Origin of the sequence: Thermorhabdus hydrogeniformans, from assembly GCF_049310025.1 — a bacterium.
Classification (GTDB): Bacteria; Bacillota; Thermosediminibacteria; order Thermosediminibacterales; family Tepidanaerobacteraceae; genus JBJYKD01.
Genome location: NZ_JBJYKD010000018.1, coordinates 1 through 57,671 on the forward strand (window position 1 = coordinate 1; position 57,671 = coordinate 57,671).

The following is a 57,671-nucleotide window of genomic DNA, read 5'->3' on the forward strand; positions in this document are numbered from 1 at the left end:
TCTTTTTTACAAAAAGTGAGCTAAATATTTTCCATTTTGTTATTTTTAGGTACTTGACTTTTTACCGCAGGACTTATTAAAAACAAAACTACTCATTTTGATAAAACTTTTTAATAAGCTTTCCACCATGTTTTTTCAAATACCGTAATCCAATTTCCCTTGCACCTATTGCTGTTGACATCCCGACAGCGTTATCATCAAGCACGATGATTTCTTCTTTTATGTCAGATTGAGTTGATAGTAGGTGATATAAAGCTAACCTTAAAGGAGCAGGTCCACCTATTACTATTTTTTCATCTCCCTTTACACTACAGGCGAGACTATTTTTTATAGCAATTAGATCCTGGCCTAAAACAACTCCTAGAAGGAAATTTGCTCTTTTGTTCTCATCTATGGGAAGAAATTGGCTCATTACTCTAATTGAAAAACAGCCTCTGGTTAAACCCACCTTATGTGATATAGCGGCACCCTTTAGAATATATTCTTTGTCTATTTGAGTTATAAGGTTTTGAGGAATAGAATCGGCGAGGATTGTCTTTGTAGCCAGAACATTGAATATTTCACCCGCCATGGTAGTCATGCAACTAACAATTTGATTATATCTATCTACTTTAATAATCTTTGTGTGAGACCCCGGCAATATCATAATAAGTGGACCATTTAACGATTTGATTTTGAGAATTCCCAAGGTCTCCGTTTCCTCGCCTCGCATAATATCCATAGCTTCTAAGTTTTCGAAACTATCACCATTATAATTTAAGCAATTATTTTTAACTCCTGGTATAAAAAGAATGGGAATCTCCATCAGCTTGGGAATAATCGCCATTTGACTGGCTTCAACAAGTCCTTCTAAACCTATGGGAGTTTTAACATGAGGTATCTCATAGATTCCCAAATTTGAAGTTATCATGCCTGATGCAACTACCATTTGTAAATCCTTTGGTCCTACACCGGCCATATCTAAAGTGTCTCTTATTGCTTTAGAAAGGCCTTCCAGAAATTTCGTCTTGCTTTTGCTCACGGCATAACAGCGAACTCCAATAGGATGAGTTGATTGTACAATGACATTTTTGTCATCTAGTATACATACCCTGGTATTGGTTGTACCTCCGTCAATAGTCATTATTAGCAACGAATATCATCCTTCCGACAAATAACAAACATTAATTTATCTGATGAACTAGCTCATTAAATTTCCTGGCTAATTCCTTCAACTCTAACCAATTTTCGGCATAAATTAATTCTCTAGAGATTAATGAGGAACCCACTCCCAGCACATTGGCCCCCGCTTGCAGGAATGCACGCCCATTTTCAAGTGTTATTCCACCCACAGCAGCTAACGGTATTTCAGGCATCGGTCCCTGTAAATCTTTAAAATATGAGGCTCCCAGGGTGTTCGCCGGAAATACTTTTATAATGTCAGCTCCAAGGTAATAAGCCTGAAATATTTCCGTAGGCGAAAAAGCTCCTGGTATAACAGTAATATCTAAATCGTTGCAAACTTCAATTACTTCAGGCAGCATTATCGGTGTAACTATAAACCTGGCCCCCGCTTCGATAGCCTGTCCTGCAGCTTTCGCCGAAGTAACTGTCCCACCTCCAATCAACATGCAATCGCAGAAATTTTTATGTAGTAGTTTTATTAAATTAATTGAATCATCAGTATTTAATGTTATCTCCGCAACTTTTATCCCAGCCTCTAGTATAGTTTCTATTGTCTTAAAAAGATGTTTTTGAGGAATTCTCCTTATAATGGCTATTAACTTTTCATCCAGGATAAATTGTCGGACTTCCTCTTTTGTGAATTGCTTCATAAATTCCATCCTCCAAAAAATATGTTGCTTATTATGCATCTTGGTTGCATTTAATCAAAAAATAAAATTATAGGTCAGAGGCCCCTAATAAGCTACTGAGCGTTTTCGCCGCATTTATTACATCGTTGGCATATTCTTCAATATTTTTTTCTCCCAAAGTTATAGCAACTGCAGCAAGACTTATACTCCCTATCACTTCGTTATGATAATTAAAAATCGGCGCTCCGACACAACGTATTCCTTTTTCATGTTCTTCTAAATCCAGAGCATAACCTTTATTTCTGATTTGCTCTATTTCAGCAATTAAGCGCTCGGGCTCAGAGATTGTATTATTTGTAAACTTTTTAAGCTTTACACATCGTAAAAAATCTTTGATTTCATTTTCTTTCAAAAAGGCTAGAATAGCCTTTCCTAAACCAGTACAGTAAAGTGGTGCCCGCCTTCCTATCATAGAGTACATTTGAATTGGATTTTTACCGGTAATTTTATCTATATAAACAACTTCATATAAATCGCGCAATCCCAAGTGTACCGTAAGTCCTGTTTGATCTCTTAGATTCTCAAGTATATTTCTTGCATGTGTTCTGATATCTAACTGGTCAATTAACTTACTACCAATAGAAAATACCTTCATTGTTAAATGATATCTTTTAGTTATATCCGATTGCCTCGCATAACCTCCTTCAACTAATGTTTCTATTAATCTGAAAGCGGTACTTCTGTTTACCCCCAGTTCCCTAGCTATTTCAGCAGCTGTAACACCATCTTTGCTTGCTGCAAGGCGTTCAAGTATATATAGAGCACGTTTAACAGATTGGATCCCTTCTGACAACATAATCACCTATATATGTTGATTATTATTCAACATTGTTTACTCTCCAGTTTAGTTTCATAATTCGACATCTTTTTTTAAATTCCTTCTTTAATCTCAATTTTTTCTTTTAACATGGAAACTAAAACATTTATTTTTTAATTAAACATTTGCTGTCTTTATGGTTTTGAATACAATGCATGTAGCAAGTAGTATATAAACATCCATCTATCGAGAGTTTGAGTATAGAAATTCCAAGAAGCGGGCAATTAGAATAATATTTGGATTTTACATCAAAGTATGTAACCGTCACCACTTTTACTGAAACACAATATACTGTTATTAGCTCAAAAGAAACATTTTATCAAGGAGGATCGATTGTTTATGGTGGAAAATGAAAACAAGCTTTCAATAGAAGACCTTCAAAAGTATTTCGACAAAAAAGAGGAAGAAGGTCAGACTCATAACCACGAATTTCTGGGCAGCACCCAGCTGGCTGAAAACGACGACGAAGAAGTCGAGGAGCACAACCACCGTTTTGCCGGCCTCACCAGCCAAGTCATCCCTAAGGGCAAAAGTCATATCCACGCCATTTTAACCACCACCGATTTCTACGAGAATCACTTACATGAAGTAGGGGTGCTGACAGGTCTGGCCATTGATGTCGGCAACGGCAAACATGTACACTTCGCCGAAGGGACCACCACCGAGAGCGCCGGACATACACACGACTTCATGTTCGCCACATTAATTGAAGATCCCATTTCTGAAGAAGATAATAATCATAAGCATGAATATATCGAGTAAAATGGAGCGATTATTTCCGGTCCTCTCACACCACCATGCGTACCGTTCGGTATATAACTGTTCAACAAACTTGACGAATTTCATGATATTTCTTCACTAGACTTATGAGCCCTCGCTTTGCCAAAAGGCATTGATGAGGGCTCTTTTTAATGAATCCCCTACCATCCGCCAGTAAGCCTTTCGATGGCTATTCAATTCATAAATAACTCATTTGGGAAGTTGCGTCAAAACTCATTTTTAATCAGTTAGCTTTGAAAAACGCAAGTTTAAATCTTATCCCTTTTTCACTGGACTTTTTAGCTATGAAGATGCAGGTTTTTTGTGGGTTTGAGAATGTTTAGCAGAGTTTCAGAATTTATCTCAAAATAAGATATTAGAGCACTCTACCGGAGTTGCAGGCGTTGCGGTCAAAAAGAGATGCATTCCGGGCCAACCTCCACTACGCCATCAAGCAGGAGGAATCCTACCGCGAGAAGTTTTGAGGACGTCGACGAACTGGCGGAGCTGCAGATGCTGGAGCAAAGGCTAAGGGTGAAACTGCCAGCGGAAAAACCGATATGGTAGGCGAACTGGCAATAGGCTGATATAGCCTGGATAAAGAGGATAACCTACCAACCAGGAGCAGGACCGGCTGGCAAACACCGGAAGGTTGGAAAAAAGGTGCTGGAAGCAGCTAACAATTATAATTTGAAAACCAAGTTGGTAGTCCACCTGACTGACGGTGTCGGCACCATTTCTTCTCTGTTAAAAGATGAGTCTGTCATAACCAGCGCGGTTAATGGTATAATGAGGAAAAGTGGTGCTTTACCATGGAGTAAACCTGGATTTCGAGGGCTTGGATTACCAAGATGACGGCGAGCAACTAAGAATGGTGCATAACAGCTTTACCAAGTTCGGCCGGCTCTTAGCAGAGCAGGTTGAAGCTGCTAATCTCATCCTGACCCTCACTCTCCACGCTCCTAACAGCGCCTATCAGGGTTACGATTACAAGGCGCTGGGAGAGATTGCTGACCGGATTATCATCATGGCCTACGACTACGGCTCCACGCCGGAGCCGGTAAGCCTTGTCACGCAAGCTGTGGAGATGGCCAAGGCTCTTGTCCCGCCGGAAAAACTGGTATTCGGTATTTCTGCTCCTACGGAAACACCGGAAAGCATTCTAACCAAATTGGGTATCGCTAAGCGGTACAGACTTAACGGTACCGCCGTCTGGCGGTTGGGTCTGGTAACAGGTGAGATGTGGGATGCGTTGAGGGCTACCGTAATACCGAAGAGGTGACGTTGGTAAGGTTCAGTTTACCAAGTAATGTTATGGCGGCTCAACCAATTGATGTAACTCTTAATGGTGAGCATCTTCAATTTGATGTTCCACCGATTCTTGAGAACGTGCGGGTGCTAGTGCCACTTCGAGTTATCTTTGAAGCTTTAGGAGCAACTGTAAATTGGGATGGCACTACTGGTACAGTGATAGCAACTAAAAAGACTGCTACTATTAAACTAATCGTGGGAGATAAGACGGCTTACAGGAACGGTTCCTCATTAGAACTTGACGTTCCCGCTAAAGTAGTCAACAGGAGAACGTTGGTACCTGTGAGGTTTGTTTCAGAGGCATTAGGTACTGAAGTGGAGTGGGATACTCAAAATCGAATGGTGAGGATAAATCAAAAAAACGAACTAGAATTACAAGCGATAGAACAAGTGAAGAAAAATCTCTCATTGCTTGACAGGGCTGTAAGTTTAGGGGTTACTGACGAGGAATGGGAAGGCGTTCTTTCCCGAGCCGCCATAAACAGTGGTTATGGAATTGATGCCAGGGTGTTCAAACCGATGCCTGGTTTAGTAGGCTCTTCGGGTCGTTCTGTAACAGATGTAGTTATTATAAGCTCTAAGACCCTCAGTACCCAACTTAACAGTTCTGCCAAAATAATGGTTATTTAAATCATCACTTGCGTTCTTGCTTGCTACTGTTCGAACGTAATAGTTGAGATTTCCTGTTCCAGAATAGCGTACTACGGTAAATTCAAACAAGAAACCAACCAAGTATCCATTCGGCAGATCATATGCTTCAATTAAACCGACACTCTGACCAAAGCGGTTATCGATAGGAGTTATAGTATCAAGAGTTCCTCCAAGACCCCCTTTTGCCAAACATTATCCGACATAGGTAATATATTGTGAGCTATTGTTAGTAGAGCGTCTTTCACGTTTAACATTCTGCAACTCAATAGTATTTGTTGAAGACAAGTTCTGCACTGTAAGGCCGACTTTGATTGTCACCGGTATTGTTGAGATGCCAGCCAAATACTCTATGAAGTACAGTCGTATTGGAGGTGTTAACGTAATCATGCCATAAGGTTCCCCTTGTTACATTAAAAGTTGTGCTATTAAGCGTTTCGGGGTTATCACTGACCATAAGTCTTCGAGACCCACTTAGGGAAGCTGACTGAATATTAGTAGGTGTTATGACACTCATTTGTCCAGAAGTCAAGTCACTTTGGGTACATGCCATTGAAAATCCCCCTTCGAAAATATAATTCTCATTCTTCCTGATGCCGTGTTTTAGCGGCATGAAGGACTTCTAAAAATTTTGAGCAAAATGTTTCCTCAACCTGCTCAACGCCCGTTCTTTCATCTGATGCACTGCAGGTTGTGACACCCCAAGTTCCTTGGCTACCTCCTGCTCTGTGCGTCCCTCCCGAACCGTTGCCTTGATAACCTTTTGCTGCCGTGAAGTCAGCAACGAGAGGGCTTGCTGGAGGAATATCGCGTCCTCTACTTCGGCCAAGCCGTCATCCGTGGCAGCCACAGTATCCAGGTTTTTTGTGGGTTTGAGGGGTTTGTTTTTCAATGGAAACTACTAAATTATACATCTGCCGATTTTCGGGCTTTTGAATGCAAAACATTTGTTAAGTCTATGTGTTAATACCTGTATTTTAAACATAATGCATTCGGCCCAATTTTGGTCTTAATTCTCCGAAAAATTTTTTAGTACTTACCGCAACATTTTCTGTTTGTATTTTATCTCAATTTTTCTTATTTTCTCCTGTTATTGTTATGCTATAGATTTTTAAAAATACAATTGCTATAATAAATATAGATTTTATATGGAATGATTCTTGCTACGAGTCATGCAATGAATTTTTAAGATTTTTTAGACGGGAGGGGAGAGCTACATTTGAAAAAAAATTGATATTTTTTATAAAATAGACTACAATAAATAAAGGAGGAAGATTAAGTGGAAAAAAAGAAAGGGCTTTCAAAGCAGGCTTACAGTGTTGCTCCCGGCGAGGAATACGTACCGTACATCCCGGCGGAGCAATCCATGGCCGAGTTCACGACATTTTCATTCCTGCTCGGTATCATTCTTGCCGTAATTTTCGGTGCCGCCAACGCATACCTGGGGCTCAGAGTGGGTATGACCGTAAGCGCCTCCATACCCGCGGCGGTAGTTTCAATGGGAATAATCAGGGGCATACTGAAGAGGGATTCCATTCTGGAAAATAACATTGTTCAGACCATCGCATCCGCGGGAGAATCCCTGGCAGCGGGGGTTATCTTCACCATCCCGGCCCTCTTCCTGTGGAAGACAAACCCCAGCATAATGAGGGTTTCCACCATAGCCATTATCGGCGGGATCCTGGGAGTTCTCATGATGATACCCCTCCGCCGCTTCCTGATAGTCAGGGAACACGGCGTGCTTCCGTACCCCGAGGGCACAGCGTGTGCGGAGGTTCTGGTCGCCGGTGAGGTCGGCGGAGTAAGCGCAAAGACCGTTTTTGAAGGGCTCGGCATCGGTGCACTCTATAAACTGCTGGCCGACGGGCTGAAGCTTTTCCCGTCGGAAATTGAATGGAAAATACCGGGTTACAAAGGGGCCGCCATCGGCGGAGACATCCTGCCGGCCCTTTTAGGCGTGGGATTTATAATCGGCCCCACCATTTCGGCATACATGCTGGCTGGTGCCGTGTTGGGATGGTTCGCCTTTATACCCCTTATTTCTCACCTCGGCAATTACATTCCCCAGGCCATTTATCCGGCTTCGGTACCCATATCCGAACTCGATCACTGGGGTATATGGAGCAATTACCTGCGGTATATAGGCGCCGGTGCGGTGACCTTTGGAGGTTTTATCAGCCTGGTCAAGGCGCTGCCAACCATAGTAAACGCCTTTACTCAATCCATTTCCGGGTTCAGCGTGAAAAACGAAAGCGGCTCGCAGCTCCGCACAAATGAAGACCTGCCCATGAAATGGGTTTTGCTTGGCGTCTTGATCCTTATTATCGCGATTGCGTTTTCTCCGCTTATTCCCGTGGGAGTGCTGGGCGCGATACTCATCGTCATCTTTGGCTTTTTCTTCGTCACCGTATCTTCGCGCATTGTGGGCATAGTGGGAAGTTCTTCCAATCCGGTATCCGGCATGACCATAGCCACCCTGCTCTTCACCACCATATTGTTTAAGGTGACCGGGTTCAGCGGCATTGAAGGTATGATTGCCGCCATATCCGTGGGCGGCGTTATCTGCGTGGCCGCGGCCATAGCCGGCGATACATCCCAGGACCTGAAGACCGGCTTCCTGGTGGGGGCCACTCCCAAGCTCCAGCAGATTGGCGAACTGGTGGGAGTCATAGCTTCCGGTCTGGTTATCGGCTGGATTCTCATAATGCTGAACAATGCATACGGCTTTGGCAGCAAAGATATTCCCGCTCCTCAGGCCACTCTGATGAAAATGGTCATCGAGGGCATCATGAACGGCAATCTGCCCTGGCCTCTGGTTTTCGTTGGCTTTGGCTCGGCGGCGGTGATAGAACTGTTCGGCATCGCCTCACTGCCATTTGCCATCGGCCTTTACCTGCCCATCCACCTGAGCACGCCCATAATGCTCGGGGGTTTGATAAGGGGCATCCTCGAGAGGAGTGAAAAATCCGGGGAAGTATTGAAGCAGAAAGTTGAAAAGGGAATACTTTATTCTTCGGGTCTCATAGCCGGTGAGGGCATTATGGGAATTCTCATCGCCGCACTGGTGGCCGCCAAAATTGACCTGGGCATTGGAAATAATATGCTGGGCCAGTGGGGCGGGCTGGTACTGTTCCTGATACTGGCATATACTCTTATCAGCAAAGCCTTTAAACAAGTGGAACTTGAATAAAAGGAGGGGGCTTTCCCCTATCGACTTTTTTTCATCTTTCCGGAGGTTAAACTGTTGCGAAAAGACCGAAATCTTCTGTTAATGACTCCTATCCGCAACAATAAAATTTCGTGGTCGTCAAAAGAAGACGGACTTGTCCAGCTCAAAATCACGAGAAAAGGGTTGCTATTCAGCGTTCTGAAACTTGTATACCGGGATTTACCCGAACATACATTCCTTGATCTCGATGAAATCGGATCCGAGGTATGGTGCCTATGTGACGGTCGAAATACTGTTTATGACATTTCCACCAAACTTGCGGATAAATTTGGGGCAAAGGCCGAGCCCCTCTACCCCAGATTGATAACATATTTAAAAATTCTCAGGCAAAACGGGTTAATACATTTAAAATAGGGGAGGTTTTATCATGCCGCAGATAAGCGATTTAATAGATAAGTGGAAAGATGAAATAGTCCAGCATACCCGGAACCTCATCAAAATAAGGAGCGTGGAAGAAAAAGCCGCAGACGACAAACCCTTTGGCAAAGGCCCCTATGAAGCGCTGAGGTATGCCCTTGAACTTTCCGAAAAATTCGGATTCAGGACTAAAAACGTGGACAATTACGCCGGGCATGCCGAATGGGGCGAAGGCAACGAAATGGTGGGCATACTGGTGCACCTGGATGTTGTTCCGGAAGGTCAGGGATGGACTTATCCGCCTTACGAGGGAAGGATTGTTGGCAACCGAATTTACGGCAGGGGGGCCATAGACGACAAAGGACCCGCCGTGGCTTCACTGTATGCCTTGAGAGCCGTCAAAGAGGCGGGCATCCCTTTAAACAGGAGGGTAAGAATAATTTTCGGCACCAACGAAGAAAGCGGCTGGGAGTGCATGAAGCACTACTTTGACGTAAAAAAAGAAGAGACGCCGGTTATGGGATTTGCGCCGGACGCCAATTTCCCCATAATCAACCGGGAAAAGGGCATACTTATTTTCAATATTAACAGGAAGTTTAACAGCAGGCCACAGGATATTAGGATAGATTACATTAAAGGCGGAAACAGGCCCAACATGGTACCGGATTACTGCGAAGCAAAAATAAATGTTGATAAAAGTCTTAAATCCGGGATAAAACAGGCCTTTGACGCTTTTGTAAAAGAAACCGGTTGCAACCTGGAACTGGTGGAAGCCGGCGATGGTTTCATAATTAAATCCCACGGCGTTTCAGCCCACGGCAGCACTCCTGAAAAGGGCAAAAACGCCATAATCCCCCTGGTAAAATTCCTGTCAAAAATCGATTCATCTCAAAATGATGTAAGGGGGTTCCTGAATTTCATAGCGGAACATATCGACAACGAATTTCACGGTGAATCCCTTGGCGTGCATTTGTCGGATGAACCTTCGGGCGACCTGATTTTCAACCTGGGCATGATAGAGCTGGACGAGAATCATGGGACCGTAGTAATAAACATCAGGTATCCGGTGACATACAAGGGCGGGGAAGTCGTCGAAAAATTGAAGGCGGGCCTTTTCAGGATCGATAAAGAACTTTTCCTCTCGGACGTATCCGATAATCCTCCGCTTTACGTCCCGGCGGATTCTCCCCTTGTCAGAAAACTTCAAAAGGTTTACCGGGAAGTCACCGGGCAGGAACCCGAGCTCCTGTCCATCGGCGGCGGGACATACGCCAGGGCCATACCCAACGCCGTGGCCTTCGGGCCTCTGTTCCCCGGCCAGCCAGAACTGGCCCATGAAAAAGACGAATTCATCCAAATCGACGATTTAATCCGCTGTGCAAAGATATACGCCCATGCCATTGCCGAACTGGCGGGCGAAAAATAAAGGTTTTGCAGGGTTACTCCAATATTGTAAGCCAAAGATTAAAGCCGGCTTGTGAAGCCGGCTTAATTTATCTTTCTTTAATTTATATCAAAAATTTATATTAAAATTTTTAACCTTATTTTAACCTTCGCCATTATCGTCACGAGCAGGCAGCAGCCTTCTTTATACCGGCGCCCTCCAGAATCCGGGCAATGCGCTCTTTCTCGGTCAGAACACGCTTTTCTACGGGGTCGTAGGCGTAAAGGGCGCCGTTCACCATGCGGGTGACAAGCCCGCCGCAGGCCGCAGGATTGCCTTTGAGGTGCGGGGCGTCCAGGATGCCCAATTCAATGGCCCTGGCGATGGTGCCGGGATCGGCCCATGGGTCCTTAACGCCGGGGCTTATGGCCTTAATGGCGTCAAGTATCACAACGGCCTCATCTATGAGCTGGTTCTTCCTTTCCCGGACTTCCCCGTCTATCGTAATATCCACAACTCCCAGGAAGTTGTTCCGGATGACACCGCGCACTATCTTGCAGCTTTCTATGATATCGTCCGCAGTTGCGGCGTGATGGGCCTCACAAAATCCCACCACATGATAGATATGGGGTTTTATGGCCATTGCAAGGTATGCGGACGCCGCCAGCTGTCCCTTGGCCTGGGCGAGATCTCCCGGGAAGCTGGCAAGGCCGGCCCTGGCCTGGCGATACACTCTGAAGTTTTCATCCTGAAGGGACTCTATCAATTCTATTTTTGCCAGCATCTTGGCCAGGTCCATTTTGGGTGAAATGGACGGCGGGACGTTAAACATGTACTGGGCGATGTAGTCTTTTACCCCCATTTTCTTTGCATTGTAAGCCGCGAGAAATGCCGCGGCAACTCCGATGGCGTCATGGGCATCCCTCAGACTCCAGTGATGAGCCTCATTGACCTCCACCGGAACGCCCCGCTCGCCGTGCCATTTCATAACCTGCTGGTTTTCTTCAATGGACTCCCTGACCGGCCGGGGACCGCGCTTATCCAGAACGTTGTACCAGCAGAGGGGCACTGCGCACCAGGCGTTTTTAATGGTATCCCGGAGCAGTTCGGCAAAAAGAATCAAATTATTGGTGCCGCTGTAGCAGCGCAGCAGCGGGAAGTTACCCCTTTGCGCCGCCTCGTACAGCGCCACAAAATCTTCTCTGGTGCGGACGGGCACGCCGCCCGCTCCGTCCAGCCTCCGGTCCATTTTATCCTGCTCAAAAAAGTGTTCCTGAGCGTTCTGATCCGGCGCGATGGAAATGACGTCCAGCACTTTAGACTCCGCTATCTTCTTTATGGATTCAATAGTTTCATCCAGCGACGGCAGGCCGAGATGATGCCTTAAAATGGGATACGGATATTTTGACCTTATGCGCGAAATCAGGTCTCTCGGGTAATATTCAGCTTCGGTGAGCTTCCTGCCCTTTAAAAACCCTATCGTCTCATCCACGTCCTCTGTGCCGCTGAACACCCTGCAAAATATCCCGCTTTCTTGCGCCACCTTTGCGGTGGGCTCTGTGCCGCCGAAGATCCATCCGACATCCTGCAGGCCTTCCGCTTCAATTTTTTCCGCCAGTTCCTTTAAAACCTCCTTGAGAGGCTCCGGCGTCAGTCTGTAGCTTACACCCACATAATCGGGTTTTTCCGCCTTTACCGCCTCTATCAGTTCGTCTATGGCGACGGCGGCTCCCAAAAACTTTGTCTCGTAACCTTCCCTCTCGGCAAGAGAAAGAAAATTCATAATCCCGGCCACATGAACGCAGTTGGCGATTGTAGCCGCAATGATCTTTTTCATGCCACCACCCCCTCCTCTTCGATAATAATTTTGTTCACGCTCCCGGTTTGGGCCAGCTGGTGAATCTCCGCCACCGAAAGGCCTTTAAGACCAAGCTTTTCCACATTCCTCCCCTCCTGCCAGAAATTACGGCCGGTCATTATATTTGCCAGTCGGATTATGGTATCAATAGCAGGGGTTTCTATGCCCAAATGGGAGGCTAACGAAGATATGGGAACCAGGCTGTACGGCACATCTTCGTAAATATAACGGGTATCCAGACCCTTCGGAGCTGTGAGGCCCTTATATGCCGGGTTGTTCTGAATGGCCTCGTAGATGGTTTCGCCCTTTGCCCCATAGGACTCCTCAAGCCACTCCCGGGCTGAAACGGCTTTAACCCCGAGGGCTCTTGCCACTTTCAGCCTTTCCACATCAAGCTTCTCCAGTATCTGGCCGATGGAAGGAGTAATCCCCTCCAGGTAGTATTCAAATGTCTGCCCCCGCTCGATATGGCCGCTGTTTAAAAGCGTCGGCGCCGGATGAAAAATGGCTCCGAAATTGTTCAGGCTTGTTTCCATAACGTCTTTGGCCGGGATAAACTGCGGATAAGCCCCGGAAAGGAGTCTTATAACTTTTTTTGTGTATATGGCCGGTATGGCAGCCAGGGCCACTTCTTTTTTTACGCTGAAAATCCTGGCGCTGGTGGGCCCGGTGGCCCTGCAGGCGTAAATGAAAGTCTGAGCTTCGGCCACAATAATTTTTCTGTCGCATCCGGAATTCCTCAAAGTTTCATATACTTCCAAAGCTCCTCCGGTACGGCCGGGGTTTAAGACGACAATCTGGCCGTCTTTCAAGTAGGGTGCCATCATCTTTGCCAGATGGAAATGCCCCGTGGCCGGTACCGTCACCATTATGATGTCGACGTCCGCGATGGCCTTTTCAATGTCGCCGGTAACAAGATTAAGCGTTCCAGTACCTTCCACGGAACCGGTAAGATTGATCCTGGGGTCTGCCATGAGCGGTTTTATTTTGTCGAGCGATCTGTTGAACAGGTTGACGGTAAAACCCTTCAATGCCAGAAAACCGGCCATAGCGAGACCGCCGTTGCCAGCCCCTATAACCGCGTAGCGTACATCCACAGGACGTTTAATCATATTCAAATCCCTCCCTTTCTTACGTTTTTTATGATAATGATTATCTTCCCCAATTAGGCAAAACAAAAAGCTATGGAGATCCATAGCTTTGAGCATGCCAAATTAACAGCACTCAAATGCCATCAATCTCCCCTTCTCACGCTTACGAGGTTAGCTGACGGGTTCGGGCCGAAGAGTGTAACCCTACCCCTTGATCAAGAATATGTAAAAATACTCCCGGTCGAAGGGGATTCACCCCAGATCATTGGGTCCCCCGCTTCTTTCTTGCGAAAGAATTCAGCGTTCAAGATTGAGAGCATATTATTTGATTGTAAGATAGATTATATCATAAGGCCAGCGCTTTCGTCAATAAGTAAATTTGAAGGAAGATCAGGCCGCAAACCTTCCGACTCCAGTTCCAGCAAAAATCTCTTTATTTCAAGCCCGCCGCCGTATCCCACAAGAGAGCCGTCGCTCCCTATCACCCGGTGGCATGGAACTATAATGGCCACGGGGTTTTTGTTGTTGGCGCCGCCCACAGCCCTGCAGGCACCGGGGGTTCCCACAGCCCTTGCTATATCCCTGTAGCTTGCGGTCCTGCCATACGGTATCTTCAACAGTTCCCGCCAGACCTTTTTCTGAAACTCGGTGCCTTCCAAGTCAAGAGGGATGGAAAATTCCTTCAATTTCCTGTCAAAGTAAAGCTTGAGTTCTTCCGAGGCCTTTTTATTTATGGGGCTTTTTTCGCCATCCCTGTCCTCGTCCCAGAGCTCGCATTCCCCGTAAGTCTTCTTCAGTCCGGTTAAAAAACACTCCTCGGTTTCCCCCGGCAGCGCCAGGCGGCACACTCCCTTTTCGGTGGAGGCCAGCATAAGCCTTCCTATTTTTGTATCGACCCGGCGGTAAAATATTGTGCGCATGAAACTCCCTCCCGGATTTTAATCATTATTCAGTTTTAAATTTCATCGTTCCCCACGGCTTTTTACACTGTAATTATACCATTTATATGTTTTTCCGGGCACCGTAAACTTGATATCATGCGACCGCTCGGTAAGCTTAACCGGAAAGTTTTTTTGCTGCACCCTCACAAACAGCAATTGAACAATCGCCCTTGTTCCGGAATTGACATGTGGTTTAAAATTGACATGTGGTTTAAATAAGATCCACCGAAGTCTCATTTATATGAGTTTGGCTCCGGATATTTTCCAGTATTTCCCTGACCATGGGAGCCAGCTGGTCAAAATCCACCAGAAAGGCGTCATGGCCCTGGCACGACTTTATCTCTCTGTATTCACCGTAGCCGCCGGCGGTGTTTAACCGCCTGATAAAACCTCTCATTTCCGCCGGAAAATACAGCATATCCGTATCTATGCCTATCATAAATACTCTGGCTTTGATGCGCCTTATGGCTTTTTCCAGGGAGCCGTAGGGTTCTGCGATGTCGTGCCGGTTCATCGCCCTCACAAGGCAGAGGTAAGTATTGGCATCAAAACGATTGACAAAAATCTCTCCCTGGTGCTCCAGATAGCTTTCCACCTGGAAAAGTCCCTTTTCCGGATCCATTTTCCTGTCAAACCTTCGCTCGAAAAGTTCGTCGCTTTTGTATGTGAGGGTACCTATCATCCTGGCCAGGGAAAGCCCTCTCACCGGCTGACCGACAGAATAGTAGTCTCCGTTTCTCCAGGCCGGGTCGTTCTCTATGGCCTTTATGCCCGCGTAATTGAAGGCAACGGCAAGCGGAGAGAGTTTATGGGTGGCGGCTATGGGCACTACCGCCTCCACAAAATCGGGAAAGGTCACCGCCCACTCCAGGGCTTGCATACCACCCATGGAACCACCGATGGCCATCCTTAATTTCTTTATCCCCAGGTAATCCAGCAAAATTTTTTGCAATCTTACCATATCCCGTATATTTATGGGAGGAAAACCCATGCCGTAAGGTACATTTGTTCGTGGATTAACGGAGGATGGGCCCGTGGTGCCCCTGCATCCTCCCAGGACATTGGAGCATATGACAAAATATCTGTCCGTATCCAGGGCCCGTCCGGTACCGATCATGGGGTCCCACCAGCCTGGTTTTGGGTCCCGGTTGGTGTAAACTCCCGCCGCATGTGCATCCCCTGTCAAGGCGTGCAAAACCAGGACGGCGTTATCTTTTTGCCGGTTTAATCTGCCGTAAGTCTCATAGGCCACCTGGATGTAATCGAAAGTATACCCGCTCTCGGTAGTGAATTCAATCTCCTCTTTTGTAAAGGAAAACAGACGCTCTTTAACTATCACGGGCTTCCTCCTTCCGGATGAATTAAACAGCCGCAAGGCCCCTTTCCAGATCCTCCAATATGTCCTCAATATCTTCGATACCAACGGATATTCTTATCATGTCTGGAGTGACTCCCGCCGCCAGTTGTTCTTCCGGGCTCAGTTGCTGGTGGGTGGTGCTGGCCGGGTGTATCACCAGAGACTTCGCGTCGCCCACATTTGCAAGATGAGAGAAAAGCCTCACGCTTTCTATAAATCTTTTTCCCGCTTCCAGACCCCCTTTAATTCCAAAGGTGAATATGGCTCCGGGGCCCTCCGGCAGGTATTTTTGGGCCAGCGGGTAATATGGGGACTCGGCAAGCCCCGGGTAATTGACCCACACGACTTTTGGATGATTATTGAGAAACTCCGCCGCCTTTTGGGCGTTTTCCACATGGCGCTGCATTCTCACGTGGAGAGTCTCCAGTCCCTGCAGCAGCAAAAAGGCATTGAAGGGACTCATGCAGGCTCCCATATCCCTGAGGAGCTGGGTTCTCGCTCTGGCTATATAGGCGGCTTTTCCGAAGACTTCGGTGTATACTATGCCGTGGTAACTGGGGTCCGGTTCGGTCAATTCGGGGAATTTACCATTTGTCCAGTCGAACTTCCCCGAGTCCACGATAATCCCTCCTATGCAGGTGCCGTGCCCGCCGATAAATTTCGTGGCGGAGTGCACCACTATGTCGGCACCGAATTCAAAGGGCCTGCACAGGTAGGGTGTGGCGAAGGTATTGTCCACGATAAGGGGTACGCCCGCATCATGGGCTATTTTTGCCACTTCTTCCACATCCAGGATGTCTATCTTCGGGTTGCCGATTATTTCCCCGTAAAGCGCTCTGGTCCGGGGCCCTATGGCCTTTCTATAATTTGCCGGGTCGCTGGGATCAACAAATTTTACTTGTATGCCCAGCCGTTTTAATGTCGATGCCAGAAGGTTATGAGTCCCGCCATACAGATTACTTGAAGAGACGATTTCATCTCCGGCCTTTGCGATATTCATTATGGAATAGGCTATGGCCGCCTGGCCGGAAGAAAGGGCCAGCGCCCCAACGCCGCCTTCGAGAGCGGCCATGCGTTTTTCCAGCACATCCTGCGTGGGGTTCATGATGCGGGTATATATATTTCCTTCCTCTTTCAGGGCAAACAGGTTTGCGGCATGTTCGGTACTCTTGAACACATAGGAGGTGGTCTGATAGATGGGTACCGCCCTGGACCCCGTAACGGGGTCCGCCTCCTGCCCCGCATGAAGGGCCAGCGTGTTGAATCTGTAATTTGTCATAATGATTCCTCCTCCGGTTTTTGTATAAAAAAAACCCCCTTCGATAAGAAGAGGGTTTTTGACCACCTTCCTCTTATCTCTCAAAACGCCTGGCGTTTTGCAGGAATTGGCACCATTTTAGAAGCAAAGCTTCTAACGGTTGCCGGGTTTCATAGGGCCAGTCCCTCCACCACTCTTGATAAGAGGTTTTACAACCTTTATCATATTCAATTTTTATTGATTATATCAGGGGATAAAACCGTTGTCAATATAAATTTATAGGGCGCAGTTAAGATCTAATTTTTTTAAGTTCTTCTACCAGTTTATCGTTGAGTATTCTTATATATGTACCTTTCATGCCCAGCGACCGCGATTCTATGACGCCGGCGCTTTCGAATTTTCTCAGGGCATTTACAATGACAGACCTGGTGATGCCGACCTTGTCGGCAATCTTGCTGGCCACCAGCAGCCCTTCATTTCCATCCAGTTCTTCAAAAATATGTTCCACCGCTTCCAGTTCCGAAAAGGACAGCGTCCCGATCGCCAGTTGGGCAATGGCTTTCTTGCGCGCCTCTTCCTCAATTTCTTCATTTTTTGACCTCAATATCTCCATGCCCACAACCGTTGCACTGTATTCCGCCAGGACCAGGTCCTCTTCGGTGAACTCCCTGCCAAATCTGGTTAAAACCAGCGTCCCCAACCTTTCCCCGCCGCCGTTAATCGGCACTATTGTCATCAACATGCCTGTGCCGGGACCCTGGGCAGTGCTTTCCTCAGCCATCTCAAGGGCATCCGGAGTTAGATTGGGCCTTGTCTCCCGGATCTCCAGCAGCCTGTCGTTATAATGTTTTGGAAAAACCTTTTCCTCCAGCACCATCTCCCGAACCGGATCGCCATCGGAGTCTTCCATCAAATAAAAGCCCAAAACCTTACCCTTCCGGCTGGCGACATAGGCGTTTACAGACAGCACCTCCCCCAGGATTTTGCATACCTCGTCGAAATCCACCGGGTACCCGGCCGTCCTCTGCAACAATTTGTTGATTTTCCTGGTTTTTTCTAATAAGTTCTCTGCCATAGTACTTCATCCTCCTCAAAATTACTCTTCAAATAAAATTATTAGCATAATTTACATGTTTTAAACTTCAAATATTACATTTTCACAAAAAATTGCACAATTGCTTGAATTCGCCTTAATGTTGAATGGACGTTTTTCCCCCTGAAAGGTTCGGATGTTTTTAAAAAAACAAAGGATCGATTAACTTAACTTAAAAATGGGCAACGGTACAAAAAAAATTTGTTAATATTAAATCTTAATACTTACGTATATAGTAAATATAATGGGCAAAGTACAGAATAATTTCAGTCAGGAGAATTGCGCTGATGTCTGCAGGAATTTTTCCTTTTTGTCCCGTTTCTCCGCCCAGGATGGCAAATAATATCAAAATGGTCCACCAGAACGCTCCGTTAGCCGCTTTGGCGGTGATAAACTCTTTGCGTTCATCGGGCTCTGCCGCCCAGACTTCCAGCTTTCCGGATTTTATTTGATTTATGCGTCTCACCGCCAGAGTGATCCCCGAAATATATGCGGCCGAACCTGTCAGCCAAATAAATGCTACCGGAGTATCAAGTTCCTGTTTTATAAAACTTATCACAAACCATATGGCGGCACCCGCGAGATATACGCCTCCGAACCACAGGTAACTGCGGAGGTGCTTTATAGCCCTATCCTGCATGCTGTTTTTCTTTGACATTATCATCAACTCCCATATAAAAATTTATTCCCAATCAGACGGTTCCAGGATGAAGATTTGTTCCATCGGAAGTTCAAAAATATTCGCCATTTTCAGTGCGAGAATTATCGAAGGTTTATAACGCCCCGTTTCAATGGCGTTAATGGTCTGGCGGGAGACATGCACTTTTTTCGCCAGCTGCTCCTGGGTTAATCCTTTCTCCTCTCTGAGTTTTTTAACATAGTTTTTTATAAAAGCCACCTCCCAACATCGGTGTAAAGTTAGCTTTACACCGATTATATCATTTGAACAAGGTTTTGTAAAGTATGCTTTACATCTCATGCATTAGAGTTGCGTCTATTCAGTGTCCAGAATACAAAAGTATTCTTCCAGTGGCAGCCAGAAAATCAGATTAAATGCGGTAAAAAGTTTAGTAGATTTAACTGCAGCATACCGACGGTATATTTTTGTAACCAGGTATCGCTTAAGTGCTTACTTTAACAATTCAGCCATAAAATTTATACTATTATTAGCGATATCTTAAGTCAAAAGGAAGTGATGGTGTGGAAAACTTTGTTTTCAAAAACCCCACAAAAATTATTTTCGGAAAGGGGACGGAGAAACTCATAGGGGAAGAAACCGCGCGGTATGAAAAGAAGGTCCTTTTTTGCTACGGCGGAGGGAGCATAAAGAGAACGGGGCTTTACGACAGGGTGGTAAAGTCGCTCAGGCAATCCGGCGTAGAGTTTGTGGAGCTGTCGGGCATCCAGCCCAATCCCCGTTTGAGCCTGGTGAGAGAGGGCATAAAATTGTGCCGGGAAAACTCCATCAAATTCATCCTGGCCGTGGGGGGCGGAAGCGTGATAGACACCGCCAAGGCCATCGCCGTCGGAGTGCCCTATGAAGGCGACGTATGGGATTTTTATTCAGGAAAGGCTAACGTCGAAGAGGCGCTGCCGGTAGGCGTCATTTTGACCATCCCCGCCACCGGGAGCGAAGCCAGCGACAGTTCGGTCATTACCAACGAAGAGGGATGGTTTAAAAGAGGCATACACAGCGAGCATATAAGGCCGGTTTTTTCCATATTAAATCCAGAACTTACATATACGCTGCCACCCTATCAGACGGCCTGCGGCGCCGCGGATATCATGGCCCACGTAATGGAAAGGTATTTTACCGATGTAAAACATGTGGATTTCACCGACAGGCTGTGCGAAGCCACATTAAAGACCGTCATCAATAATGTGCAGATAGCGTTAAAACACCCCGACAATTACGACGCCAGGGCCGAAATCATGTGGGCGGGCACCATAGCTCACAACGACCTGCTGAGTACCGGCAGGATTGGCGACTGGGCTTCCCACAAGATCGAACACGAATTGAGCGGAATATACGACATTGCCCACGGGGCAGGGCTTGCCATAGTGTTCCCGGCATGGATGAAATACGTGTACAGGCATGATGTAAACAGATTCGTCCAGTTCGCCGTAAGGGTATGGGACGTCGACATGCCCTTTGAATCGCCTGAGTCCGTTGCGCTGGCGGGAATTGAAAGGATGACGGAGTTTTTCAGGAAAATCGGCCTTCCGGTAACGTTGAGCGAGATTAATATCCCCGACGACAGATTTGAGGAAATGGCAGACAAATGCACCGATTCGGGCAAAAAAACCGTCGGCAATTTCGTCAAACTGGGCAAAGACGATGTGATAAATATTTTCAAGCTGGCAAAATAGACGCATAATCCCTGCTGTATGGCACAACAGGCTGTCCCGAACGGACAGTCTGTTTTTTCATCAAAATCGCCGTTTTTTACCTGTCGAATCTAATTTTGTTGAATGAGAAGTTTTTTGTCCCGGAAAGACAGGATGGCGATTTTTCAGCCGGTTGAACTCAGCCAGATTAAGCGCCTTTGGGTATAATAAGCAATTGTTAAACCCTGCAATACATGGATAACAAAAAGTTTTTTATATAGTGCCTGAGGGGGCGTCGTCGTAGACTGAACATCCGGGCGGGCTCGCGAATATCATCCGGAATAGTATATGCAGGTTTTCGCCCACGGTTTCCGCGCGCCAGCCGGGCAGGACCCTGGGATTTTAATCTAGCATTAAGCCGATACACTTGATAACACCGTGGAAATATCATCTTGCACTGTCTCCTTGAGTGTGATAAAATATTAACAATCAATACGGGAGGAGGAGATCTGAAATGATGAAAGCCATCATAGGGCCGGGGAAGTACGTTCAGGGAAATGGGGTTTTAAAAAATATTAAAGATCACGTCATCAACCTCGGTCGTTCATTTTTCATAATCGCCAGCGAGAACGGTATAAAAAGGACACGGCCTGTCATGGAGGAAAGTTTTGCAGGTGAAAATGCAGAACTGATATTTGAACCCTTCGGAGGGGAATGTTCGGAAAATGAAATAAACAGGCTGAAAACACTCGCAGAAAAAAATAATTCCGCTGTGATAATGGGAGTGGGAGGCGGAAAGATTTTTGATACAGCCAAAGCCCTCGCGTATTATCTTGGGCTTCCGGTTGTGATAGTTCCCACTATAGCATCCACCGACGCACCCTGCAGTGCGCTTTCGGTTATATATACCGACGAAGGAGTATTCAGCAAATACCTGATGCTGCCCAAAAATCCCGACGTTGTCCTGGTGGACACCGGAATCATCGCCAGAGCCCCGGCAAGATTGCTGGTTTCCGGAATGGGTGACGCCCTCGCCACATATTTTGAAGCCAGGGCATGTGTCAGGTCAAACGCATCCAGCATGGCAGGCGGAAAGAGCACAAAGGCGGCGATGGCCCTCGCCGAACTCTGTTACAGGACACTGCTGGAAGACGGCCTCAAAGCAAAACTGGCCGTGGAAAACAAGGTATGTACCGGTGCTGTAGAAAACATCGTTGAGGCAAACACCTATTTAAGCGGCATAGGTTTTGAAAGCGGAGGACTCGCTGCTGCCCATGCCATTCATAACGGATTTACGGTCCTCGAAGAATGCCATCATATGTATCACGGTGAAAAGGTGGCCTTCGGGACCATAGCGCAACTGGTACTTGAAAACAGCCCTCTGGAAGAGCTGAAAGAAGTGATCGGCTTCTGCCTGGATGTAGGGCTTCCAGTTACACTTGAGGAGCTGGGCATCAAGGAAGTTAAAGAGGCGGATATAAGAAAGGTTGCAGAAGTTTCCTGCGCCGAAAATGAAACCATTCATAATATGCCGTTCAAGGTGACGCCAGAAGATGTGTATAGCGCCATACTGGGCGCCGACGCTCTTGGGAAAGCCTTCAAAAAATTGCGTTAAATATTAAGTGATTTAAGGTAAAGCTGCCGCAGCTTTACCTTTTTTGTTTCAATCAAAATACTCGCGTAAAATACTCGCGTCGAGCTCAAGGCTCACCAACCTTTACCACTGTTAATGACCCCTCCAAAGAAGATATGGACTTGTTTATCCTTACGCATTCGGAACCACCGTTACCGGCCGGCCCAAATCACCATCAAACTTCCCGGCCGCCATGTCAGTGATGCTTTTATATTTTTGAAAAAATGATATAATTTTTACTGAAGAAATTTACCGGTGAATAGATCGGGGTTTTGATTGTTATGGGCAGAAAAGAGTTAACAGAGTTGATTATCATCTGGATACAAGAGGAGGAATTAAAGAACTGCCATTTTCGGAAATTAAGGCCATTTTACGCGGCGCAGACCACCTCATAGGGAGAGGGGGCCGGAACCCCACCCCCAGGCCCGAAAGACAGATTTTAGCGTCCTTTAAATCAGGAATTCGAGGTGCAGTATGGATCTTTTTAAAATAGTGAACAGATCCAAAAACAAAGATAATAAAGCCTTTCAGATACTGTTCGAAATGTTTTATGAAGAGGTTTACAGGGTTTCTTATTTAATCACCCGCAGTCCATCGCTGGCGGAAGACGCCACTCAGGAGGCTTTTTTAAAGGCTTTCGAACGGCTTGACACTTTAAAAGAACCCCGAAAATTCGGAGCATGGGTCAAGGCCATAGCCACTCGCTCTGCGGTGGACATACTGCGCCAGCGAAAACACATGGTAACTTCTCAGGATATATCCGAACTGTCCACGGATGACTATTTTCCGCAGGTAAAATTGCCCATGCCGGAAACCGAAGCGGAACGCCGGGAGTTGAGAGCCAAACTCCTGGAGGCCATCGATTCTTTAACCCCCGTCCACCGGCAGGTGGTGGTCTTGAAATACTTCCTCGATTTTGATAACCAGGCGATAGCTGAAACTCTAAATCTACCCCTCGGCACGGTTAAATCCCGCCTGCACCGTGCCCTTAAGATATTGAATTGCAAGCTGACCGAAGATGAAAATTTTCCTTTACATTCAAAGACTATAGCCCAAATTCAAAGGGAGGGATCCCTGTAATGGAAGAGTTGAACCTGGAAGATCTGATAAAGCAAACTTTGCACGAGGAAGCAAACCGTATAGACGCACCTCCCCCGGATAAGATTTGGGCAAATATTGCCGGAGGAAAAGATGTCTCGCGTTTTTCAAAAAAACTTGCCGCCAAACACAAATTGTCCGCCTTTCAATTGGTGGCGGCGAGTGTGGCCGTATTGTCCTTGGGCGCCGCCGTTTACTTTTTAAATCCGCCCACCGCCGACGCCATAAGCAGCAGGGTCTTAAAGACGGTGGTAGAATTTTTCATAAAACCGGAGCCTCCTTCCGATATAAGCATCTCCATGAGCAGTACTACTTCACCGCCGCCCGGGGCGCCTCCTCCTCCACCAGACTGGCCGCTGGCTACCGGGGAAAGGGTGGTGACCCTTGAACAGGCTCAATCGGAAGCTTCTTTCTCGTTTAAAAAACCTTCTTACCTGCCCCGGGGGATGACTCTGGATATCGTCACCGTCCTGGACAAATATGCCGTAAAGCAGTACTACCGCTCAGACAAAAACCGGCTCATTATAGGCCAGCAATACATGCCGGGCGACTTCGCCTCCAGCAGTTTTTTCGCCGGAGCCCGGGTAAAAAAGGTGAACATCAAAGGCACAGAAGGCACTCTGGTCGTCCAGCACAACCCGCATTCCGGAAAAGACCGGGTCCACATCCTGTGGTTTGACGACAAAATTCGCTTCGAACTGGATACAGACTTAAGCGAAAGGGAAGCTCTGAAGATTGCCCGCTCCCTTGAATAAGAGGGTGTCGAATAGTAATGCATAAAAAAAGAACCCGCATCGTTTTTGAAACAGGGTTCTTTTTTTATGCAGTTTTTTCTCACGCTATAATTTTTTCTAAAAAGCGCCTGGTGCGGCTATGACGGGGTGATTTGAAAATATTGAGCGGTGTGTCTTCCTCCAGAATTCTTCCGCCGTCCATAAATACCACCCTGTCGGCTACCTCCTTCGCAAACCCCATTTCGTGAGTTACCACCAGCATGGTCATGCCGTCTTTTGCCAGTTGCTTCATCACCGAAAGTACCTCTCCCACCAGTTCCGGGTCCAGGGCTGAGGTGGGCTCGTCGAAGAGCATGACCCTGGGCTGCATGGCAAGGGCCCGGGCTATGGCAACCCTCTGCTTCTGGCCCCCCGAAAGCCGGGAGGGATATTCGTCTTTTTTAGCCGCAAGACCCACTTTCTCCAGGAGGTTCAGTGCAATTTCCCGGGCCTGGCCTTTGGGAGTTTTCTTTACCGTCACCAGCCCCTCCATGACGTTTTCCAGCGCCGTCATATGGGGAAAAAGGTTAAATTGCTGGAAGACCATGCCTATTTCTTGCTGCAGGACTCGAAAGGACCTGTTTTTTGGATCTAAAGGCCGGCCTTCTATACAAATCCGCCCTTTTTCCGGTTTTTCCAGATTTTTGATGCACCTTAAAAGAGTACTTTTTCCAGAACCGCTGGGACCTATTATCACCACCACTTCGCCGGCCGAAACATCGAGATTTATATCCTGAAGCACTTTGAGATCCCCGAAGGATTTGTGAAGACCCTCAACAGAAAGGATATAATTTGCGCTCATGGTATCATTCATAAACCGAATACCTCCTCTCGATCTTTCCGAATACCACCGTAAACACCGATGTCATGAGGAGATAGAATATGCCCGCCAGGGTGAATACCTCAACGGCTTTAAAGGAATTGGCATACATCTGCTGGGCGTTCCTCATAAGCTCCGTCATGGCGATGGTGGAAACCAGAGACGAATCTTTCAAAAGGGCAATAAACTCGTTGCCCATGGGGGGTATCAGCCGCCTGTAAGCCTGAGGCAGTATAACCCGCCTCATGGCCTGGCCGTAAGTCATACCCAGAGCCTTCGCGGCCTCCATCTGACCTCTGTCTATAGACTGGATGCCGGCGCGGATTATTTCAGCCACATAGGCGGCGGAATTCAGGCTCATGGCCGCTACGGCCGCCACAAAAGGCGGCAGGTTAATCCCCACCGACGGCCCGCCGTAATAAATGGCAAACAGCTGGAGTAAGAGCGGGGTCCCCCGCATTACATAAATGTAAAACCCGGCCGCTTTGGTTGCGGCTTGATTTGAAGATATTTTCATGAGAGCCAGGATGAGTCCGAGAACAGTCCCGAAAATTATGGACAGCACGGTCAGTTCCAGTGTCATAAGAGCGCCCTGGGCCAAAATCGGGACTATCCCCCACATATATATAAAGTCCATCGTTTCACCCCGTGATTAAAACAAGATTTGCCCTTTGAATGGCTTCAAAGGGCAGGCAAATGTCTTTTTCGCCCTTGCAGTAAACCGGACGCAAATTCTATTCGAACTTTACCTCCTCAAAAACCGAGATATCCTCGCCGAACCACTTTCTGGAAATCTCCGCCATGGTCCCGTCTTCTTTCATTTCTTTCAGCACTTTATTCAATGCTTCCTGCAGGGCCTTGTCCTGTTTACGATAACCGATGCCGATGGGCTCTTTTACCAGGGGAAATGCCACCTTGAATTGATTGGGTCTCTTTGTCATATAATAGCGGCCCACCAGCTCGTCCACCACAATGGCGTCGGTCCTGTTGTTGGCCAGGTCCAGGAAGGCTTCGGTAAACTTTGGGTATTTTTTAAGCTCTTTGATGCCCTCTATTTTTTTGGCGGCTTCCTCGCTGGTGCTGCCCAGCTGGGTGCCGACCACCTTGCCCTTCAAATCCTCCACGCCCTTGATGGAATCGTCCCCCGCCCTAACAACCACCACCTGGGCCTCGTTCAGATACGCGGGGCTGAAATCTATCTCCTTAGCCCTTTCCGCGGTCATGCTGAGGCCGGACCATATGATGTCGAATTTGCCCGAATTCAAGGCCAGTATGACGCCGTTCCAGTCGGTGGGGATCCATTCCACCTCGACGCCCAGCCTTTTGCCGGCCTCTCTTGACAGATCTATATCGTAGCCCACCAGCTGGTTTTTGTCATCCCTGAATTCCAGCGGCGGGAAAGCGTCGTCTATGCCGATGGTGATTTTCCCGGCCTTTTTTATTCTCTCCAGCGAGTCGTCTTTGCTACCCCCACCGGCATTTCCCGAACCGGCGGATGAGCTTTGAGACGCCTGGTTTGGCGTATTCTGCCCGGACGTTCCGGCGGTATTTCTGCCGCAACCCGCTACAACGGCCGCAATCAGGACAATTGCCAGAATCAGCGAAAATAATCTCTTCAAATTCAAAATTCATTCCCCTCTCCGCAAAATTCTTTTCTTATTATACTTTAATATATTAAACTTGTAAAGTAATAAAATCATATGACCTCTCCTTCCTGCTGAGGTTTTTAACTCATCCTGTTCGGAGGACGGCGAGGTCTTTTTTCTACATACGGCACACATTTTTCCGCTTCTTACCTAACAAAATTTTACAGTCTAGCTTTTATTTGTGTAAAACGTCATTTTTTGACAGCAATGACGGCCCGGCACCCGAACCAGTCTCCACCAATAAAAAAACACCCCCTGTCACCCGGGGGACGGCCCTTTTTCTAATTTTATAAGATATGCGGCTATTTCTCTTAAAAATATCTTAAAATCATCCAGATCCTGTTTTAATATTTTTATCACTTCATCTTCACTTACTTGCTGATACAGATGAACTATCCTGTTTCTAAATTTGATCATTTGCCGATACTTTTTTAAATTCTTTTCCGCTATTATCCCTTTTTTACAAAGACTTTCAAAGAAGTCAGCTGAGGAGAAGTCTTGGGATTTTATTAGATTTTCCTTTACAGCTATATGCTGGGCTATATCGATCATTGATTCGATTGCCGTCTGTAGCCAATAGCATGCACTGCCCATATTTCTTTTATCTTTTTTAAAATCTTCTTCGCTTAAATTTGCTATAGATGTCAGATCTTCCAGTTTCTCATTTATGAATATGATTTTGGAATTGATTCTGTTTTTATCAATCATAATCATCCCTCTAAAAGATTTTGTATAAATTCTTTCTGCATGCTGTTGTAGCGGTAATAGTGAAGGCGATAGGAGCAAAGAATCCTCTCTAAAAATTCATCGGTTAAATCACTGTCTTTTTCATAGATAATTTTTCCCTTTATGACCGCATTAAACCTCAGTAAAAAATTGGCTTTGTTTAGATTTAACAGATCAATATTCTCAAAATGTAAAATACGGGATAAATCATCCATAATTTTTGCTTCATCAAACAAATTTAGATTGTTTTCAAAGAGTATTGCAATGTCGATATCGCTTGTTTCATTAAAAGTGCCATCCAGATAAGAGCCGAACACGGTAACCAAAACAATTTTATCGTTTGCTCTAAAATAGTTTTTCAGTTCCTCTTTTTTTTCTTCGATAGTAACTTTCAGCTTCAATTTTTATCCCTCTTTTTGCTTTTTCCGTAATTTTATGATAACACAGCCATATCCGGCGGGCAAGTTCTTTTAAATCAAAAAAACTGTAAAATATAAACAGGCAGGGAAAATGTCCCCGCCTGCCGCAAATTATTAGGTGAAATTGTCTACGCGCCCTTCTTGAGCGATTCTATCTGTTCTTCCAATTCCATTATACGCACCAGGAGTTTAACCCTGTTGCCTTCGTTTTTGGTCCACTGGTTTAAAAGCTGTTCTCTTTCCTTTTCCAGTGAGAGTACCCTATCCTTCAGCATTCGCGCTTCCTCCCCTTCCACCTTGATAATGCTATTCAATTGTAGTATATAAAGAATTTGTTAAGTATAAATTATCAAAAAGTTAATTTTTTGTGAAAAATGGCAGGTCTTTATAAAAAATTATCATGCCCAGCGCTTTTCATCGCCGCAGGTCTTTTATGTTTCACATTTGTCCAAAAAAATGGATAAATTTTATCGAATTCCGCCTTTAGACTTCCATTATTGCGCACTTTTTGTCCTTTTGGACCGGGGCATATTTGACAAAAGCTTTATCTTTAATTTTTATATTGCGGCAAATCGCCGGCCCGCCATCCCATTTTCCGCGATATATTCCGGGCGCAGTCCATCACTTTCGACGCCAGTTCCTCAACCCTTCCCGGCGGAATGGTGACCGTGGCCCCCGATACGCTTACGGCCCCTATGACCTTACCCGTGTAGTCAAATATGGGAGATCCGACACACCTTATGCCCTCTTCGTTTTCTTCATCGTCCACCGCATAACCCCGGATCTTTATTTGTCTTAAATGTTCCCTCAATTCGCCCGGGTCTACGATGGTTTTCGATGTGTATCTTTCGAGGCCCTTTTTAATAATTTTTTCTGCAAATTCCTCCGGCGAAAAAGCCAGAATCGCCTTCCCCACCGCCGAAGCATGCAGCGGGGCGCGGCGGCCGATCTGGGAGTACATTCGGATGGTCCTGTTGCCGTCAATTTTGTCGATGTAAAGGGCTTTATCCCCGTCGGGTATGACCAGGTGAACCGCTTCATTCACTTCGTCACAAAGCTGTTTCAACAGCTCGTGGGCTTCGCGCCTGAGGTCCATTCTCTCGAGTATGGAACCTCCCAGGTAAAGTAATTTCATTCCCAGCCGGTACCTTTCGCTGTGGGGATTTTGTTCTACATATCCCAGGCCGAGGAGTGTGGAAAGCAGGCGGTGGACGGTGCTCTTGTGAAGGTCCAGCCGGCGGGAAAGCTCCGTGACGCCTATGCCGTCCTTTTCCCCGGCCAGTTCCTCCAGTATCCTCATTGCCCTTTCAATAGACTGTACGGTGTTTTCCTGCCGCATGATTTCCTCCTTTGTATCGCTTTATGAGATACCGTTTCATACATATATTATAATATATTATATTATCATATTTGATTTTTGTAAAATGCCTCTCTCTCATACAAAACATCCGGAATCCTTATTTATGGTTTGAAAATTTGATTTAGAGAGAACCCGGTATTTCATGACAGGCCGCACCCTGCATTTTTGTTTGAGCATGAAAAAAGAGCCCGGAGGCTCCTGTCACAAAATCTCTTTTATAACCCTTTCCATATTCCCGTATGCAATTTTTTCTATGTCCCTCTCACTGTAGCCGCTTTTTGCCAGCAGTTCTACAAAATTCGGAATTTTTGACGCGTCTTCAAGACCCCTGGTTGCAGAGGTTTTCCCTCCCTGAAAGGTCGCGGTGGTTTCCTCTGTTAAAAACTCGCAAAAATCAAATCCGAAACCCACGTAATCAATACCCACCAGGTCGGCTATATAGTCGACATGCCTTACGAGGTTTTCTATGGAAGGGTTAACCTCGTCGATGAAGGCCGGCCAGGCGTTTATTCCTATGACTCCGCCCCGCTCGGCTATTGCCTTTATCTGATCGTCCTTCAAGTTCCGCGGTACCCTGCACAAATTGTATACGTTGGAATGTGACGCTATAAACGGCTTTTCGGTATTTTCATAGATATCCCAGAAGGTCTTTTCATTGGCGTGAGACACGTCAACTATCATACCCAGTTCTTCCATTCTCCTGACGGCTTCAATCCCCAGCGGAGTAAGTCCCCGATCTGTGTTCGGGCTTCCGACTCCGGTGGCAAACTCATTTTCCTCATTCCACGTCAGCATCCCGTGCCTGATGCCCAGCCGGTAGAGCACATTTATCAGGCTGACATTGCCCCTGAGGCCGCTCATTCCTTCCATACCCAGCACCACGGCAATCTTGCCGGATTCCCGGATCTTTACCATATCGTCATATCTGTATACGATCCCCGCACAATCTTTCATATCCTCGATTTCTTCGCTCAATGCCCCCAGTACCTGCATCATCCTCCATGTCGGGTCATCGGTGTACGGCGGGTCCACCCACACCACCAGAATCGCGCCTTTTACGTTTCCCTTTTGCAGTCTTTCGAGATGATATCTTTTAAACACATTATTTTCGCCTTCAAGCCTTTTTATGGTTACATGTGTCAGGATGTCAGAATGCCCGTCAAAATTTATCATGGTTGCCTCCCCGTCGGTCAAAAGACATGATTGCAAGTCTCCAGCTTATATGGAGGAGGGCCGTTCGCCCCCCTCTTATAAGCCCAGCATACTTTTCAACGTATTGCCGACAAAAATTCCAAAATAATTGCCCACGACATATCCGTAGACACCCACCAGAAGCGCCGGCAGGACCAGTTCGCTCCAGCCTTTTGCTATGGCCATGGCCGCGGCGGTGGTGGGGCCTCCGATATTGGCGTTGGATGCCACCAGGAGTTCCTCAAGATTAAATTTGAATAATTTGCCTATAAACAGTGTCCACAACATGTTCACCACCACCATGATGGCGCAGAACAAAAGCAGTGCGGGGCTGTTCTTTATGATCATTTCAATCGAAGCCGGCACGCCTATTACCACGAAGAACAGGTATATTAAGAAGGTGCCCAGTTCTTCCGCCCCTCGTATATTGGAAAAGAAATCGGAGAAAGCCGATGCCAGTATCAATGTCAAAGTTGTTATCACAAGATACTTCTGGCCGAAAATGGATTTTACAATCTCCGGGGCCGCGGAGCTGTTTACAAAGTCGGCAATTTTTATGGACAGAGCCGTAATAACAATTGCCGACCCCATGGCCTTTGCTATATCAAGAAGGGAAATCTCTTTTCTTCCCCAGTAAGCCGCTGCGGCGGTCTTGCCGCTTTCGTCTTCCTTCTTTGTATCTTCATAAGGATGCGTAAAATGTCTTCTGAAAAATGCCATGGTGGGAATCATCATCAAGACGAAGAAATATAAAGCCATGTTCAGGTTATCGGCCACTATGGCGGCATTTATTATATTCTGGGATGTCTTGAAGGCCTCGGACATGGCCACAAAGTTGACGCCCCCGCCTATATAGCTTCCGGTCATCATTCCGGCAACTTTGTATATCTCCGGAATAACCGCAACCAGCAACATGGTGGCTATAAAGGCGCCCAGTACTGTCCCTATTGCCGAAATATTGAACGCCCAGAAGGTCCTTCCGCTTTCCCGCCAGATCCTTTTGATATCGGCCTTGAACAGCAACAGCGGCACGGCCACAGGCACCACATAGGTGTACACACCGTCATAGACCGGGCTCTCCATGGGGATTATCTTCAGGTTTGCCAGAATAAGCGCCCCGAGCAGGGCGATAATGGCGCCTGTAACCTTTGCAGCCCACCTGTACCTTTGTTCCAGGTATATGCTGACGGCCGCCCATCCGGTTAAAAACGCAATCAAGACCCACGTATCATCCGGCTTGATAAGACTCATTTTTCCGCCCTCCTTAAATTAACTGGATAATTCCTAAAAATACCATTTTTGCGTCATTTTTGTGAAGTTTTATTTATCCCCCCCTCCGCCACAATATGGTCAAATTCCCAAAAATGCGACCATCTTATATATTATAATAATATATATATTCTTCATTATTTTGAAATTTCCTGCCTGAGCGATAAAATTTTCCCCCGGCGTCGGCACATGATCTTAAATACACTTCAATACGCCGAATTACTGCATTTCCTTCCGTGCCGTTGATAGCGCCGTGAATTTCAATATATTGAAACGAGCCATAAAAAAGAGAACCCGTTGAAAGGTTCTCTCTTATGCCTATCTTATGTTATCCTTATCTTATGCCATCCTTAAATTAAAACAGCTCGTAAACGGGTCATAAATTTTAAAATCACAGCTCATGGATAATCTGCCTAAAAACTGGGGGGCACCATTGCCCAAACCGATATGCTCGTCTCATCACCGATATTCACGTAGCGGTGCGGGACAGTGCTGTCCAGGTAAATGCTGTCCCCCTCTTCCAGGATGAATTCCCTGCTGCCCCACTTCACTTTGAGCCTGCCTTTTAAAACCAGCCCGCACTCTTCCCCCTCATGGGCAATTAACTCCTCGGTATTACATTCTCCGGGCTTTATTTCCACCTGTAAAAATTCTATTTTCCTCCTGAGGTCGGGGCACAGAAGCTCGTATGTGATATTGGAATTCGGGAGCTTTATCTGTTTGCGTTCGTTTTTCCTGACAATCGGATTGCCCTTTTCGTATTCGTCAAAAAAGTAATGCATGGAAACATTGAGAGCCCTTGCTATCTTCCAGAGAGATGCCACCGACGGGCCCGTGATGTTTCTCTCAATCTGGCTTATCAGGCCGGTGCTCAGGCCGGTCCTCTCGGACAACTGCTCTATGCTTATATTCTGGCTCTGCCGCAGTTGCCTTATTTTAGACCCCAATTCCATTATCATCACCCTTAAAAACTATTTCTTGATTTCTGCGCCTTTCAAGCCGCCCGAACTGGCCTTGAGCAGCAGTTTGGTATCAAAGGTGTAAATGTTTTTCCGGTCGTCTTCGTGTCTTTTTATTGCCAGCTGAATCAGTCTGTCAATCAAATCCCTGAAGGGAATTCCAAGGGGTTCCCAGAGGTAAAAAGCAAAGGAACCCGGAAGCGTGTTTATCTCGTTGACATAAACCTTCATGCTCTCCTTTTCCATTAAAAAATCTATTCTGGATATACCGGCACAGTCCAGGACCCTAAACGCCTTGAGCGCCAGGTTTTTTATTTCCTGCGCTTTATCTTCCGGTATGGGCGCCGGGATTTTCCTGGCGGCGCCTTTCATGCCTTTTACACCTTCGCTCCTCATGTATTTGTCATCGTAACTCAGGAACTCCTGCCAGGAAATCGGCATTTCACACAATGAAGCCTCCACCTCGTCATCAATGCCTATCACCGAACAATTGATTTCCACAGGGTTGTTTACCGCCTCTTCCACTATGACTTTTCTGTCGTACTTCGAGGCGATTTCTATGGCGCATGAGAGTTCCTCTCTGGTCCCGGCCCTGCCGATGCCTATGCTGGAGCCCAGGTTGGCCGGCTTGACAAACAGGGGATATCTCAGTTTTGATTCTATATCCTCTATAACTGCATCGGGATTTTTTTCATAGTTTTTTCTCAAGAACCACGTATAATTGACAACCGGGATGCCGTTGGCTTTAAAAATGTCTTTCATCAAGATCTTATCCATGCCGACGGCGGAACCTGCGACACCGCTGCCCACATAAGGTATGTCCGCCAGTTCCAGGAGGCCCTGCATGGTCCCGTCTTCGCCGTGGGCGCCGTGAAATGCCAGGAAGGCCACGTCGATGTTTACGGATTCCGGCTCTCTTTTGAAAACCCCGGTCTTAAAAGGGTAAAAATACAGTTTTTTCAGGCCAGGGATAGGAGTCATGACAACCTGCCTGCTCCTTGAAAGCAGCCGGTCGACATCGCTGTAATTCTTGACATCTAGGAGTTGGTCACCGGTATACCAGCGGCCATCTTTACTGATATAAACGGGAAAGACGCTGTATTTCGTTTTGTCAATATTCTCTATCACCTGAAGGCCGGTAATTACAGAAACTTCGTGTTCCACGGACCTGCCGCCAAACATCACGGCCACGTTTAACACAATCGATCCCTCCTTTTTTTCATATATATCATATATATATTATATTTTCATATATATTCCATATATATTAAACCCTGCGCCAAAAGCTTATTCATCATAGTTGTCCGGAAGATCGTTTTCAAAAAGCACCACATCTCCCGGCCTTACGATTTGACTCAAGACGGCCGTGGCCTCCTCCAGGCCGGCGACCACTCTTATCCTGTCTCGCGGGAAATTCCCTTCCTCAAGCCCCTCCAGTATGGGCTTCGACCTCTTCCTGCCAACCAGGATGGCATAGTCACAGCAGGCGGCCATAATTCTCCCCAGTTTCTTATTTTCCTCATATTCCACTTCCCCCAGCTCCACCATACCGGGCGTAACCACGATGCGTTTCCCCCCCTCCATCTCCTTAACGCACTCCAGGGCCTCCCGCGCTCCCACCGGATTTGAGTTAAAGGCGTCGTCTATTACGGTAACGCCGTTGCCGGTGTCCAGTATTTGAAGTCTGTGGGGGACGGGCTTGATTTTCCTCAATCCTTCCCGAATTTGTTCCACGCTCAGCCCGAGCCTCAGGGCCACGGCAATGGCGGCAAGGAGATTGCTCACATTGTGCCTGCCCAAAAGTCTGGCGCTGCAGTCAAATTCCGGTCCGCCCTTTACCCTTACTTTAAAGCTCAATCCCTCTCTGGAGTTTTTTACGTCCTCAGCCCGGATATAAAAATCTTTGTCAGGGGTTTCAAAGCCGTAAAGCAGCGTCTCGACTTTCGACCTCCCCGCCAGCTTCCGGCAGTGCTCATTGTCCCCGTTCATTATCGCCAGGCCGCCGGGCGGGAGGGATTCGATGAGTTCAAACTTGGTGCCTGCCACATTGTCTAGGGTTTTAAAGGTCTCCAGGTGCTGGGGGCCTATGGCCGTCAGCACACCGATTGAAGGTTTCGCCAGCCTGCAGAGGGTTTTTATGTCCCCCCTGTTCCTCGCCCCCATTTCGCACACGAATATCTGGTGCGTTTCGTTGAGCTGCTCCCTGATTACCCTCGTTACCCCCATGGGAGTGTTGTAACTTTCCGGCGTCATCAGGGTGTTGTACTTCTCCGAGAGGATGGTTGCAATGAAATGCTTTGTGCTGGTCTTGCCGTAACTGCCGGTTATGCCTATAACTTTGAGGTTTTTCATGCCCTTTATTTTGTTTTGCGCCGACCTGAAATACCCCAGTTGAATAAGCATTTCGACGGGATAGAGGACCGCCGTCGATAAAAGCATGTCGACGGGCACCAGGAAAATTATTGCAGAAAGCGTCAGCAGGAAGCCCGCCGCTCCGCTTCGATAGACAAAACCGAGATACCCCAGACTCATCTGCCACGCGACGGCGAAGACAAAGAGTCTGGTGGCCCTGTGAGTAAATACCAGCGGCTTTTTTGCCTTTTTATTCGGTTTTAACCGTCTGAATTCCCCATATAAGATCGCCAGGCTCCAAATTGCAAAGGATATAAGGCTGCCTGCCGGTGCGCGTCCCCATGTCGCCGCCGGGAAGAGTATAAGTGACAGGACCGGGACCCATATCCTATCAATAAAAAGGCTTTTAATATTGTGACGAATCCACCCAAGGTATTGCTTGGGTTTGTAGCCTTCCAGCTGGACCATGTGAAGCTGCCATTTGGTTTCGAGAAATATGGCGGCAAAAAATACGGCCGCCGGCAAAGCGTATATAAAGACCCTCATTTTATCCGTTCCCCTCAAAAAATTTAGACACGATTATATTAAAATCATTGATTCGTTCAAGATACGAGAAGTGTCCCGCCCCTTTGAAAACCACCAGCCCCGCATCGGGAATCTCTTTCTCCATTATCCGGGCAAAATACAGCGGAGTTTCTTTATCGTTTTCCCCCCAGACCAGGAGGGTGGGGGATTTTATCAGCGGAAGATATTTCCTCAGATCCTGATTTACGACTTTTACAAAGGTGCCCCTCAGATTACCCGCCTCCCTGTAATCTCTGGAGCCGTACTTATCATAAAATCTTTCCAGTTTTTCTTCCCGGCTGCCGCCGCCAAAGAGCATATAGATCGCCTTCAATAATTTGAATTTATAAACTTTTATGTAGTATTTAAAGGTCCTTTTTGGTATCAACCCCGCGCTGTCTACAAGGACTATTTTATCCACCACCTCGGGGTGAAGGGCCGAGAGAAGAATGGTCACCCTGCCGCCGAAAGAATGGGCTATGATGTGAGTTTTTTCTATGCCCAGGGTTTTTAAAAATTTCAGGGTTAAATCCGCGTAATCATCCACCCCCCACGCCCCCTCGGGAGCGGTCGATTTCCCGAAGCCCGGGAAATCCATCGCATAAACTTCAAAAGCGGAAGAAAGATAATTGAAGACGGGCAGAAAGCTGTCCGCACACCCGCCCCAGCCGTGTAAAAGCAGCACTTTGGGGCCGCTGCCCGCCTTTTTGTAAAAAATGTCCAGACCGTCTATCTTTAAAAACATGTACACTCTCCCATTCAATGTTTTATTTATCCGGCATTCCGCCTCATAAGCCTTGCTATAGAACCCGATGCAGTTACCCTATTTCGTTTGCTTCGGGTTTAAGAGCAGAATGCAAGCGATATATGAAGTGGTATTGCGGCTGTGGCTACCCTCACTATTTTCGGCATAACCAAAACGCCCTATATAATTATAATGTGTAATGAAAAAAAGTAAAAGCGTTCCGGCGCCGGTATTTTATTTTTCGTGAAGCGTGCTCCCGTACCGCTCGTATTTATTATATTCGACTTTTTCGGTGGATATCCTTTTCCCAGGAAATAGGAATGCGATTTAATTGAAAGACACAAAAAGGGCCTCAATGTTCCATTTGAGGCCCTTGGAATGATATATTTCACGTGGGTTCGGTTTATTTATCTTCAACTTTTTACCTCTGTACCCTGCCCGATGCATCGCCTTTCATAAGGGTCTGGACTTCTTTCAGCGTCACGTGGTTAAAGTCGCCTACTATGCTGTGCTTCAGGCACGAGGCCGCCACCGCAAACTCCACGGCGTCCTGGGGCGCATATCCGTTTAAGAGGGCATAGATTAACCCTCCGCCGAAGGCGTCTCCCCCTCCCACGCGGTCCACAATGTGAATCTGATATCTCCTGGATCTATAAAATTCCCTGCCGTCATAGTAAAGGGCCGACCAGCCGTTGTCAAATGCGGAAAAGCTTTCACGGAGGGTAATGGCCACCCCTTTTAACGAGAATTTCTCCAGCAGCTGTCTGGCCACATCCCTGTAGCCTTCTTCACTCAATTCCCCCCTGGTAACATCCGATGTACCCGCCTTGATGCCGAACACCTTTTCCGCGTCCTCTTCGTTGCCTATGGCAACATCCACGTACTCCATCAATCCCGTCATGACCTTACCGGCCTTTTCCGTGGACCAGAGCTTTTTCCTGTAGTTGAGGTCGCAACTTACGGTGACGCCCATTTTTTTGGCGGTTTTGACCGCATCAAGGCACGCCTGGGCCGTATTGTCGCTCAGGGCCGGGGTTATGCCTGTAAAATGGAACCAGACGGCGCCCTGAAGTATCTTTTCCCAGTCGAACTCCTCGGGTTTTGCCTCGGATATGGCCGAATGACTCCTGTCATACACCACCAGCGAAGGCCTCTGGGAAGCTCCAATCTCATTGAAATAAATGCCCAGCCGCTCCCCGCCCCGCACTATATAATCGGTGTGCACGCCAAAGCGGCGCAGGTGATTAACGGCGGCCTGACCTATGGGGTTGTCGGGGACCTTTGTCACAAAATAAGCTTCCTCGCCGTAGTTGGCCAGCGATACCGCAACATTGGCCTCTCCACCCCCGTATGTCACATCAAAAGATTCAGCCTGAGTGAATCTCAAATAACCGGGTGGGGTTAAACGGAGCATTATCTCGCCGAAAGTGACCACCTTGTTTGGCATATTTGACACCTTCCTCACTTAGTTTTAATTTTTATTTACACGTATTTACTTTCTTGCTTCTTTAACGGCTTCTACAAACTTTCTGGCGGTCTCCTCCACCTCCTTGTAGTCGCCCTTCTTCGCTCCTTTCGTCAGTTCGCCGCCGACTCCAACCGCCGCGCAGCCGGCTTTTATCCACTCTCCCACATTATCCAGACTCACGCCGCCGGTGGGGATGATGGGGGCGTACGGCAACGGCCCCATGATGGCCTTTATCATGGAAGGGCCGAAAGCGCTGCCGGGGAAGAATTTGACAAAATCCGCACCCGATTCCATGACTTCAACTATTTCCTTAATTGACATGGCTCCGGGCATGGTGACCTTCTGGTAGCGGTTGCACAGTCTCACCATCTCGGGGTTGAAATAGGGGCTCACAAAGAATTCGGCGCCGGCCAGCATCGCGGCCCTGGCAGTCTCCGGATCAAGCACCGTGCCCGCTCCTATAAGGATTTCTCCTCCGGGATACGCCTTTTTAAGTTCCTTTATCACGTCTATTGCCCCGGGTACCGTCATGGTTATTTCGATGGATTCAATCCCGCCCGCCTTTACGGCTTCGGCGATCTTCAGGGCCTTTTCAGGAGATTCCGCCCTCACCACCGCAACTATGCCGCAGTCGATAATGCGCTGCATTACTTTTAACTTTTCCACCCGTAAGACCTCCTTGTTTCATAATGCGATATTGTGTTTCACTATATAAATATATTCTACACTTCTCCGGCAAATTCCTGCTTCCGATGCAAAACTGACAAAAAAAAACGGGATTCCATCTTACTTGAGACAGAATCCCCTTTTACCGCTTTTTGGGATATATGATTATTCCTCTTTTATGGCTTCTGACGGGCAATTTTCAAGGGCTTCTCTTGCTTCTCCCTCCGCGTCGGCGGGCACTTCGTCCACGGTGGCGTGGGCTTTTCCATCTTCGTTCCAGTCAAAAACCGCCGGGCAGGTATCGATGCATAATCCGCAGCTGATGCAAAGGTCCTGATCCACGTATACCTTCAAGGATAAAACCTCCTCTTTAAGTTTTCCTTGACTATTTTACCACAATCAGGTGGTGTTATGCAAAGGTTTTTTTAAATTTTTTCTTCCGCAAGGCCAAGACCCGGCGCAGACTTTCTGGTTTTAAGATAGAAGTATACCAAGGCCGCAACGGCCGCCATGACCCCCACCGGATATGATATGGCAGTCGGCAGTCCGAAGCCTTCCGGGGCCTGCAAGATATAAGTTACGCTTACCGCCGTCATGAAGGCGGCGGGGATCGTAGCCACCCAGTGCAACCGCTTCTCCCTGACGAGGTATACGGCGCCGGTCCACAGCATCAGCATGGCAAGAGTCTGATTCGACCAAGCGAAGTATCTCCACAGGATGTTGAAGTTCATTTGAGAAAGTATGGCGCCCACCGCAAACAGGGGTATGGCTATCTTGTACCTGTTCAGCATCGGCTGCTGGTTCAGCTTCAACATCTCGGCAATGGTATATCTTGCCGCCCTGAAGGCCGTATCACCCGAAGTTATGGGAAGGACCACAACACCCAGTATGGCCAGGACTCCGCCGAAAGTACCCATCATGGCAAAGGAGGCGTCTTTAACCACAGCCGACGGGCCCGCCGGCGTGGAAAGGGCTTTGCCGAGGCCGGCCGTACCTCCGTAGAAGCTTATGGCGGCGGCGGCCCATATGAGGGCTATAACGGATTCGGCTATCATCATCCCGTAGAAGATGAATCTTCCTTCCTTCTCATTCCTGACGCAGCGGGCTACGATGGGTGACTGTGTGGCATGGAATCCGCTAATGGCTCCGCAGGCTATGGTAATAAAAAGCAGCGGCCACAGGGGCGCTCCCCTGGGGTGCAGGTTTGCCAGCGTCAGTTCGGGGATTTTGTATCCCTGGATTATAAGAGAACCGCCGATCCCCGCCGCCATTATCAATAATATGGCTCCAAAAAACGGATAAATTCTTCCGATGAGCTTATCGATGGGGAGCAGGGTGGCCAGGAAGTAGTAGGCAAATATAATCCACACCCAGACGTTTTTTGTCAGCACCTCCGGCGTGAGAATGGCAAGCAAACCCGCCGGCCCCGTAACGAATACAACTCCCACCAGGACCAGGAGCAGCACCGCAAAGGCGTTGACAAAGACTCTGGTTTTTTCTCCCAGATATTTGGCCGCCAGTTCGGGTACGTTAGCGCCATTGTTTCTGATGGAAATCATGCCGGTCAAATAATCGTGTACGGCACCGGCAAAAATTCCTCCGAAGACAATCCACAGAAACGCCGCCGGACCCCACAAGGCCCCGGAAATAGCTCCGTAGATGGGCCCCAGCCCGGCTATATTTAAAAGCTGGATAAGGCTGTTGCGGTACTTGCCCATCGGGACATAGTCAACCCCGTCAGCTACGGTATAGCACGGCGTCTTCCGCTTTTCGTCGGCGCCGAAAACCTTTTCCACAAATTTTCCGTAGACGGCATAGCCGACAATAAGCGCGATAATGGAACCTGTAAAAGTCACCATCCCCAGAAACCTCCTTTTTTAAATTCTGTGATTTTCTTCTAATTTTATTTTAAATCAGAAAGATGACATGAGGTTAATTTTTTCCCCAAAAGGCAAAAAAAAAGGCCTTTCCGGTCGCTAAAAGGCCCTGACAGGCGGCTGCCTATATTTTGAATAATTCACGCATCTCCTTGGCATGTCTTCTGCTGACTGGGACTTCGTCTTTTTCATATCCTTTAATGGATAGTATGAATGTACCATTGAACCACGGGATTATTTCTTTGACCTTGTCCAAATTTACCAGAAAGCTTTTGTGAGTTCTGAAAAAACTGGGGTTTTTTATCTTTTCTTCCAGCTCCGAAAGGGTGTAGGGGCTTAAAAATTCCCCTTTCTCGGTCTTTACCTTGCTGCCTTTTTCCACGGCCTCGCAATAACATATCTCATCGGGGCAGACGAGGTATATCCTGTTGTTTTTCCAGAAGGACAGCTTGTTGTACGCAGGCTTCTGGACCTTTAACAATTCCGAAACTTTTATGGCCTCCACATCCTGCTTTTTTTCTTTAAAAATCTTAATGAGCCTTTCCACAGTTTTATCCAGTCTATTCTCCGAAAAGGGTTTCAGCAGGTAATCCACCGCATTTATTTCAAAAGCCCTGACGGCGTACTCGTCGTACGCCGTGGCAAAAACCACCACCGGCGCATTGCCTTTTTGAAAAATCTGTCTCGCCACTTCAAATCCGTCCATATCAGAAAGCTGGATATCCAGAAAAATTACGTCCGGATTCAGTTTCAATATTTTTTCGACGGCCTCCTGCCCCGATGAAGCTTCACCGATTACCTTTACTTCGGGGTAGGATTCCAGCAGATATCGCAGTTCCTCCCGCGCCGGGGCTTCATCATCCACCAGCAATGCCGTAAATTCCATTATCACTCCTCCTAAAGTTCTGAGCGGGGATAAAGAATTTTACCTGTGTGCCCGAACCCGGCCTTGAAGATATGGTCAGACGGCTTTTTTTCCCGTAGAGGCTCTCTAGGCGGCTGTTCACATTGCTCAGGCCTATCCTGTCCCTGAAAGTCCTTTGGGACAATACCTCTTCCGCCACCCCGGCTTCCATTCCAACGCCGTCGTCCGCCACGACTATTTCGGCGCCGTCACCCACATTTCTGGCAATTATCCGGACGGTTCCACCCTGTTTTTTGGGCAAAAGCCCGTGTTTTACGGCATTTTCTACCAGCGGCTGAAGGAGCAGGGGGGGCACCATAATATCCACCCCGGGGTCTATTTCAAATACGGCCTTCAACCTATCTCCAAATCTTGCCTGCTCAATTGCGAGATATGCCTTCACATGTTCTATTTCCTGCCTTAACGGCACGAGTTCGCGACCGGCGCTCAAATTTTTTCTGAAAAAATCCCCCAGGTATACCAGAAGTTCCCGGGCCTTCCCCGGGTCTTTCCGGCAGACCGAAATGATCGTGTTAAGTGCGTTGAAAAGAAAATGCGGATTTATCTGGGATTGCAGGGCCTTAAGCTCCGCCCTGGCCAGGAGCTTTGCCTGGTACTCCGCCCTGCCCAATTCCAGTTGAGTTGAAAAGAGGCTGCCAAGACCCTGGGCCAGTTTGATGTCCATGCTGGATATGCTGTTTTCCGTTTTTTTATACAGTTTTAATGTCCCGATAATATTGTTTCCTTCCTTGAGCGGGACCACCACCGCAGATTTTAAGGGGCAGCGTTCATTGGAACACTGGATTTCTTCTCTGGTGGATGCCACCTGGCATTCGCCGGTGATTATTGCCCTTCGAGTGGCCTCGGTGAGGATCTCATGCCCCGCTTTATGGTGGTCTTCTCCGGCGCCCAGATGGACCAGGATCGAACGATCATCGGTTATAGCCACCGCGTCAAAATTGGCCCTCTCCAGTATGATTCTGGCGGTCTTATAGACAGACAGTTCATTTATTCCCTGCCTGAGGTACGGCAGGGTTTCGGAAGCGATTTCAAGGGCCAGCTGCGCCTGAAGGGCTCCGACTTTCTCCTGTTCCTTAAATATGTTTTCAACTATTACGATAAAAATGGCTATACCCGTGGCATTCACTGAAGTCATCGGAAACCAGATGACCCTGACCAGTTCCAGCGCCGCCGAAAAGGGTTTCGCAATAAGCAGGATTATGGCCATCTGCAGGAGTTCCAGCGCGGCGCCTATTATAAAGGCCGTACGCCAGTTCACCCTCTCGTGCTTTAATTTCCTGTGGATTAGCCCCGCGATGGTGCCCTCGGTGATGGTGGAAACGGAGCACGCCACCGCCGTGAAACCGCCGATGTCTATAGCCCAGCGGTGAAATCCCGCAATGAAGCCCGACAGGATTCCGACAAAGGGGCCTCCAAGAAGCCCTCCTATTATAGCCCCCACGGCACGTGAGTTGGCTATCGCCCCATAAACGGGGATCCCCATATAGGTGCCCAGAATGCCAAAAGCGCCAAATATGGCCGAAAGCACCAGTTTATCTTTGAGGGACACTTCATGCTTCAAAATCAGGTTCTTGAAGGCCTTGTTGCCTGATAAAATATACGCTATTAATATAAACAACCCCAGTCTGTTGATTAAATTAAGCAGTATCGTATATGTCATGTTTTCATCTCCCTGAAATCTTTCACGGCCTGTTATACCGCCTTAAAATAACAAAAATCCAATTTTCACTTGTTGCAGGCGCCGCCTCAGCAAAGTGTATGTCTATTGTATAATAAAAGTGTAGTCTATAATAAATATATCACACTTATATTGAAAGCTCAAAATACCAAATTTAGACTTAATTCTTACATGGCATGGCACGGCCTGGCCCTATATACTGACACAATATGTTCATAATGTTGCTAAGTATTGATGAAAATATAAAAGCCGGTGAAAGCAGCAAATAGCCTACCAGTAAGGTAGGCTATTTTACTTTAATTCAGTTTTTCAATTTCAAGCTGGGGTTGCTCAGCCGCCAGGGCCACCTTAAAGCCTGCTCCTTGCCCGCCAGCGGAAATCCCGGCAGATTAATTTTACATCGAAGTCATCGTCTTTTTATGCTTCCCGGTCAATATGCCGTAGGCCTGAATGATCAGGAGGACGGCCAGTATGAAAAGCAGCACCGCGAATACGACAAGCAGATAGTTGCCGGCAGCCGCATTTGCCTTAATCAGGAAAAAGAGAGCCGTCAGGGTGACCGCAAACATGAATATCATCGGAATGATGAGCATGCTGTTGTTTCTGCCGGCGTTGGCCAGCCATGTGGCCACGGCGAGGAGGGCCACGGCGGCAAGCAACTGATTGGCGGACCCGAAAATCGGCCATATAACCTTCCAGCTGGTAAACGCCAGGACGACCGAAGCCAGCACCGTAACAATGGAGGCCACGTACCTGTTGCCGAAGAATCGTGCAGTCGGGCTTGATTGTGTTTTTTCACCGGACTCGGAAATGTTTTCAAAAAACTCCTGGAAGGCAAACCTCCCCAGTCTCGTGGCCGTATCCAGCGTCGTCAGGGCAAAAGCCGACACGGCCAGGGCGGCAAAGGTCTTGCCGATAGTGAAATTAACGCCCAGACTTGTCATAAAGGTCCCCAGGCCGTCGGCAAATACGTTTGTGGGCCCGGCTTTCATAAGGGCGGCAAATTTATCCCCGGTCAAGTATGCCGCCGTTATGATTGCAATCATGGCAAGTACCCCTTCTATAAGCATTGCGCCGTACCCTATAATCCTGGCATCCCGCTCTCTATCCAGCTGTTTTGCCGTCGTGCCGGAAGCCACCAGGGAGTGGAAACCGGATATGGCGCCGCAGGCTACGGTAACAAAAAGCATGGGGAATAAATACTGGGTCCCCACCTTAAAGCCGGTAAATGCCGGCAGCCGTATTTGAGGATTGTACAAAAGAATTCCTATAATGCCTCCTGCCATCATGCCGTAAAGGAGAAACGAGTTGAGGTAATCTCTCGGCTGCAAAAGTATCCATACGGGCATTACGGAAGCAGCTATGATATAAACGGCAAGGATAATAATCCACATCACCTTTGACAAAGACAGCGGTGCGAAATAACCTATTACAATACATAAGGCCAGGATAATTACTCCTATGATAGTGCTGGCGGTAAGGGATGCGTTGCGCCTGTATACGCTGAATCCAAAGGCTACCGCCAGGGGGATGAACAAAAGCGACGCCGTGGCGGCCTGAGGTGTGGCGACAAAAGTATCGGCGACAATGTTGGCAAAGGCGGCCACGATAAGCACGAGGGTCAGCCAGGAGAATAACAGGAACAGCCTTTTTGCCGTCAGGCCGACGTTCACTTCTATAATATCGCCTATGGATTTCCCCTTATGCCTTAAAGATGCAATGAGCGAACCCAGATCATGAGCGGCGCCCAAGAATATGCTTCCTATCACTATCCATAGGACGACGGGTATCCACCCAAATATGGCCGCCTGAATCGGGCCGTTAATGGGTCCCGCCCCCGCAATGGAGGCGAAGTGATGTCCCAAAAGCACCGGGGCCTTTGCCGGAGCGTAGTCAATCCCGTCATACATGGTATGAGCCGGAGTTTTTCTTTCGTCCGTTAATCCCCACTGCCTTGCAAGCCAGCCGCCGTAAAAAGTATATGCTGTAAAGAAAATCACGACTGCACCCAACAGCAGCATTATTGCGCTCATATACAAATCCCCCTTTGTTTTTTAATTACCCATAGAGCTGTGGCTGGAATAAATAAAAATCCTCCATCACCTCTCTTGCCTTTCTGTTTGCCACCACCCTGCGGGAAATAATATCCACTCCAAGAAGCCCCGTGTCGCACCATCCCATCAAACCAAATCCAAAACAGCCGGCACATTTGTATCTTTTTATGTAATCGGCCGCATCTTCCGTCATGCCCTTTTCGGCTATTATTGCGCCGATTATGGTGGTACACATATGCCTCAAATCCGGTCTGACCAAAAGCTTTACCTGCCCCTTCAGCCACTCTCCAAATTCCCGGATAAAATTAAAATCCAGCGTATCACAGCATTTTACCATCCTGTACTCATGGACCTCATATTCATCCAGCACTTTCGTCAAAAAGAAGCGCCGGTTTTTTAAGTGAAACACGGCATAAAGGTCCATAACCCTGTCGCCCAACGGGTGGTTTCTATAAACGTCAAAATATGCCCTGTGTCTCTGTTCCAGCAAGCGGATATAATTTTCTCTGTCCATATGGGTCACCTCCCGGAGGCATACAGTTTTAAACACGGGCTTGTTTCATGAAATGTTTTCTATGATGGATTTTTTGTTATTTATTAATTTTTATTATATTCCATCTTTTTTGTTTTATGTCACATTTTTCTCCAAGCGGCATAAAATTTAAATCGTCCGTCGAAAAACAGCACCGAACGGCAGTTACGCAAGAGCTGTAAAAGAATGTATTCCTTTGATTTTTTTTGTGTGCTATAATTTGCTTAAGAAAAAAATTTGACAACCATCGTTTTAACAGGGAGTGGCTTTCTTGCAAAAAATAAATCCGTCCTTTTCAGCGGGCACTTTAAAGCGCGGCATCCTGGCCGGTATTGACGTCACCTGGCAGCTGGCGCGAATCATCATTCCAATTTATTTTATTGTGACTTTTTTAAAACACACTCCGCTATTGGATAAAATATCGGTTTTATTCGCACCTTTTATGGGAATATTCGGTCTTCCTGGTAAAGCCGCCGTTGTCCTGGTACTGGGGAACGCGGTAAACCTGTACGCCGCCATCGGAGCCATGATATCCCTTTCTCTCTCGGTCAAGGAAATAACCATTCTTGCCATCATGCTGTCCTTCTGCCACAGCCTGCCGGTGGAAACGGCCCTCGCAAAAAAAATCGGCCTTTCGGCCGTAAACGTCATAGCCGTCAGAGCCTGCCTGGCCGTCATCTCCGGGCTGGCGTTTAATTTAATCCTTTAAAACAAATACTTGGAGGAATCTTATGGTGGTTCAGATTTTAAAAGAGGCATTTACCGGCAGTTTCCTTTCGGTAAAGCAAATTGCCCTTATCGTCATACCCATCATGATTTTAATGGAAATACTGAAAGACCTGGGGGTGCTGGACAGGATAGCCCAACTTTTCTCTCCGGTGGTAAAGATCTACGGTTTGAAAAAAGAAGCGGGATTCCCCCTGGTGATAGGAATAATAATAGGCCTCTCTTACGGCGCAGGTGTCATCTTCCGGTCGGCAAAAGAGGACAAGCTGCCGAAGAGGGATCTGTACCTCATAACATATTTCCTTGTGTCCGCCCATGCGGTATTTGAGGATACCGCCATATTCATGGCCATTGGAGCCAGCGGCGCGCTTCTCCTGACCACCCGGCTTGTTGTGGCGGCGCTCTTTACTTACATTGCATCGAAATTGATAAAAGAACAACCTGACATAGGGGTGAATGGGATTGAATGAATCAAAAGAAAACAGCTTCAAGGTCATCAGCCTGCCTAAGCTCAACGGACTTACTCCCACACTGGAGTCTACGGCGCTCAAGCTCATGGAAGAAGCCGGTGAGCTGGCTCAGGCCATAGGAAAATTCCGGGGGCAGAGCGGTGAAAAAATCCGCATGGATGAAAAAGAAGTGGTGGATAAAATGGCGCAGGAACTCCTGGACGTGGCCCAGGTGGCAGTCTCCATGATGTTTGTGCTGGAAGAAAACTACGACATAGATCTGGATGAAAAAATTCGGCAGCACATCCGAAAATTGAAGTCGAAAGGTTATCTCAAGTAAAGAACACCATAGGTCCCCCGCCGGTTAAAAATTTCCTTCGAAATTTACGTAAGCTGGAGTTCATTGACCGTGGCCGCAAGGTTTTCGAAAAATTCCCTGTTTGTCTTGGTCCTCTTAAGCCTGCTTATCAGTGTGGAGGCCGCTTCTACCGTATCGAGCTGGGCCAGCGCCTTTCTCAAAACCCACACCGCTTCCAGTTCGTCTTTTGATAGGAGCAGTTCTTCCCGGCGCGTGCCGGATTTTTTTATATCTATGGCCGGATATATTCTGCGCTCCGCCAGTTTTCTGTCCAGGTGAATTTCCATGTTGCCAGTGCCCTTAAACTCTTCGTATATCACATCGTCCATCCGGCTGCCGGTCTCCACCAGGGCGGTGGCGATAATGGTCAGACTGCCGCCTTCTTCGATATTCCTGGCGGCTCCGAAGAACCTCTTCGGCTTGTGCAGGGCGCTGGGGTCAAGGCCCCCGGAAAGGGTCCTACCCGTGGGAGGCACGACCAGATTGTTGGCCCTGGCCAGGCGGGTTATGCTGTCCAGCAGGATCACCACGTCTCTCTTACTCTCCACCAGCCTCTGAGCCCTCTCCAGTACCATGTCAGCCACTCTCAGGTGGTTTTCCGGCAGTTCGTCAAAGGTGGAACTTACCACCTCGCCGTCTACCGAACGCCTGATGTCAGTGACCTCTTCAGGCCTTTCGTCTATGAGAAGCACGATAAGCTGTATTCCCGGGTGGTTTCTGGTCAGGGCATTGGCTATTTTTTTGAGCATCATGGTCTTGCCCGCTTTGGGGGGAGAAACTATGAGGGCGCGCTGGCCTTTGCCTATAGGAGCGATGATGTCTATAATCCTGGTGGACAGGTCCTGCGGGTCGTTTTCCAGGGTGAGTCTGGGCTGCGGGAATATGGGTGTCAGAGAATCAAAGTGAAAGCGCCCGACCGCGTGCTCAGGGTCGAGGCCGTTTACCGCGGAGATCTGCAGGATGGCCCTGTATTTTTCACCCTCTTTGGGGGGACGCGTTTTGCCGGCAATCATATCGCCGGTCCTCAAGTGGAACCTACGGATCTGGGAAGGGGAAATGTAGATGTCTTCATCGGATGGCAAATAGTTTTCAATTCTCAAAAAACCGTAACCGTCCGGCAATATCTCCAGGACTCCTTCGGCCACAGCGTCGCCGGGCTCGTCGGCCATGGCCTCCATGATTTTTATTATGAGATCGCGCTTGCGGTACTTGTAGTAACCCGGTATTTTTTTCTCGCGGGCGATTTCATGCAGTTCGGCAATGGTCTTTTTTTCAAGTTCGGTAATGAGCAAAATCTCACTTCCCTTTGATTTGATTTTTATTTGGCTGGGAAATACGGCAGGAGCTTTAATGGAAATACCTGGAAGAAAGGAAAATTTTAACGGTTCTCATTAGAAATTATGTGTCCCGGAGGGAAAAATATTCATAAGAGGGGTAAAATAAAACTTTTTAAAAAAGGAGACCCTCAACCGGGCCTCCTTTTTATAGATACACCGAGGAGGATTTGCCTTTTGTAATTTATTATATCATTTATATAGGGCAGCGTCAAGATAAGGGTGCAATGCCATATTTTAACTTTTATTCAGTTCCGTGGTTGCCGTCAAAATGGAAGTTCTACAAAAAAGGTGGTCCCTTCCCCTTCTTTTGATTCAAATCTGATTTTGCCCCCGTGATTTTGTATAATTCGCTTTGTTATGTAAAGGCCCAGGCCCGTCCCGTTTTCCTTGGTGGTAAAGAAAGGCTTGAACAATTTTTCCCTGTTTCCTTCCTTAATACCAACTCCGTCGTCTTTTATCTCAACGATTATTTTGTCCTCTTGCCTGCGGGATTTTATAAATATGTTTCCCTCCTTTGTGATCGCCTCAAGGGAGTTTTGAATGAGATTTAAAAAGGCCTGTTTTAACTGGTCTTTATCGCCGTACACCCATAAGTCTTTTTCCATGTCCAAACGGCAGGAAACTGTTTCAGTAAACCTGGCCTTAAAGAGGTTTAACACTTCCTCCATCAGTTTGTCTATATAAATCCTGTCGTTCTTTTTTATCTGCTGTCGTGAGAGTATTAAAAAATCTTCCACGATTCTGCGGAGCCGGTCCAGCTCGGAAATCATTATATGGGTATATTCTCTTCGTCGATCATCTTTTCCGAGGCTGTTTTCCAAAAGCTGCAGAAAACCCCTGATTGAAAAAAGGGGATTTTTTATTTCATGGACGGCGCTTGCCGCCAATTCTCCGGATACCGCCAGGCTTTCTATCCGTGTCAAATTTTCTCTGAGCTTTTCGATTTCGCCTTTATCTTCATAGGATACAATGACGCCCAGCGGGCCTTCCGAATCTTCAAAAAGGGATGTGCTCACATCATAGACGTATGATCTGTTGGCATTCTCTTCATCCCGGTTTTCAATTACGATCCGGTGGTTTCCTTCTCTGACAAATAAAAGGGGGGCCTCTAAAACGGTGTCAACCCTTTCCGCCAGCATATCCTCATAAACTTCGGCATATTTTAAGAGATTAAACGCCCCATCTCGAAACCCGTCTCCCATTCGCCTTCTCCTCTCGCCGCCAAATCTAAGGTTGCAGAAACTTTGTCAAGCACAGCTTTGAGTTCTTGAAGGTCAAAGGGTTTTACCAGACAGGCAACGGCACCTTCCTCCCTCGCCCTCTTCAAATACTCGTTGCTGGAACAACCCGACATGAAAATGGTGGCAACTTCAGGCATTTTTTCTTTCAGGTGAGACAGAAGGGTTATGCCGTCTATACCTGGAATGGTCATGTCCACCAGGGCTATGTCAGGCTTTTCCTGATATGCCATTTCCAGAGCTTCCAGGCCGTCCGACGCTCCAAAAGTCCTGTAACCTGAAGAATTGAGAGCTTCAAGCAGCATGGCTCTCACCCAAAGCTGGTCGTCCACAACCATCACTTTGAACTTTTGGCCCACTTTTTTTATCCCCCAATCTTTCAGTAGCCTCATCCGGCTCTATTTTTTGCCGGCAGTTGTTCCCCTGAAGTCACTACCTTCATGAGATAATTAAAAAGGATAATTAGTAAAATATTTAGAGAATATATTTATTATTCTACAAGAAATACTTATTTCCTTTCATCATATTATATACTTATTATAAATTTTTAAATTCTAGGTATAAAGGCCCATAACGATAGTCCTGAATCTCTATGGTCTTTATCTTGATCCCTCGAGGCAGAATCACCCTCCCGTTTTTTACGGGGTACTCCATGCCGTTGACAATAACCGAAGTGGACACCGGCTTTTTTGAATCCCGCTCTCTTACTGTGACACTACCTTCAGGCAAATAATCCACCAGCAGTGTCTTTTTTCCCACCCAGAGTTTTACCGGAATGTAAGACTCCCCTCCTCGCCCGTCTTTTACGGAAAGGTACCCCGTAAATTCATTTCCACCGCCGGGTACCGAGACAAGCAATTTGACCTTCCGGTTTTCACCAGTCCGGCCTTCAGGAACCTGTTCTTCAACGACGATCCCCCCGGTACCGGCCAGGACACGGTAGTTCACCCTGAACCCGGCGGACCCGCCGGGCACCGAAAAACCGTCTACATATACAAAATATTCACCCGGCGGCGGTTTTACCAATTGAATTTTTTCATGGTTTACGTCCACCTGAGCGGATGAAGCAACTTCTTCGTACTCACCCCCATTGCCGACCTTTTTGTACAGATACAGGTCCACATCGCCATCAAATGATCCCACCGGCTCCAGATAGACATCAAGCCTTACGGCACCAGCGGGAACTTTTATCTCCGGTCCCGGTGCAAATTCTCCGTCGGCGACGCTTACAATTTTCGACACAAAGGCCTGCCCTTCATCCGCCAACCCGACCGCCGTCAGGATACCGCCGACAGACCCCGCGCCATTTTTCAACATAATTTCCCGGGAAATTTGCTTCTGTCCTTTTGCGGCGGAAAGAGCCACGCAGTCTCCGTCTAAAAAGGCGCCGCCGGCCGATACGGTCAGGCTGTACTCCGTCTTATCCGCCCCGAAGTCCGAAAGGTTATAGTCGGAAACCACCACCGCTTCCCAGACGCCGGGACCGGGCCCCGGCTTTGAAAAATGAGTTGAGACTGTCGGCGCTTCGTAGTCAGCCCCGGCATAGCCCTCAAAGACTTTGCGGCCGTCGGGGTCGTAGATGTAAATAAGCCCGCGCCCCATGGCATCGGCTTTATCTTTATTAACGGTCAGATTAAAGCTCAGCTCCGACATGCCGGGTTTTACACTGAAGAAATAGCGGTGCCATCTTGACGGGCTCAGCGAACCCTCAAGGCTCACGCTGCCTGACTGTGCCAGGTCGTAAGGCACCACGGCCGTGGTGCCAAAATCCACCACCGGGACCCCTTCCTCCCCGACAAAACCCCGGGTCCGGGCTGTGTAAATACCAGGCTTTTCCGGAATGTCGTAATAAATCGTCACCGCCCGCGGTTTTCCGCGGGGCAGCAGGATGTTTGTTTTATCCTGCTTTACCCATGACGGGTCGGACTTTAATTTTAATGCCAGCGTCGAATCCGACAGGTTTGTCAGTAAAATTTCCACCCTGCCCGCAAGCCGGTTTTTAAAGAACACTCCGCCGGTATAACCGGCGGCTCCGGGCAGTTTGGCCACCACATTCTGTGCCGCCGGGCGGTCTTTGAGGAATTTTACGGCATCCCACGATTTAAATACGTCTATGAGACCGTACCCCTGCTCAACCTCCAGATACCCATTTATTTTTCTGGCTCCCAGTTCCAGCGATTTTTTCAACAGGCCCGCCGAAACGGGGATTCCTTCCCGCCTGGCCTTTTCCAGAAGCAGAGCTGCACTCCCGGACACGAAGGGCGCCGCCATGCTGGTACCATCCATTAAGAAATATCCGCCGCTGTCCCACCGGGCCACGGTGGATATGACACTGGACGGCGCCACCACGTGCGGAAGCAACGATCCATTTATGGAAGGACCGGCACCCGAAAAATACCAGATTGTATCGCCGTCGACTTTTGCGTTGTAGTTGATTTTCCAAAGGGGCGGGGACATATACGCCCCCACTGTTATCACGCTTTCACCGTCGGCGGCTCCAGCGGCGGTGGCAAGGCCGGGGCCGGTGTTGCCGGCCGCTATGACCAGCAGCGTTTTGCGGTCCAGCGATATCTTCTTGAACAGTCTTGATTGAGCCAGTTGTTCCTGGCCCGAGGACGCCACACCCCCGATGCTTATATTTATGATATCGGCTCCTTTTTCTCCGGCGTATTCCACCGCCCTCGCTATGTCCTCCCAGTTTCCCTCGCCCGAGGAGCCCACAGCCTTGACGGCTATTATCTGAACCCCAGGTGCCGTGCCTATGAGCCTTCCGTTGGCGCCTATTATACCCGCCACATGGGTGCCGTGGCCGTTGCCGTCGAAACTGATTTTTACGTGTTTTCCTGCCGGATCGATCTCGGAGACCACAAAAGAAGATTCCTCCACGTACTCGGTAGCGGGATTGTCCCTCCCAAAGCTTGCCCACTCAAAACCTTTATTATAAACTTTCAGGGGTTTTTCATCGGAAAAATCGTCGTTCAAATTGGTGTCCACATAAACGGTGTCATATACCCCGGGCAGGGAGGAATCGGAGACCAGCACTCCGAAAATGTCTTTATTATCACCATCGCGATTTAAATCCTGGTCGATATACCCCCTTTCGTCCAGCTGGCTTTCTTTCAACATGCCCGCGCGAAAGCTGCCGCTTCTGGAAATAATTCCGGCCGTACCGTACCTGCGGCCCTGCAGGAAAACAGTATCCTCTGACGGCGAAGCGGCCGGCCGGGTCTGTACCAGGCCTTCACTGGTAAAATCGGCGTAGTCTATGATTTTTAATGCTCCGCCGGGGGTTTTCCGGAGGTCGGGGTGGCTCGGGTCGATGCCGGTATCGATCACCGCCACCTTTATCCCCCTCCCGTCAACTCCCATTTGCTCCCTGAACAAATCAGCCTTAATGTCTTTCAAAGCCTGCCTCATCCCGGCGTTTACGTCAAAGCCCTCAACCGCTGCCGGCGCTCCCGACATTTTCCCAAATATTGTCAAAATAATGATAAGTAAAACAGCAATTTTTTTCGGCATACATCTCATTCCTTACCTGACACTATGTGCTCGACCGTATGTACGAGACGCGGCGGCTTCCGTCAAGGATGATATACACTGGTATCCCAGCCATTTCTTTAACGGAAACCCGGGTGCGGCCCCGAAAGGCCGCCACGTCCCCCGAAAGCGCAAATTCCTCGGTTTTGCCATTTATTTCGATTTTAATTGATTTAATATCGTCTCCCTCTATTGCAGCCCTGCCGAAAAAGTCGTAAATATAGCCCTGTCTTGCCGCCACCTGCGCCAGGATCTTCGCCGCCTCCGCCCTGGTGGCCGGCCGGGCCGGTTCAAACAACCCTTCCGGTGTGCCGGTCACGACGCCGTTGTCCACGGCTCGCGCGATATGGCTCCTGGCCCATGAGGGAATCCTGTCAACGTCCTTGAACCTCTCAAGAAGCGGGTATGTATCTTGGTCACCGCCGGATTCGCCGGGGAAAAAAGCCCTGTAAATCATGGCGACCATTTCGGCCCGATTCAGACTCCTATCCGGGTAAAACCTTGCACCCTGTCCCCTGGCAATCCCCAGTTCCCAGGCGGTGGTTATGTAGCCTGACGCCCAGTGGCCGTCGGCATCTTCAAAGGGGCCAGGATAATTTTTTATCTCCTCCGCATCCTGCCCATACCCCAGGGCGACCACCAGCATCTTTACAAATTCGGCCCTTGTGACGGCCTTCTGAGGGAAAAAGTTTTTACCGTCGCCGTTTACAATCCCCTTGGCCACGAGCATGCGTATCTCCGGCTCGGCAAAGTTGCCGCTTACATCGGCCAGTTCCGCTGCAAAAGCCGTACTTGATTTTGCATTAAAAGAAAAAAAAACGGCGAACAATGTTGTTATTACCAATACAACATAAGATGTCTTTAACTTGGTCAAATTCGACTTCATCCTTTTATCCTCCGGGTTGGCACCATAAGTCGAAGGGCGCGTTCAGGAGTGTTTGTAATCCTCAATTAGTGAGCACCACTATACTGTCCGCAGTGAACAGGCCGCTGTCGTAGGCACCGACAGCTATAATCTCGTCCCCTACATTAATCTTTCTTACGCTTATATTATCTCTGCCTTTTATGAACACCGTATCATCATCATAATGGATCTCTTTTGAGTCCCTTGTTCCGTCCGATTTTTTGATGCTTATAACTATAACCCTCGGGCCCGTGTGAATATACTGAACCGTTCCCTTAAAGGTCTCCGTGGCCTGCCATGCGGTAACTTTTATGCTTGTAGCTTCATCCCCTTCGGCCCTGATGTCTACCTGGTAGTCAGGCTTTAAATCGTATATTTTGATTTCTTTTGAATCCTGTGTAATGTCGGTATTTGAAGTAACATAAAACGTGATTTCTTCGCCATCTTCGTCGATTATTGTGATGGAGGGGTTATCTGAAAGTGTTATGGATTTTATCCTTCCGGATGTGTCGCGCTTAACGCTTTTTGCCACAATTTTTATCGCTTTATTGTACTCTAAGGTAATATCCACTTCATCGCCCTTTTTCAGTTCGTCTATATCCGCCGACCTTCCGTTCCTCTTTATGCTGACATCGCCGTCTATTTCTATATCCTGTGTGTCGCCGTCTTCATCTTCTACAGTAATTACGGGGTTCTTCGACAGGAAGCTTATGTTTTCGACGATACCTTTAACTTCTTTTTGGGCGCTCTCGGCCTCGATCTTTACCACCTTACCGCCTGCTATAGTTAAACCGGCAAGATCTCCCGGAACCAGATTCGCAAGGGTTGCAACCTGTCCGTCTTTTACGACCAGCACGCCGCTATTTATGCTGTAAGTTTCGGAACGGCCGGTTTCATCGTTATCAATTACCAGCAGATCTGATCCTATTATGGACTTTAATATTCCTTTAATGCTTTTTTCGACGGTCTTGGCTTCCAACTTGATTATGTCCGTGCCGGAAACCAGGAGTGAAACAGGCTGTCCCGCCGCCAGATCGCTTAAGCCGGCAGATTTGCCGTCCAGGTATATAGCCGCTCCGGCTTTTACGTTCAGGACCATGTCAAAGCCCCCGGATTTTTTTACAGTCAGGACTTTGCGTTCAATATCGATATCCGCTATGGTGCCCTCAACAGCAGTGCCGGTAAGAGCGGAGGAAGGCGATTCTCCGGCAATTTTTTCTATATAAGCTGCTGTGCCGCCGCTAACCCGGTCGGGTATAATCTCAACATTGTCCCCGATTTTAATATCTTCGAGGTTGGCCTTCACCAGGGCGCCCTTTTCGTCCTCTTTGTAAATGCTTGCAGAATTGTTAACCGAGTATTTTACAGAGTTCCCGCTTTGGAGCTTAACCTTTATCGAAGCCAACCATAAGGACGGGTCGACCTCCTCCACCCGCCCTCTGACCACATTTTGCTGCACAGGCAGATGCTTTGCCACACTGAAAAGCACTTTTGCCGCCTCTGCCCTGGTGATGCTGTTGTTGGGTTTGAAATTATTGTCGGTATATCCCTGCAAAATCTTCTTCTCCACCGCTATTTCCACATAAGACCTTGCATCGAGCGGTATGGCGTAAATGTCTTTAAAGGAGAGGTTCACGTTTTGCCGGCTCTCGGCTTCCTCACCCAGGCCGAGGGCCTTTACAGCGAAAACAGCCACTTCGTACCTTTTGGCATCGTCATCGGGCCTGAAGTCGTCAAGGTCTTTGCCTGAAATGATGCCTTTTTCCACCGCTACTGCCACATATCCCCTTGCCCAGGCGGGCACGGCATCGGCTTTCGGGAAGTCAGCCGGAAGGCTCTTGGTTTTGGCCTCATTTTCCAGGCCCATCAACCTGACAAGCATGGCTATGATCTGGGCGCGTTTCACCGGGCTCTCAGGTGCGTAAGACGTCTCGGTTACCCCGCTGGTTACTCCGGCAAGGTACATCTTTTCAATATACGGCCTTGCCCACTGATGCCTGGAGGTTATATCCTTAAATTTCAGATCAACAGCCATGGCCGGTACAGTGCTCACCAAGACCAGAATCCCCGCCAGGCAAATCACCAGAAATTTTTTCTCAAACAAAAAATTTAATTTTCTCACGGTGGCCCTCCTCTCATCTTTTTATACTGTATATTCTACAAAACATTGGACATATCCTTCTTTTTTTACAAAAAAGGGCGGTGTTACCGCCCTCTACCGGAAATTATATGCCTTTTTAGTCTCGATCTCAGGCCTCTATTTCAACCACCAGGCTGCCGTCGATGGTCAATTCCACTTCCATGCCGGCCTTTATATCCGAAATTCTATCTATGCCCTTCAGCTTAACGTTGCTGTCGAGAGTAAATGTGTGCTTTACATTTTCTTCATCCACAACGGTGATTTCCCACCGCTGGTCTCTTAGCGCGAAAGAATACACCCTGCCTCTCAGCCTACCGTTTCTTATTTCACTCCGGGTTATTTCTCTTAATCTTTCTTTAAAACTGTGTACTTCCACCGATATGGCCACGTTTTCGCCATCGCCCTTTTCGGCTTTTACCCTTGCCCGGTCGCCGGCCTCTATATCCGAAAGGTCTGCCGGTTTGCCGTCCACCGTTATATCGGTGTCTTCGCCTATCTTAAATGTCAGGACATCCCTATCTCTCACAGGGTAGAATTTTTTCACCTCTATGAGACCGCCGCTCATGTATATGGAAACCCGGTCCGCTGAAATCCCGCCTATCACGACTATTTTTTCCCCGACATAATACTGCATGCCCCCGGTTTGACCCACCAGAACAAATCTTTCGTCTCCCGTATCAAGCTCGTAGTGCGACCCTTCTATGTCACTTTTTTTGAGCACACCCACAAAGCCCTCATCTTCCTCTTCGGCATAAGTGACAATGGATATTTCGTCATCTTTTTCATCGACATCGTACACGAGGCCGTCCGCGCTGAATGTCACCTCTTCCCGTTCTCCCAGCACTTGAATGAAAATGACCATGCCTTCAACGTCCAGGACTAATTCCACCCTATCGCCCACCTGCAGGTCATTCAGGCCCCTGTATTTTTCGTCGATATAGACCGGGGCGTTTTCGGCCGCATAATAAGTTTTTTCATCACCGCCGGTCTTTACGGTTATGCTGTACCGGCCGTCTTCATCTATATCGATGTCAGTTATGACACCGTCGGCTTTTTTGCCGTCACCTTCATCGGATACATCGTTCAGTTTGTTGATGATGACGGCCATTTCGGCCCTGGTAACCGGTCGTTGGGGCATGAACAGATTGCCCGGGTAGCCTTTCATCAGGCCGAGATCCACAGCCACATATACATACCCCACGGCATTCTTCGGAATCGCTGCTGCGTCTTTAAATGGGAGTTTTTCTTTCATGTGTGCTTCGGCTTCGTCTTCCCTGCCCGCCGCCCTTACGATATATCTGGCCACTTCATACCGCTTGGCGGGAGCGTTGGGATTAAAGCTTTTCAACTCTTCGGGCTTAACTATACCCTTTTCCACCGCCATGGCTACGTAGTAATAAGCATCCGCCCATGGGAGCTTGATGTTCTTGACGTCCTTCGGTATGGATTTAAGGCTTTTTGCCTCATCCTCCCATCCCATGACCCTCAAAGCAATGATGATGGCTTCAAGGTGAGTCACGTTATTCTTCGGTTTAAAGTAACCTCCGGGATAGCCGGTAAAAACCCCCATGGCGTACATCCTGTCAATGGCCAGCCTTGCCCATTCCAGATTGTCCACATCGTTAAATCCTTTCCAGACGGACTTCCCTTTGGGCTGCTTTCCTTCCGGCCCTTTAGCAAAACCCGCCGGCATCGCAAATGTCACCAACAGCATCGCAAGCAGCAACACGGCCATCCATTTCTTTCTTTTTATTTTTTTCATAGAAAAAACCCTCCTTCTTTCCAGCTGTTTTGCGTCCAACAAATTTTTTACTCTGTTATATATATCGGTTAGACAGCCGGAAATATGAGGGCACTTTGCAAACGTAATATTATTGTAATAATGCTGTAACATTGCTGTCACAAAGCTTCATTCGCTATTCCATAGAGCAGTATATCCATTG

At 47.8% G+C, this 57,671-nt stretch carries 55 protein-coding genes and 2 riboswitches (1 of these 57 running past the window's edge); of the genes, 14 read left to right on the forward strand and 41 right to left on the reverse strand.

What is annotated here, in order from left to right; all coding sequences use genetic code 11:
- Nucleotides 1–88: 88 nt before the first annotated feature.
- The 3 genes from ACKX14_RS09810 to ACKX14_RS09820 all read right to left on the reverse strand — a co-directional run bounded on the left by ACKX14_RS09810 (nucleotide 89) and on the right by ACKX14_RS09820 (nucleotide 2,646).
- Nucleotides 89–1,123 carry a 2-dehydro-3-deoxygalactonokinase gene (locus ACKX14_RS09810; RefSeq protein WP_422447204.1) on the reverse strand — a complete coding sequence of 345 codons (1,035 nt, stop codon included), beginning with the start codon at nucleotides 1,121–1,123 and terminating at the stop codon, nucleotides 89–91.
- Nucleotides 1,124–1,163: 40 nt separating this feature from the next.
- Entirely contained in the window at nucleotides 1,164–1,814 is a 651-nt protein-coding gene (locus ACKX14_RS09815; protein WP_422447098.1) for a bifunctional 4-hydroxy-2-oxoglutarate aldolase/2-dehydro-3-deoxy-phosphogluconate aldolase, read from the reverse strand.
- Nucleotides 1,815–1,881: 67 nt separating this feature from the next.
- Nucleotides 1,882–2,646: an IclR family transcriptional regulator gene (locus ACKX14_RS09820; RefSeq protein ID WP_422447100.1), complete on the reverse strand. Its 765-nt coding sequence runs from the start codon at nucleotides 2,644–2,646 to the stop codon at nucleotides 1,882–1,884.
- Nucleotides 2,647–3,009: 363 nt separating this feature from the next.
- Between ACKX14_RS09820 and ACKX14_RS09825 the strand changes: the two genes are divergently transcribed.
- From ACKX14_RS09825 to ACKX14_RS09840, 4 genes are all read left to right on the forward strand, one after another.
- Entirely contained in the window at nucleotides 3,010–3,432 is a 423-nt protein-coding gene (locus ACKX14_RS09825; protein ID WP_422447206.1) for a YmaF family protein, read from the forward strand.
- 417 nt (nucleotides 3,433–3,849) lie between these two features.
- Complete coding sequence (locus ACKX14_RS09830) at nucleotides 3,850–3,996, forward strand: hypothetical protein (protein WP_422447102.1); 147 nt, start codon at nucleotides 3,850–3,852, stop codon at nucleotides 3,994–3,996.
- Nucleotides 3,997–4,231: 235 nt separating this feature from the next.
- Nucleotides 4,232–4,711 carry a glycosyl hydrolase family 18 protein gene (locus tag ACKX14_RS09835; protein WP_422447104.1) on the forward strand — a complete coding sequence of 160 codons (480 nt, stop codon included), beginning with the start codon at nucleotides 4,232–4,234 and terminating at the stop codon, nucleotides 4,709–4,711.
- A gap of 2 nt (nucleotides 4,712–4,713) precedes the next feature.
- Complete coding sequence (locus ACKX14_RS09840; protein WP_422447106.1) at nucleotides 4,714–5,370, forward strand: copper amine oxidase N-terminal domain-containing protein; 657 nt, start codon at nucleotides 4,714–4,716, stop codon at nucleotides 5,368–5,370.
- A gap of 640 nt (nucleotides 5,371–6,010) precedes the next feature.
- Here ACKX14_RS09840 and ACKX14_RS09845 read toward each other — a convergent pair.
- Nucleotides 6,011–6,280 (reverse strand): sigma-70 family RNA polymerase sigma factor, encoded by a 270-nt coding sequence (locus ACKX14_RS09845; protein ID WP_422447108.1) that lies wholly within the window; start codon nucleotides 6,278–6,280, stop codon nucleotides 6,011–6,013.
- Nucleotides 6,281–6,667: 387 nt separating this feature from the next.
- Between ACKX14_RS09845 and ACKX14_RS09850 the strand changes: the two genes are divergently transcribed.
- The 3 genes from ACKX14_RS09850 to pepV are packed head-to-tail and all read left to right on the forward strand — an operon-like array spanning nucleotide 6,668 to nucleotide 10,400.
- A complete protein-coding gene (locus ACKX14_RS09850; RefSeq protein ID WP_422447110.1) occupies nucleotides 6,668–8,578 on the forward strand; it encodes an OPT family oligopeptide transporter in 1,911 nt (636 codons plus the stop codon).
- Nucleotides 8,579–8,632: 54 nt separating this feature from the next.
- Entirely contained in the window at nucleotides 8,633–8,971 is a 339-nt protein-coding gene (locus tag ACKX14_RS09855) for a PqqD family protein (protein WP_422447112.1), read from the forward strand.
- Nucleotides 8,972–8,984: 13 nt separating this feature from the next.
- Nucleotides 8,985–10,400 (forward strand): dipeptidase PepV, encoded by a 1,416-nt coding sequence (pepV, locus tag ACKX14_RS09860; RefSeq protein ID WP_422447114.1) that lies wholly within the window; start codon nucleotides 8,985–8,987, stop codon nucleotides 10,398–10,400.
- Nucleotides 10,401–10,539: 139 nt separating this feature from the next.
- On the opposite strand, the gene ACKX14_RS09865 is transcribed toward pepV, so the two are convergent.
- The 8 genes from ACKX14_RS09865 to ACKX14_RS09900 form a co-directional block, all read right to left on the reverse strand.
- Complete coding sequence (locus ACKX14_RS09865) at nucleotides 10,540–12,195, reverse strand: cobalamin-dependent protein (protein ID WP_422447116.1); 1,656 nt, start codon at nucleotides 12,193–12,195, stop codon at nucleotides 10,540–10,542.
- Complete coding sequence (locus ACKX14_RS09870) at nucleotides 12,192–13,328, reverse strand: NAD/NADP octopine/nopaline dehydrogenase family protein (RefSeq protein ID WP_422447118.1); 1,137 nt, start codon at nucleotides 13,326–13,328, stop codon at nucleotides 12,192–12,194. The genes ACKX14_RS09865 and ACKX14_RS09870 overlap by 4 nt, the downstream gene beginning before the upstream one ends.
- Nucleotides 13,329–13,452: 124 nt before the next feature.
- Nucleotides 13,453–13,620: riboswitch (cyclic di-AMP (ydaO/yuaA leader) on the reverse strand.
- A gap of 28 nt (nucleotides 13,621–13,648) precedes the next feature.
- Nucleotides 13,649–14,227 (reverse strand): methylated-DNA--[protein]-cysteine S-methyltransferase, encoded by a 579-nt coding sequence (locus ACKX14_RS09875; RefSeq protein WP_422447120.1) that lies wholly within the window; start codon nucleotides 14,225–14,227, stop codon nucleotides 13,649–13,651.
- Between the two features lie 232 nt (nucleotides 14,228–14,459).
- Complete coding sequence (gene metX / locus ACKX14_RS09880; protein WP_422447122.1) at nucleotides 14,460–15,587, reverse strand: homoserine O-acetyltransferase MetX; 1,128 nt, start codon at nucleotides 15,585–15,587, stop codon at nucleotides 14,460–14,462.
- 22 nt (nucleotides 15,588–15,609) lie between these two features.
- Nucleotides 15,610–16,884 (reverse strand): homocysteine synthase, encoded by a 1,275-nt coding sequence (locus ACKX14_RS09885; RefSeq protein WP_422447124.1) that lies wholly within the window; start codon nucleotides 16,882–16,884, stop codon nucleotides 15,610–15,612.
- Nucleotides 16,885–16,954: 70 nt separating this feature from the next.
- Nucleotides 16,955–17,069, reverse strand: a riboswitch (SAM riboswitch).
- Nucleotides 17,070–17,152: 83 nt separating this feature from the next.
- Complete coding sequence (codY, locus tag ACKX14_RS09890; RefSeq protein ID WP_422447126.1) at nucleotides 17,153–17,938, reverse strand: GTP-sensing pleiotropic transcriptional regulator CodY; 786 nt, start codon at nucleotides 17,936–17,938, stop codon at nucleotides 17,153–17,155.
- A gap of 235 nt (nucleotides 17,939–18,173) precedes the next feature.
- A complete protein-coding gene (locus ACKX14_RS09895) occupies nucleotides 18,174–18,614 on the reverse strand; it encodes a hypothetical protein (RefSeq protein WP_422447128.1) in 441 nt (146 codons plus the stop codon).
- A gap of 24 nt (nucleotides 18,615–18,638) precedes the next feature.
- Nucleotides 18,639–18,854 carry a helix-turn-helix transcriptional regulator gene (locus ACKX14_RS09900; RefSeq protein WP_422447130.1) on the reverse strand — a complete coding sequence of 72 codons (216 nt, stop codon included), beginning with the start codon at nucleotides 18,852–18,854 and terminating at the stop codon, nucleotides 18,639–18,641.
- Nucleotides 18,855–19,156: 302 nt separating this feature from the next.
- Here ACKX14_RS09900 and ACKX14_RS09905 point away from each other — a divergent pair, with 302 nt between their 5' ends.
- From ACKX14_RS09905 to ACKX14_RS09920, 4 genes are all read left to right on the forward strand, one after another.
- Nucleotides 19,157–20,326: an iron-containing alcohol dehydrogenase gene (locus ACKX14_RS09905; RefSeq protein WP_422447132.1), complete on the forward strand. Its 1,170-nt coding sequence runs from the start codon at nucleotides 19,157–19,159 to the stop codon at nucleotides 20,324–20,326.
- A gap of 472 nt (nucleotides 20,327–20,798) precedes the next feature.
- Nucleotides 20,799–21,899 (forward strand): glycerol dehydrogenase, encoded by a 1,101-nt coding sequence (locus tag ACKX14_RS09910; protein WP_422447134.1) that lies wholly within the window; start codon nucleotides 20,799–20,801, stop codon nucleotides 21,897–21,899.
- A 492-nt stretch (nucleotides 21,900–22,391) separates the two neighbouring features.
- A complete protein-coding gene (locus ACKX14_RS09915; protein ID WP_422447136.1) occupies nucleotides 22,392–22,997 on the forward strand; it encodes an RNA polymerase sigma factor in 606 nt (201 codons plus the stop codon).
- A complete protein-coding gene (locus ACKX14_RS09920) occupies nucleotides 22,997–23,770 on the forward strand; it encodes a DUF4367 domain-containing protein (protein WP_422447138.1) in 774 nt (257 codons plus the stop codon). Before ACKX14_RS09915 ends, ACKX14_RS09920 begins: the two co-directional genes overlap by 1 nt.
- A 79-nt stretch (nucleotides 23,771–23,849) precedes the next feature.
- Here ACKX14_RS09920 and ACKX14_RS09925 read toward each other — a convergent pair whose 3' ends face one another.
- The 21 genes from ACKX14_RS09925 to ACKX14_RS10025 all read right to left on the reverse strand — a co-directional run bounded on the left by ACKX14_RS09925 (nucleotide 23,850) and on the right by ACKX14_RS10025 (nucleotide 45,021).
- Entirely contained in the window at nucleotides 23,850–24,602 is a 753-nt protein-coding gene (locus ACKX14_RS09925) for an amino acid ABC transporter ATP-binding protein (RefSeq protein WP_422447140.1), read from the reverse strand.
- Complete coding sequence (locus ACKX14_RS09930; protein ID WP_422447142.1) at nucleotides 24,595–25,245, reverse strand: amino acid ABC transporter permease; 651 nt, start codon at nucleotides 25,243–25,245, stop codon at nucleotides 24,595–24,597. The genes ACKX14_RS09925 and ACKX14_RS09930 overlap by 8 nt, the downstream gene beginning before the upstream one ends.
- Before the next feature lie 97 nt (nucleotides 25,246–25,342).
- Nucleotides 25,343–26,233 (reverse strand): amino acid ABC transporter substrate-binding protein, encoded by an 891-nt coding sequence (locus tag ACKX14_RS09935; protein ID WP_422447144.1) that lies wholly within the window; start codon nucleotides 26,231–26,233, stop codon nucleotides 25,343–25,345.
- 279 nt (nucleotides 26,234–26,512) lie between these two features.
- Complete coding sequence (gene hepT, locus ACKX14_RS09940; RefSeq protein WP_422447146.1) at nucleotides 26,513–26,962, reverse strand: type VII toxin-antitoxin system HepT family RNase toxin; 450 nt, start codon at nucleotides 26,960–26,962, stop codon at nucleotides 26,513–26,515.
- 2 nt (nucleotides 26,963–26,964) lie between these two features.
- On the reverse strand, nucleotides 26,965–27,381 hold the full coding sequence (gene mntA, locus ACKX14_RS09945) for a type VII toxin-antitoxin system MntA family adenylyltransferase antitoxin (RefSeq protein WP_422447148.1): 417 nt from the start codon (nucleotides 27,379–27,381) through the stop codon (nucleotides 26,965–26,967).
- Between the two features lie 146 nt (nucleotides 27,382–27,527).
- Complete coding sequence (locus tag ACKX14_RS09950) at nucleotides 27,528–27,674, reverse strand: chromosome segregation protein SMC (protein ID WP_422447150.1); 147 nt, start codon at nucleotides 27,672–27,674, stop codon at nucleotides 27,528–27,530.
- Nucleotides 27,675–27,949: 275 nt separating this feature from the next.
- Nucleotides 27,950–28,738 carry an IclR family transcriptional regulator gene (locus ACKX14_RS09955; RefSeq protein ID WP_422447152.1) on the reverse strand — a complete coding sequence of 263 codons (789 nt, stop codon included), beginning with the start codon at nucleotides 28,736–28,738 and terminating at the stop codon, nucleotides 27,950–27,952.
- Nucleotides 28,739–28,960: 222 nt separating this feature from the next.
- The gene (locus ACKX14_RS09960; protein ID WP_422447154.1) at nucleotides 28,961–29,932 is read right to left on the reverse strand and encodes a dipeptidase; all 972 of its coding nucleotides are present in this window, start codon (nucleotides 29,930–29,932) and stop codon (nucleotides 28,961–28,963) included.
- 75 nt (nucleotides 29,933–30,007) lie between these two features.
- Nucleotides 30,008–31,201: a DUF819 family protein gene (locus tag ACKX14_RS09965; protein ID WP_422447156.1), complete on the reverse strand. Its 1,194-nt coding sequence runs from the start codon at nucleotides 31,199–31,201 to the stop codon at nucleotides 30,008–30,010.
- Nucleotides 31,202–31,632: 431 nt separating this feature from the next.
- A complete protein-coding gene (locus tag ACKX14_RS09970) occupies nucleotides 31,633–32,172 on the reverse strand; it encodes a helix-turn-helix domain-containing protein (RefSeq protein WP_422447158.1) in 540 nt (179 codons plus the stop codon).
- A gap of 18 nt (nucleotides 32,173–32,190) precedes the next feature.
- Complete coding sequence (locus ACKX14_RS09975; RefSeq protein ID WP_422447160.1) at nucleotides 32,191–33,378, reverse strand: D-alanine--D-alanine ligase family protein; 1,188 nt, start codon at nucleotides 33,376–33,378, stop codon at nucleotides 32,191–32,193.
- Between the two features lie 87 nt (nucleotides 33,379–33,465).
- Nucleotides 33,466–35,076 (reverse strand): UDP-N-acetylmuramoyl-tripeptide--D-alanyl-D-alanine ligase, encoded by a 1,611-nt coding sequence (locus tag ACKX14_RS09980; protein WP_422447162.1) that lies wholly within the window; start codon nucleotides 35,074–35,076, stop codon nucleotides 33,466–33,468.
- Between the two features lies 1 nt (nucleotide 35,077).
- The gene (locus ACKX14_RS09985) at nucleotides 35,078–35,839 is read right to left on the reverse strand and encodes an alpha/beta fold hydrolase (protein ID WP_422447164.1); all 762 of its coding nucleotides are present in this window, start codon (nucleotides 35,837–35,839) and stop codon (nucleotides 35,078–35,080) included.
- Nucleotides 35,840–36,260: 421 nt separating this feature from the next.
- Entirely contained in the window at nucleotides 36,261–37,286 is a 1,026-nt protein-coding gene (locus ACKX14_RS09990) for a PfkB family carbohydrate kinase (RefSeq protein ID WP_422447166.1), read from the reverse strand.
- A gap of 45 nt (nucleotides 37,287–37,331) precedes the next feature.
- Nucleotides 37,332–37,973, reverse strand: coding sequence for a bifunctional 2-keto-4-hydroxyglutarate aldolase/2-keto-3-deoxy-6-phosphogluconate aldolase (locus ACKX14_RS09995; RefSeq protein ID WP_422447168.1), 642 nt, complete (start codon nucleotides 37,971–37,973; stop codon nucleotides 37,332–37,334).
- Nucleotides 37,974–38,138: 165 nt separating this feature from the next.
- Nucleotides 38,139–38,327, reverse strand: coding sequence for a ferredoxin (locus ACKX14_RS10000; protein ID WP_422447170.1), 189 nt, complete (start codon nucleotides 38,325–38,327; stop codon nucleotides 38,139–38,141).
- A gap of 71 nt (nucleotides 38,328–38,398) precedes the next feature.
- Nucleotides 38,399–39,832 (reverse strand): carbon starvation CstA family protein, encoded by a 1,434-nt coding sequence (locus ACKX14_RS10005; RefSeq protein WP_422447172.1) that lies wholly within the window; start codon nucleotides 39,830–39,832, stop codon nucleotides 38,399–38,401.
- Nucleotides 39,833–39,974: 142 nt separating this feature from the next.
- Nucleotides 39,975–40,736, reverse strand: coding sequence for a LytR/AlgR family response regulator transcription factor (locus ACKX14_RS10010; protein ID WP_422447174.1), 762 nt, complete (start codon nucleotides 40,734–40,736; stop codon nucleotides 39,975–39,977).
- Complete coding sequence (locus ACKX14_RS10015; protein WP_422447176.1) at nucleotides 40,708–42,435, reverse strand: ECF transporter S component; 1,728 nt, start codon at nucleotides 42,433–42,435, stop codon at nucleotides 40,708–40,710. The genes ACKX14_RS10010 and ACKX14_RS10015 overlap by 29 nt, the downstream gene beginning before the upstream one ends.
- Nucleotides 42,436–42,848: 413 nt before the next feature.
- On the reverse strand, nucleotides 42,849–44,486 hold the full coding sequence (locus tag ACKX14_RS10020) for a carbon starvation CstA family protein (protein ID WP_422447178.1): 1,638 nt from the start codon (nucleotides 44,484–44,486) through the stop codon (nucleotides 42,849–42,851).
- Between the two features lie 25 nt (nucleotides 44,487–44,511).
- A complete protein-coding gene (locus tag ACKX14_RS10025; protein ID WP_422447180.1) occupies nucleotides 44,512–45,021 on the reverse strand; it encodes a DUF8052 family protein in 510 nt (169 codons plus the stop codon).
- A gap of 289 nt (nucleotides 45,022–45,310) precedes the next feature.
- Here ACKX14_RS10025 and ACKX14_RS10030 point away from each other — a divergent pair, with 289 nt between their 5' ends.
- Genes ACKX14_RS10030 through ACKX14_RS10040 form a run of 3 tightly spaced genes read left to right on the forward strand, consistent with a single transcriptional unit; the run spans nucleotide 45,311 to nucleotide 46,554 of the window.
- Nucleotides 45,311–45,748, forward strand: a complete 438-nt coding sequence (locus tag ACKX14_RS10030; RefSeq protein WP_422447182.1) for a nucleoside recognition domain-containing protein — start codon at nucleotides 45,311–45,313, stop codon at nucleotides 45,746–45,748.
- A gap of 22 nt (nucleotides 45,749–45,770) precedes the next feature.
- Nucleotides 45,771–46,235, forward strand: a complete 465-nt coding sequence (locus ACKX14_RS10035; RefSeq protein WP_422447184.1) for a nucleoside recognition domain-containing protein — start codon at nucleotides 45,771–45,773, stop codon at nucleotides 46,233–46,235.
- The gene (locus ACKX14_RS10040) at nucleotides 46,228–46,554 is read left to right on the forward strand and encodes a MazG-like family protein (protein WP_422447186.1); all 327 of its coding nucleotides are present in this window, start codon (nucleotides 46,228–46,230) and stop codon (nucleotides 46,552–46,554) included. Before ACKX14_RS10035 ends, ACKX14_RS10040 begins: the two co-directional genes overlap by 8 nt.
- Nucleotides 46,555–46,598: 44 nt before the next feature.
- On the opposite strand, the gene rho is transcribed toward ACKX14_RS10040, so the two are convergent.
- The 8 genes from rho to ACKX14_RS10080 all read right to left on the reverse strand — a co-directional run.
- Nucleotides 46,599–47,864, reverse strand: a complete 1,266-nt coding sequence (gene rho / locus ACKX14_RS10045; protein WP_422447188.1) for a transcription termination factor Rho — start codon at nucleotides 47,862–47,864, stop codon at nucleotides 46,599–46,601.
- Nucleotides 47,865–48,172: 308 nt separating this feature from the next.
- Nucleotides 48,173–49,111, reverse strand: coding sequence for a two-component system sensor histidine kinase NtrB (locus tag ACKX14_RS10050; RefSeq protein WP_422447190.1), 939 nt, complete (start codon nucleotides 49,109–49,111; stop codon nucleotides 48,173–48,175).
- Nucleotides 49,072–49,506 (reverse strand): response regulator, encoded by a 435-nt coding sequence (locus ACKX14_RS10055; RefSeq protein ID WP_422447192.1) that lies wholly within the window; start codon nucleotides 49,504–49,506, stop codon nucleotides 49,072–49,074. The genes ACKX14_RS10050 and ACKX14_RS10055 overlap by 40 nt, the downstream gene beginning before the upstream one ends.
- A gap of 178 nt (nucleotides 49,507–49,684) precedes the next feature.
- Nucleotides 49,685–52,666, reverse strand: a complete 2,982-nt coding sequence (locus ACKX14_RS10060) for a S8 family serine peptidase (protein WP_422447194.1) — start codon at nucleotides 52,664–52,666, stop codon at nucleotides 49,685–49,687.
- A gap of 22 nt (nucleotides 52,667–52,688) precedes the next feature.
- Entirely contained in the window at nucleotides 52,689–53,570 is an 882-nt protein-coding gene (locus ACKX14_RS10065) for an S-layer homology domain-containing protein (RefSeq protein ID WP_422447196.1), read from the reverse strand.
- 61 nt (nucleotides 53,571–53,631) lie between these two features.
- On the reverse strand, nucleotides 53,632–55,710 hold the full coding sequence (locus tag ACKX14_RS10070; protein WP_422447198.1) for an S-layer homology domain-containing protein: 2,079 nt from the start codon (nucleotides 55,708–55,710) through the stop codon (nucleotides 53,632–53,634).
- Between the two features lie 127 nt (nucleotides 55,711–55,837).
- Nucleotides 55,838–57,490 carry an S-layer homology domain-containing protein gene (locus ACKX14_RS10075; protein ID WP_422447200.1) on the reverse strand — a complete coding sequence of 551 codons (1,653 nt, stop codon included), beginning with the start codon at nucleotides 57,488–57,490 and terminating at the stop codon, nucleotides 55,838–55,840.
- Nucleotides 57,491–57,627: 137 nt separating this feature from the next.
- Nucleotides 57,628–57,671, reverse strand: partial view of a TetR/AcrR family transcriptional regulator gene (locus ACKX14_RS10080; RefSeq protein WP_422447202.1) — the 3' end only. The gene runs 568 nt beyond the window's last position; 44 of the gene's 612 nt are visible here — the last part of the coding sequence; its start codon lies off the right edge, out of view; the stop codon is at nucleotides 57,628–57,630.

Coding starts and splice junctions, on each gene's coding strand:
- ACKX14_RS09930 (WP_422447142.1), bottom strand. CDS start 25,245: ATGGACTTTATATATATGTGGGGGATAGTCCCGATTTTGGCCCAGGGC.
- ACKX14_RS10020 (WP_422447178.1), bottom strand. CDS start 44,486: ATGAGCGCAATAATGCTGCTGTTGGGTGCAGTCGTGATTTTCTTTACA.
- ACKX14_RS10015 (WP_422447176.1), bottom strand. CDS start 42,435: ATGACATATACGATACTGCTTAATTTAATCAACAGACTGGGGTTGTTT.
- ACKX14_RS09915 (WP_422447136.1), top strand. CDS start 22,392: ATGGATCTTTTTAAAATAGTGAACAGATCCAAAAACAAAGATAATAAA.
- ACKX14_RS09990 (WP_422447166.1), bottom strand. CDS start 37,286: ATGCCAAACAAGGTGGTCACTTTCGGCGAGATAATGCTCCGTTTAACC.
- ACKX14_RS10010 (WP_422447174.1), bottom strand. CDS start 40,736: ATGGAATTTACGGCATTGCTGGTGGATGATGAAGCCCCGGCGCGGGAG.
- ACKX14_RS10035 (WP_422447184.1), top strand. CDS start 45,771: ATGGTGGTTCAGATTTTAAAAGAGGCATTTACCGGCAGTTTCCTTTCG.
- ACKX14_RS09950 (WP_422447150.1), bottom strand. CDS start 27,674: ATGCTGAAGGATAGGGTACTCTCACTGGAAAAGGAAAGAGAACAGCTT.
- ACKX14_RS10075 (WP_422447200.1), bottom strand. CDS start 57,490: ATGAAAAAAATAAAAAGAAAGAAATGGATGGCCGTGTTGCTGCTTGCG.
- ACKX14_RS10065 (WP_422447196.1), bottom strand. CDS start 53,570: ATGAAGTCGAATTTGACCAAGTTAAAGACATCTTATGTTGTATTGGTA.
- ACKX14_RS09920 (WP_422447138.1), top strand. CDS start 22,997: ATGGAAGAGTTGAACCTGGAAGATCTGATAAAGCAAACTTTGCACGAG.
- ACKX14_RS10025 (WP_422447180.1), bottom strand. CDS start 45,021: ATGGACAGAGAAAATTATATCCGCTTGCTGGAACAGAGACACAGGGCA.
- hepT (WP_422447146.1), bottom strand. CDS start 26,962: ATGATTGATAAAAACAGAATCAATTCCAAAATCATATTCATAAATGAG.
- ACKX14_RS09810 (WP_422447204.1), bottom strand. CDS start 1,123: ATGACTATTGACGGAGGTACAACCAATACCAGGGTATGTATACTAGAT.
- ACKX14_RS09885 (WP_422447124.1), bottom strand. CDS start 16,884: ATGACAAATTACAGATTCAACACGCTGGCCCTTCATGCGGGGCAGGAG.
- ACKX14_RS09830 (WP_422447102.1), top strand. CDS start 3,850: ATGCATTCCGGGCCAACCTCCACTACGCCATCAAGCAGGAGGAATCCT.
- ACKX14_RS09980 (WP_422447162.1), bottom strand. CDS start 35,076: ATGAGGGTCTTTATATACGCTTTGCCGGCGGCCGTATTTTTTGCCGCC.
- ACKX14_RS09865 (WP_422447116.1), bottom strand. CDS start 12,195: ATGAAAAAGATCATTGCGGCTACAATCGCCAACTGCGTTCATGTGGCC.
- codY (WP_422447126.1), bottom strand. CDS start 17,938: ATGGCAGAGAACTTATTAGAAAAAACCAGGAAAATCAACAAATTGTTG.
- ACKX14_RS10060 (WP_422447194.1), bottom strand. CDS start 52,666: ATGCCGAAAAAAATTGCTGTTTTACTTATCATTATTTTGACAATATTT.
- ACKX14_RS09895 (WP_422447128.1), bottom strand. CDS start 18,614: ATGTCAAAGAAAAACAGCATGCAGGATAGGGCTATAAAGCACCTCCGC.
- ACKX14_RS10050 (WP_422447190.1), bottom strand. CDS start 49,111: ATGGGAGACGGGTTTCGAGATGGGGCGTTTAATCTCTTAAAATATGCC.
- ACKX14_RS09910 (WP_422447134.1), top strand. CDS start 20,799: ATGATGAAAGCCATCATAGGGCCGGGGAAGTACGTTCAGGGAAATGGG.
- ACKX14_RS09955 (WP_422447152.1), bottom strand. CDS start 28,738: ATGCGGCAGGAAAACACCGTACAGTCTATTGAAAGGGCAATGAGGATA.
- ACKX14_RS09825 (WP_422447206.1), top strand. CDS start 3,010: ATGGTGGAAAATGAAAACAAGCTTTCAATAGAAGACCTTCAAAAGTAT.
- ACKX14_RS09960 (WP_422447154.1), bottom strand. CDS start 29,932: ATGATAAATTTTGACGGGCATTCTGACATCCTGACACATGTAACCATA.
- pepV (WP_422447114.1), top strand. CDS start 8,985: ATGCCGCAGATAAGCGATTTAATAGATAAGTGGAAAGATGAAATAGTC.
- ACKX14_RS10005 (WP_422447172.1), bottom strand. CDS start 39,832: ATGGTGACTTTTACAGGTTCCATTATCGCGCTTATTGTCGGCTATGCC.
- ACKX14_RS09970 (WP_422447158.1), bottom strand. CDS start 32,172: ATGGAATTGGGGTCTAAAATAAGGCAACTGCGGCAGAGCCAGAATATA.
- ACKX14_RS09815 (WP_422447098.1), bottom strand. CDS start 1,814: ATGAAGCAATTCACAAAAGAGGAAGTCCGACAATTTATCCTGGATGAA.
- ACKX14_RS09965 (WP_422447156.1), bottom strand. CDS start 31,201: ATGAGTCTTATCAAGCCGGATGATACGTGGGTCTTGATTGCGTTTTTA.
- ACKX14_RS09925 (WP_422447140.1), bottom strand. CDS start 24,602: ATGAATGATACCATGAGCGCAAATTATATCCTTTCTGTTGAGGGTCTT.
- ACKX14_RS09870 (WP_422447118.1), bottom strand. CDS start 13,328: ATGATTAAACGTCCTGTGGATGTACGCTACGCGGTTATAGGGGCTGGC.
- ACKX14_RS09985 (WP_422447164.1), bottom strand. CDS start 35,839: ATGTTTTTAAAGATAGACGGTCTGGACATTTTTTACAAAAAGGCGGGC.
- ACKX14_RS09875 (WP_422447120.1), bottom strand. CDS start 14,227: ATGCGCACAATATTTTACCGCCGGGTCGATACAAAAATAGGAAGGCTT.